A 56,903-nucleotide genomic window follows, 5' to 3' on the forward strand; every position below is an offset into this window, starting at 1 on the left:
AGGTGAACGTAGCAATATACCGGAGGCAACAGATTCATTACCTCCGTATGTGCCACTCATCCTCGTTAACTGACAAGCATTACCTTCGCAGAGGCCGTCTTGGTTTGCGCTGACGATTACAGCGCTTTCAGGATCGCATCCACGCTGGCTTTGGCATCGCCAAACAGCATATGGGTGTTTTCTTTAAAGAACAGCGGGTTCTGCACGCCAGCATAGCCGGTGTTCATAGAACGTTTGAACACGATAACGTTCTGCGCTTTCCATACTTCCAGCACCGGCATACCGGCGATTGGGCTACGCGGATCGTCCTGCGCCGCCGGGTTTACCGTATCGTTGGCGCCAATCACCAGCACGGTATCGGTATCGGCGAAATCATCATTGATTTCATCCATTTCCAGCACGATGTCATAGGGTACTTTGGCTTCCGCCAGCAGTACGTTCATATGACCTGGCAAGCGCCCTGCTACCGGGTGAATACCAAAGCGTACCTTGATGCCGCGGGCGCGCAGTTTCTCGGTGATTTCAGCGACCGGATATTGCGCCTGTGCCACGGCCATGCCATAGCCCGGGGTGATTATCACGGAATGCGAGTTCTTCAGCATTTCTGCCGTGTCTTCCGCATTAATCTCACGATGCTCACCGACTTCTTCATCAGACCCCGTAGAAGAACCATCAGAACCAAAGCCACCGGCAATCACGCTGATAAACGAACGGTTCATCGCCTTACACATGATGTAAGACAGGATCGCACCGGAAGAACCGACCAGCGCACCGGTGACGATCAGCAGATCGTTGCTGAGCATAAAGCCCGCCGCCGCCGCCGCCCATCCTGAATAGGAGTTAAGCATTGAAACGACGACCGGCATATCCGCACCGCCGATGGACGCCACCAGATGCCAGCCAAAGGCTAACGCAATAATGGTCATCACGAGCAGCGCCAGAACCTGCAGGCCCACGCTTTCGGTACGAACAAACACCACCAGCAACAGGAAAGAAACAACCAGCGCCGCCAGGTTCATTTTGTGACGATTCGGCAACATCAGCGGTTTAGAGGAGATCTTACCGCGCAGTTTGCCAAACGCCACCACGGAACCGGTAAAGGTCACCGCACCGATGAAGATACCAAGGAACACTTCCGTCAGGTGAATGTTCACCAGAATCGGTTCCAGGCCCGTGTCGTGATACAGGTAGCTGTTGAAACCCACCAGTACCGCCGCCAGACCGACGAAGCTGTGCAGAATCGCCACCAGCTCCGGCATCTCGGTCATCTCGACTTTCTTCGCCAGACGAATACCAATCGCGCCGCCGATGATCATCGCCACCAGGATCCACGCAACGTTGCCGGTCTCCGGGCCAAAAATCGTGGCAATCAGCGCAATCGCCATCCCGGCGATACCGTAGTTGTTACCCTGTTGAGAGGTTTCGTGTTTCGAAAGCCCCGCCAGGCTGAAAATAAACAGGATCGCGGCAACAATGTATGCAGCTGTAACTAATCCTCCAGACATATGTTACCCCTTAGTTTTTCCGGAACATTTTCAGCATGCGCTGAGTCACGGTGAAGCCACCGAAAATATTAATGCTGGCAATAAGCACCGCGATAAAGCTCAGGAAACTCACCCAGCCACCCTGGCCAATTTGCAATAACGCCCCGACAACGATGATCCCGGAGATAGCGTTCGTCACGGACATCAGCGGAGTGTGTAGCGCGTGCGACACATTCCAGACCACGTAGTAACCCACTACACAGGAAAGCGCGAACACCGTAAAGTGACCCAGGAACTCTTTCGGCGCGACATCAGCAAGCCAGCCAAACAGTATGACGACCAGTGCCATCAACGCATATTTGCGCCACGGTGAGGCCGGTTTTTTCTCTTCTTTCGGCGCGGGCGCGGCTTTTGGCGCAGCCTGCGGCTGAGCTGAAACCTGGATAGGCGGCGCAGGCCAGGTGATTTCACCCTCGCGAACCACCGTAACGCCACGTACGACCACGTCGTCAAAATCGACGGTGATATTGCCGTCTTTCTCTTTGCACAACAGCTTGAGCAGGTTAACGAGGTTCGTGCCATAAAGCTGGGAAGACTGCGTCGGCAGTCGGCCTGGCAGGTCGGTATAACCGATAACCTTCACCCCGTTCTCGGTGGTGGTCACCTGGTTGGGCACGGTATATTCGCAGTTACCGCCGTTTTGCGCGGCGAGATCGACAATCACGCTGCCCGCCTTCATCGAATCGACCATTTCACGGGTGATCAGTTTCGGTGCAGGTTTGCCCGGAATCAACGCGGTGGTAACGATAATATCAACGTCTTTCGCCTGTGCGGCGAAGAGCGCCATTTCGGCTTTGATGAACGCTTCGGACATCACCTTGGCGTAACCGTCGCCGCTGCCGGCCTCTTCTTTAAAGTCCAGTTCGAGGAACTCAGCGCCCATACTCTGAACTTGTTCTTTCACTTCCGGACGAGTGTCAAAAGCACGAACGATAGCGCCCAGGCTGTTTGCCGCACCGATAGCTGCCAGACCTGCCACACCCGCCCCAATCACCATGACCTTGGCAGGTGGAACCTTGCCCGCGGCGGTGATCTGGCCGGTGAAGAAGCGGCCAAATTCATGAGCGGCTTCAACAATGGCACGATACCCGGCGATATTCGCCATCGAGCTTAAGGCATCCAGCGACTGCGCGCGCGAAATACGCGGCACGGAGTCCATCGCCATAACCGTCACGTTGCGCTCTGCCAGCTTTTGCAATAGCTCAGGGTTTTGCGCGGGCCAAAGAAAACTCACCAGCGTCGTGCCCGGGTTGAGCAACGGGATTTCCGCCTCTTCCGGCGCGTTGACCTTCAGGATGATCTCTGACTGCCAGACGGCATTTCCGTCAACAATTTCTGCGCCTGCTTGTACAAACGCCTTATCGTCAAAACTTGCCAGTTGACCTGCACCGCTTTCAACCGCGACGCTGAAACCCAACTTAAGCAGCTGCTCAACCGTCTTAGGCGTAGCTGCGACGCGGGTTTCATTGGTTAACCGTTCTCTTGGTATGCCAATTCGCATAATGTTCCCTTCCATCTGTATTTGTGATGATGGTTTATCAATGTTCGCACGAGGCATGCGCGCACTCTCGAAAGAGGTCAGTGTTACCCCAATAAAATAAAACAGTAACAAACTCTGTATAACCTACTGAAAATGACGCCTGTGATCTAGCGCCAAAAAACAGTATTTATTATGAAATTCGCGAAATAGAGATGAATCGGACCGCTGGCAGATAAAATACCCTAAAAATAGTCCACAAAGGCCGATAATTCGCTCAAGCGAAGCGGCAAAACATGATTACGTGCCTGCCAAAAACAATTGATTAACATTAAATTAACTTATGAAATTCAACTGCTTTATCAGTTTTGGTCGCCAAACGCCGAAATTTTCGACATATCACAAAATGTTATCTGTGTTGTTACGTCACGTGGCACGATGAGTGAAAAATGACGCAGACACTGACACAATTTAAATGCAATAATCAGCGACGTTTCTAGTCAATAACAATACCAGTACCTGGTTTGCGCAAGGCGAAGGATTATTTTTATGAAGCTTAAGAACACTCTCCTGGCGTCCGCACTTATTTCTGCGACTGCTTTTTCTGTAAATGCAGCGACAGAATTGACGCCGGAGCAAGCGGCTGCCCTGAAACCCTATGACCGCATTGTGGTTACCGGTCGTTTTAATGCTATCGGTGACGCGGTGACCGCCGTATCACGCCGTGCAGATAAAGACGGTGCAGCCTCCTTTTATGTTGTTGATACCTCAGATTTTGGCAGCGGCGGTAACTGGCGCGTTGTAGCCGACATCTATAAAGCTGATGCTGAAAAAGCGGAAGCGTCCAAAAACCGTGTCATTAACGGCGTGATGGAATTACCGAAAGATCAGGCCGTTCTGATAGAACCATTCGATACCGTTACGGTGCAGGGTTTCTACCGCAGCCAGCCTGAAGTGAACGATGCCATCACCAAAGCAGCGAAAGAGAAAGGCGCTTACTCCTTCTACATCGTGCGCCAGGTCGATGCCAACCAGGGTGGCAACCAACGTATTACCGCATTCATCTATAAAGCTGATGCGAAAAAACGCGTAGTACAAAGCCCTGATGCGATCCCAGCAGATTCAGATGCCGGACGTGCCGCATTAGCCGCCGGTGGCGAAGCCGCGAAGAAAGTTGAGATCCCAGGCGTTGCGACTACCGCGTCTCCGAGCGCTGAAGTCGGTCGTTTCTTCGAAACGCAATCCACCAAAGGTGGGCGTTACACTGTCACGCTACCGGATGGAACCAAAGTTGAAGAACTGAACAAAGCAACCGCCGCTATGATGGTGCCGTTCGACAGCATCAAGTTCACCGGTAACTATGGCAACATGACTGAAATCTCTTACCAGGTAGCCAAACGCGCAGCGAAGAAAGGCGCTAAGTATTATCACATCACCCGCCAGTGGTCTGAACGTGGTAATAACATGACCATCAGCGCTGACCTGTATAAGTAATACTCAATACCTTATCAGGTCTACAGCCTTGTAGACCTGATAATTTCCCGCCATCCTCCCCTCGGGCGAAACAAAAACAGCAGTATTAAGACTACTTTTCACACTATTAGTCACAAATCTCTCTATCCCCATTGCATGCGTTCTCTTCTCTCCGTAAAATCCCGCGCCTTAGTGGCTTTCACCATTTTTATGCGGTTTGCCAAAATAATTATTCTCTCACTCTCGTTTTTGTCACTGGATACAAATGGAAAAGAAATTGGGTCTGAGCGCACTCACCGCGCTGGTTTTAAGCTCAATGCTCGGCGCTGGTGTTTTCAGCCTGCCACAAAATATGGCGGCGGTAGCAAGCCCGGCTGCATTACTGATTGGTTGGGCGATTACCGGTGCGGGTATCCTTTTGCTCGCCTTTGCCATGCTGATTCTGACGCGTATCCGTCCTGAACTGGATGGCGGCATATTTACCTATGCACGTGAAGGTTTCGGTGAGCTGATTGGCTTCTGCTCCGCGTGGGGATATTGGCTGTGTGCTGTTATCGCTAACGTTTCGTATCTGGTGATTGTTTTCTCTGCGCTCAGCTTCTTTACCGACACGCCGGAGTTACGTCTGTTTGGCGATGGGAATACCTGGCAGTCGATTGTTGGCGCATCGGTGCTGTTGTGGGTGGTCCATTTTCTGGTGCTGCGTGGTGTGCAAACGGCAGCCAGTATTAACCTGGTGGCGACGCTGGCGAAATTACTGCCGCTTGGTCTATTTATCGTGCTGGCGTTTATGCTGTTTAAGCTCGACACCTTTACCCTCGATTTTACCGGCGTAGCGTTGGGCGTTCCCGTCTGGGAGCAGGTAAAAAACACCATGCTCATCACCCTGTGGGTTTTCATCGGTGTGGAAGGCGCGGTGGTGGTTTCAGCTCGTGCCAGAAACAAACGCGATGTCGGACGCGCTACGCTGCTGGCGGTACTCGCCGCGCTGGGCGTTTATCTGCTTGTCACCCTGCTGTCTCTGGGCGTTGTCGCACGTCCCGAACTGGCGGAGATCCGCAACCCCTCAATGGCCGGTCTGATGGTGAAAATGATGGGGCCATGGGGTGAAATTATTATTGCCGCAGGTCTGATTGTCTCCGTGTGCGGTGCTTATTTAAGCTGGACGATTATGGCGGCGGAAGTGCCGTTCCTCGCCTCCACGCACAAAGCGTTTCCACGCATTTTTGCGCGGCAGAACGCGCAAGGCGCGCCATCGGCGTCGCTGTGGCTAACCAATATCTGCGTACAGATTTGCCTGGTGCTGATCTGGCTCACAGGTTCCGACTACAATACGTTATTAACCATCGCCTCAGAAATGATTCTGGTGCCCTATTTACTGGTCGGCGCATTTCTGCTGAAAATTGCCACTCGTCCAATTCATAAGGCTGTCGGTATCGGAGCGAGTATTTATGGCATATGGTTATTGTATGCGTCAGGTCCGATGCACCTGCTGCTGTCTGTAGTGCTGTATGCGCCAGGGCTGCTGGTCTTCCTTTATGCCCGTAAAACACACGCGCATGAAAACGTATTAAAACGCCAGGAAATGGCGCTGATCGGCCTGCTGCTAGTTGCTGCTGTTCCGGCGACCTGGATGTTGATGGGGTAACATTGTCCCCATCGTTCGCGACACATGGAGATTACGATGGGTAAAAAACCCCCTTTGCCAATTCTTATCACCGGAGGAGGTCGACGTATCGGCCTCGCCGTCGCATGGCACTTTATTAATCAAAAACAGCCAGTTATCGTTAGCTACCGCACGCATTATCCGGCTATTGATGGCCTGCGAGATGCGGGCGTGCTGTGTATCCAGGCTGATTTTTCCACCGATGAGGGCGTACTGGCCTTTGCGGATGAGGTCAAAGCACAGACGGATGGCCTGCGCGGTATTGTGCATAATGCCAGTGCCTGGCTTGCAGAAAAGCCCGGTGCGCCGTTAACCGAAGTGCTGTCAGCCATGATGCAGATTCACGTCAATACCCCCTACCTGCTCAACCACGCGCTGGAAGGATTGCTGCGCGGGCATGGACACGCGGCCAGCGATATTATCCATTTTACGGATTATGTTGTGGAGCGTGGCAGCGATAAGCACATCGCTTATGCAGCCAGCAAAGCGGCGCTGGACAACATGACCCGCTCGTTCGCGCGCAAACTGGCACCAGAAGTGAAAGTGAACGCGATTGCCCCCTCGCTAATCCTGTTTAACGAGGGTGACGATGCAGAGTATCGTCAGCAGGCATTGAACAAATCACTGATGAAAACAGCGCCGGGTGAAAAAGAGGTCATTGATTTAATTGACTATCTGTTGACCAGCTGTTTTGTCACCGGGCGTAGTTTTGCCCTTGATGGCGGGCGTCATCTGCGTTAGTGCAATTTAATCCAACAAAAAATAAGCAACCATGCGCTCAGGCCCCAGCACACCACTGAACCGCCGAGCGCAACGGGTAAGCGCATAAATCCGGTGAAATACCACAGCGAAACGAGGTAGACAAAATAGGGAATAATCGACCACATGCTGAAGACAATGGTTGTACGCAACGCTTCGATCCCACGTTCACTGGCCACGATATAGTGGGCAATCAACGCAAAGGTCGGGAACAACGGAATTAATCCGGCAATATAGTAGTTCTTTGTTTTCGCCAGCACACCAATCAACACCACCACCAGCGCACCGAGCGCCGCTTTTATAACGAGTCCCATCACTCTGCCTTAACACATCAATAACATCAGCCCCTAGCATAACGGAAGCGTTCTTGTTTAGAAAAGATTAATGGAAGGAAAAACCAGGGCGGTGTATGTTGGCGTTTTATATTCAAAATGAATGATATGAACACCATCGTATTTGTTGAAGATGATCCCGAAGTTGGCTCGCTGATTGCGGCCTATCTGGCCCGGCATGATATTGAGGTTATCGTTGAGCCTCGAGGTGATTTGGCCGAGGAGAAAATCCTGCAAGTTCAACCCGATTTGGTGTTATTAGATATCATGCTGCCGGGCAAAGATGGGATGACTATCTGCCGCGATTTGCGTGGACGCTGGCAGGGTCCAATTGTCCTGCTCACCTCGCTGGACAGCGATATGAACCATATCCTGGCGCTGGAAATGGGTGCCTGTGACTATATTCTGAAGACAACGCCGCCAGCAGTGCTGCTTGCTCGCCTGCGTCTGCATCTGCGCCAGAATGAACATTCAGTCCAGTCTAAAGGCATTCAGGCGGCAACCATCACGCCGCACACGACGCTGCGCTTTGGCACACTCACTATCGACCCAACCAATCGTTCCGTGCTGCTCGGCGGCGAGCAAGTCTCTCTTTCCACCGCAGATTTTGAATTACTGTGGGAGCTGGCAACCCATGCCGGGCAAATTATGGACCGCGATGCGCTGCTGAAGAACCTGCGCGGCGTAAGTTATGACGGCATGGATCGCAGCGTTGATGTCGCAATTTCCCGGTTACGCAAAAAACTGCTCGATAACGCGACTGAACCCTATCGAATCAAAACGGTACGCAACAAAGGTTATCTGTTCGCACCGCACGCCTGGGACGATGAACCTCAAATGTAATCCCACTGGGCCGACCATTATACGTTACACCGTCACTTATAATATCACCCAGATTTGGGTGATGAAGATGGCGTGTATCGTCACCGCGAATTAGTCAGCCCTCAAGTAAGATCCAAGCCTTCCCTTTCACGGAAGGCTTTCTTTTGTGTCAACTAAACGTCAGCCCGTCGTATTTTTTCCAACGGTAATTTACTGCAGAAATAATCCAGCAGCCGATAAAGACGCCAATAATCGCAAACCCGACATTCCCCATATGGTCACTCAACTCGCTGATGGTGTCCCACAAACCTCCCTGGAGCGAAAATGCGTCAGAGAGAAGCCCCAGCGCCTCCAGCCCGCCAATAAAAAGCGCAACAATTACCGAGGTCCCGGTGATGGTCATATTGTAATAGAGCTTACGCTGCGGCTTATTGAATGCCCATCCGTAAGCCTCAACCATCAGGATACTGTCGAGGCAGTCAATCAGCGCCATGCCGCAGGTAAACAGCGCCGGGAACACGAGAATTGACCACACCGACATGCCACTGGACGCGCTTGAAGCAGAAATTCCGAGCAGAGAAATTTCAGTAGCGGTATCAAAACCCAGGCCAAACAAAAAGCCGACAAAATACATATGCCAGTCTTTGCCTACCAGCCGAAACGCCGAGCGGAAAAGCCAGTTCAGCGGGCCTGAAACTGTCATTTCCTCTGTGGTGCCATCGTAAGTACCGGTGCGTTTTAGATGACGAAAAGCCTTCCAGACATGACAGAATATAACGAGATTAATGGTAGCCAGAATCAGCAGAAATACGGCAGAAACCGTGGTACCTATCAGACCGCCGACATTCTGAAACCATGCCATGTGTTGCTTAAACACGCTGGTGGTCAACGCAATGCCAATGCTTGCCAGTACCACAATGGTGGAATGCCCAAGGGAAAACCAGGCTCCCGTCGTCAGGGCGCGTTTTTTCTGCTGCATGAGTTTACGCGTAGCGTTATCTATCGCGGCGATATGATCGGCATCAACAGCATGGCGCAAACCATAGCACCATGCGATCAGACTAAGCGCCAGTAACGACGTGTTGTTGCTAAACGCGCTGTAAGCCCACAGCCACGCCACGATGTTTGCCCCGATGAGTAAGACCATCAACAAAATAATGTTCGGGCGTTTTTTTAATAAAAAAAACAATGCGTTCATTGCTCACAGCCTGTCAAATTTGCGCTAAAAAACACACTACACCGCCGTTCACTGATTGATTAATAAAACATTTACCAGGCTAATGATAACTCTAAAGAATTACCAGCCCAGTGTCGTAGATCAAAATTGATTACCCCCAAAAGCGAGTTCCGCGCTCGCTAACTCTGCGATGCGCAGGGGTATCGTGGCGCAGTCTCCTTCTTGCAGAAACCAGGCAGACGACAACCCACACCAGGCAATAATCCACATCAGCAAACGCTGCCGTTCAATCCTCGCGATTTCAGACACAATATTTACCCGTTGTGCGAATATTTCTGGCTCAATGGCGACAGGTTTGGTGGGGTCGGCAAGATCGGGATTAGTAAAAATATTGGCGTAATCAAAGCCACGCTCGCCCACCAGCCCTTTAGGATCGATAGCCAGCCATCCTTTCGTTCCGAAATCAAGAATATTGCCGTGGTGTAAGTCACCGTGCAATACGACTTCATTCTGGGGAGAGGAGAGCAATACGTTTGCCACCTCTGCACAATGCGTCAGGATGCCGCCATGCTTTTTCGCGGCAGGAGCCAGATCGCGAAACCAATAAAGTAGCGGTGTTAACGCAGGCGTTGACGCATTCCGGGGGAGATGGAGTCGACTGGCTGCATGGCAAATAATGCGACAGGCCTGCGCATCATTGCCAGACCAGGACATGTCCGCTAAAGACCCCGCCCCTGTTGCACGTTCTAACAGAATCGCCCCTGCTGCATGAGCAAGCACTTTCGCAGCACCATTCCCGTTCCACCAGACCATTAGTTCGCAGCCGTTCCGTTCACTGTCATCGTCGGTGAGTTTGAGTATGGCTTTCTGACCATCTTTGGTCACCACGGGCAAAAGCTGTGATGTGTGCGTCTCAAGCGGTTGGCCATCAGGAGTAAGTCCCCAACGGCTGAGCCAGGAGTTGAACAGACTATTTTCCAAACATTATCCTCATTTTTTTCGCCAGAAATGACCCTCGACAGGGACGGTGTAGACATTATTCCTGCTTTCTGCTGGTTGGGCCACAACGACCCACGTCCACCATCACTGGCTTATCGTGTAGAGCACTAAAGGGCACACCCTTGCGTATCGGTGTGCCATGCTGACTGTGTTTTTTCAATAGAGGAAGACTCGATGATCACGTTATGCAAAGCCTGTGGTACATCCTATGAGGTGGCCGACGCCCTTCCTGAACATTGCGATATCTGCCAGGACGAACGTCAGTATGTCCCCGCGACCGGACAGGAATGGGTCGATTTTGCCGCACTTTGTGCTTCGCACACAAATAAGTGGCGGCAACATGACAGCACCCTCCTCAGCATCAGCACCGTTCCTGGTTTTGCAATTGATCAACGGGCGTTTATTCTGCGTACTCCGGAAGGCAATATTTTATGGGACTGCATTGCCACACTCGACGACGCCACAAAAATGCTAATAACGTCCCTGGGCGGGCTTAAGGCCATCGCGATTTCGCATCCTCATTACTACACCACCATGCAAGACTGGGCTGACGAATTTAACGCTCCCATTTATCTCCATGCCAACGACTGCAAGTGGGTAATGCGCGACAGCCCGTGGATTAAATTTTGGGATGGCGACACCCTGGAACTAACACGCGACGTCAGTGTGATACGCCTTGGCGGACACTTTGCTGGCGGCTGCGTTCTGCACTGGGCGCGAGATGAAGGCGTGGTGCTTTCCGGCGATATCGTTCAGGTCACCCCTGGGGCGCATGCCGTCTCCTTTATGTGGAGCTACCCCAATATGTTGCCATTGCCAGCCGCAACGGTCAGCGACATTACCCACCGCCTGAGTACGGTGAAATTTAAGCAACTTTATGGCGCGTTTGAAGGGAAAGACATAACGAAAAATGCCGATGACATCGTGCAGCGCTCAGGTGAAAAGTACGTTTCCTGTCTCAAGTAAGCAGGCTGCCTGTCACTGACGTTCACCAGGATGAAAAAGGATAGAAATGATAGGCCGCTCCGATGACAGACACATTCACTATCACACTGATAATAAAGTAGGTTTTGAATGGCTGTTTTTGTGTTTTATGGCGAAAGAGTTGTTGAGCGGCTATCGCGCCACCCCACCCGCCAACAACGCCAAACAGCAGCAAAGTGGACTCCGGCACTCGGCGCCAGGCCCTGCGCGCTGCCATTTTATCCGCACCGTACATTGCCAACGTCAGTATGTTGGCGAGCAAAAACCATATAACAAAGGGATGCGAGGTGAAAATGCAGCCTAACGCTGCGAAAATGAGTAGTAAATAACAACAGCGATTGAAATTCATATTTTTATATCACAGCAATTTTGAGAGTATCGGTGAGCATTATATTATGTATTCGGTGATTTTTTATGAAGAAGCTGTTTGTACAGTTTTATCTCCTGCTGTTTGTCTGCTTTCTGGTGATGACCCTGCTGGTCGGCCTGGTCTATAAATTCACCGCAGAGCGCGCAGGCAGACAATCCCTCGACGATTTAATGAAAAGCTCGTTATACCTGATGCGCAGCGAGCTTCGCGAGATCCCGCCACGTGACTGGGGTAAAACGCTGAAGGAGATGGATTTGAACCTCTCCTTTGACCTGCGCGTTGAACCGTTAAATAAGTACACGCTGGACGTTCAAACAATGCAACGTTTGCGCGAAGGCGATATCGTGGCGCTTGACGATCAGTACACATTTATTCAACGGATCCCACGCAGCCATTACGTGCTGGCCGTCGGCCCGCTTCCCTATCTCTATTTTCTCCATCAAATGCGCTTGCTGGACATCGCGTTGATGGCGTTTATTGCTATCTCGCTGGCCTTTCCGGTACTTATCTGGATGCGACCGCACTGGCAGGAAATGCTGCGACTGGAAGCTGCTGCACAGCGTTTTGGGGAAGGACATCTGGGCGAACGCCTCCATTTTGACAGCGGTTCCAGCTTTGAGCGATTGGGTATCGCGTTTAACCAGATGGCAGACAATATCAATGCGCTAATCGCCAGTAAGAAACAACTTATCGATGGCATTGCCCATGAGCTTCGTACCCCACTGGTACGCTTACGTTACCGGCTGGAAATGAGTGATAACCTCACCGCGCAGGAATCCCAGGCACTAAATCGCGATATTGGCCAACTGGAAGGGTTAATCGAAGAATTACTGACCTATGCACGGCTGGACCGCCCGCAAAATGAACTGAAGCTCAGCGTACCGGATCTGGCCGTTTGGCTGACAACCCATCTGGAGGATGTGCAAAGCGTAAACCCTGAGCGTGCGGTGCGCTTACGCCATCTTAATATTGGCGACTACGGCGCGCTGGATATGCGCCTGATGGAGCGCGTACTGGATAATCTACTGAATAACGCCCTGCGCTATTGCCAGTCTACGGTGCAAGCGAGCCTGTTATTGAATGGCAATCAGGCGACGCTGGTTGTGGAAGATGACGGTCCCGGTATTGCTCCAGACGCCCGCGAACAGGTTTTTGAACCGTTTGTACGCCTTGACCCCAGCCGTGACCGGGCGACCGGTGGTTGCGGGCTTGGGCTAGCCATTGTTCACTCGATCGCATTGGCTATGGGCGGTACGGTCGTCTGTGATAAAAGTGAACTCGGCGGCGCCCGCTTTTGTTTCAGTTGGCCCGTCTGGCATAACATTCCTGAAATTTCAGCTGCCTGACCCATTCGGCTCGGTGGTCAAATGGTGGAGGTTGTGCTATAAAAAAGTATGTTGTAACTAAAATGGTAAATCTATGGCCCGTTACGATCTCGTCGACCGCCTGAACGGCACCTTCCGCCAGATGGAGCAAGAGCTGGCGCTTCTGAACGACAATCTTTTGCAGCAGACGCTGCTGATTGCGCGCGTCTTCTCGTTACCGGAAGTGGCCAAAGAGGCAGAGCATGCCCCACTGCAGAACATTGATGTTAAGCAGCATTTAGGTAAAGAGGCTGAAACGCTGGCGCTACGCCACTATCGTCATCTGTTTATCCAGCAACAGTCCGAGAATCGTAGCAGCAAAGCGGCCGTCCGCCTGCCAGGCGTACTGTGTTATCAGGTAGATAACGCAGCTCAGCGCGCTCTGGAAGAGCAAATACAGCGTATTAACCAGCTAAAAACCACCTTCGAGCGCATTGTCACGGTGGAATCAGGGCTGGCACCGGCAGCGCGTTTTGAATGGGTGCATCGCCACCTGCCGGGACTGATTACACTGAATGCCTATCGTACGCTCACCCTTGTCAGAGAGCCTGCCACCCTGCGATTTGGCTGGGCCAACAAACACATTATTAAAAATCTGAAACGCGATGAAGTACTACAGCAACTGGAAAAAAGCCTGACGTCGCCGCGCAGCGTACATCCCTGGACGCGGGAGGAGTGGCAGGCGAAACTTGAACGGGAATATCAGGATGTCGCCGCCCTGGGCCAGCAGGCGCGCCTGAAGATTAAACGGCCGGTAAAAGTGCAGCCCATCGCCCGCGTCTGGTACAAAGGAGAACAAAAGCAGGTGCAATATGCCTGCCCGACGCCCTTGATCGCGTTGCTCAACAATGAAAACGGCATGACCGTACCAGATATCGGCGAGTTACTGAATTATGATGCCGACAATGTTCAGCATCGTTTTAAACCTCAGGCGCAGCCGTTGAGATTGATTATTCCCCGGCTGCACCTGTACGTTGCGGACTAACTGCCTGGCCGCATACTGCCAACCATCAGTTCCGGGCGTACCCAGCTGTCAAACTCCGCTTCGGTTAGATACCCCAGCGCCAGGGCGGAGGCTTTTAACGTCAGCCCCTCTTTGTGCGCCTTTTTGGCAATTTCAGCGGCTTTATCATAACCGATATGGGTATTGAGCGCGGTCACCAGCATTAGCGACTCGTTGAGCAGTTGATCGATTCGTTCACGATTGGGCTCGATCCCTGTCGCGCAGTGCTCGTTAAAGCTTTCCATACCGTCAGCCAGCAGACGCACCGACTGCAGGAAATTGTGGATGACCATCGGACGGTAAACGTTGAGCTCAAAATTACCTGACGCTCCGCCCATGTTGATGGCGACATCGTTGCCCATTACCTGACAGCAAAGCATGGTGAGCGCTTCACACTGGGTAGGATTGACCTTACCCGGCATAATGGAGCTGCCCGGTTCATTTTCAGGAATCGAAATTTCGCCAATCCCGCAACGCGGACCGGATGCCAGCCAGCGCACATCGTTGGCGATTTTCATCAGCGATGCCGCCAACCCTTTTAGCGCGCCGTGGGCGTGAACCAGCGCATCGCAGGTGGCTAGCGCTTCAAATTTATTCGGTGCGGTAACGAACGGCGCACAGGTAATGTCCCGCAATTCATCCGCGACCCGACGGGCATATTCCGGATGCGTGTTCAGTCCGGTCCCTACCGCGGTTCCTCCCAGCGCCAGTTCCGCCACGTGGGGTAAGCTGTTTTCAATGTGTCTGAGGTTATGTTCAAGCATTGCCACCCAGCCGGAAATCTCCTGGCCAAGCGTAAGCGGGGTTGCATCTTGCAGATGTGTACGACCGATTTTGACGATATCCGCGAAAGCGTGTGATTTATCACTGAGCGTTTTGGTTAACACATTTAACTGCGGGATCAGTGAGTTACGCAGCGCCAGCAGCGCGGCAACGTGCATTGCGGTCGGGAACACATCATTCGAGCTTTGGCTTTTATTGACATCATCGTTGGGGTGAACTTTCCGTTCCATCCCCCGCACGCCGCCCAGCAACTCGCTGGCCCGGTTTGCCAGCACCTCGTTCATGTTCATATTGCTTTGCGTACCTGACCCGGTTTGCCAGATGGCCAGCGGAAACTCATCGCGGTGTTTATCCGCCAACACCTCATCTGCGGCCTGCATAATAGCCCTGGCTTTATCCTCCGCCAGCAGCCCGAGATCCTGGTTAACCTTTGCTGCGGCGCGTTTCGTCAGCGCCAGCGCATGGATCAGCGAGACCGGCATTTTCTCCGTAGAGATACGAAAATGCTCCAGCGAACGTTGGGTTTGCGCGCCCCAAAGTTTATCGGCTGGAACATCAATCGCCCCCATTGAATCATTCTCGCGGCGTACCGTTACCATTACCTGCTCCTTACATTAACAATTGATTAGGTTATGTTTCGACATTGCCCATTTGCATTGGTCTTATGAGTATTAACGAGGATTAATCTGTCGTTTGGTGGTTCGTGCGGTAAAAAAAAACCGCCCCGAAGGGCGGCTGACGTTACTTAACGCAGCGTGCGCACTGCGACGTCTGAATCTGTTTGAAGAAATCGTTGCCTTTGTCATCCACCAGGATAAACGCCGGGAAATCTTCCACTTCAATTTTCCAGATGGCTTCCATCCCCAGTTCAGGGTATTCCACACACTCCAGACTCTTGATACTGCCCTGGGCCAGCACCGCTGCCGGGCCGCCGATACTGCCTAAGTAGAAGCCGCCATGCTTATGACAGGCATCGGTCACCTGCTGGCTGCGGTTGCCTTTCGCCAGCATGATCATGCTGCCACCTGCGGACTGAAGCTGGTCAACATACGAATCCATACGCCCTGCCGTGGTTGGTCCAAGCGAACCAGAGGCATAGCCTTCCGGCGTTTTTGCCGGGCCAGCGTAATAGATCGGATGATCTTTAACATACTGCGGCAAACTTTCACCGTTATCCAGACGTTCTTTCAGTTTCGCATGCGCAATATCACGGCCAACAATGATGGTGCCGTTAAGCGACAGACGTGTAGAAACCGGGTATTGCGACAGCTGAGCCAGGATCTCTTTCATCGGACGATTGAGGTCAACCCGTACCGCTTCGCCTTCTCCCGCCTGGCGCAACTCTTCTGGTATATATTTGCCAGGATTATGCTCCAGTTTTTCGATCCAGATACCTTCACGGTTGATCTTAGCTTTGATATTTCGATCGGCTGAGCAAGAAACGCCCATACCAACCGGACACGACGCACCGTGACGCGGCAGGCGGATCACGCGGATATCATGAGCGAAGTACTTCCCGCCGAACTGCGCGCCCAGCCCCAGATTCTGTGCCTCAATCAGCAGCTCTTTTTCCAGCTCCACATCGCGGAATGCCTGACCATGTTCGTTACCTTCGGTCGGCAGCTCATCGTAATATTTAGCCGACGCCAGTTTCACCGTTTTCAGCGTGGCTTCAGCTGACGTTCCACCGATCACGAACGCAATGTGATACGGCGGACAGGCCGCTGTTCCCAGCGTTCGCATCTTCTCAACCAGGTAATTTTTTAATTTGCCCGGCGTGAGCAGCGCTTTGGTCTCCTGGTACAGATAGGTTTTGTTCGCCGAACCACCGCCTTTGGCAATACACAGGAATTTGTATTCATCGCCATCGACGGTATACAAATCTATCTGTGCCGGCAGGTTGGTACCGGTGTTCACCTCTTTATACATATCCAGCGCGGCGTTTTGTGAATAGCGCAGGTTATCTTCGATGTAGGTGTTATACACACCGCGCGCCAGCGCAGCTTCATCACCGCCGCCGGTCCAGACGCGCTGACCTTTTTTACCCACGATAATCGCGGTGCCGGTGTCCTGACAGGTCGGCAAAATACCTTTTGCCGCAATATCAGAGTTACGCAGGAATTGCAGGGCCACATATTTGTCGTTTTCGCTGGCCTCCGGGTCACGCAGAATGTCGGCCACCTGCTGCTGATGCGCAGGACGCAGCATAAACGAGGCATCATGGAAGGCCTGACGAGCCAGCAGCGTTAAGGCTTGCGGCGCGACTTTAACAATCTCCTGCCCTTCAAATTCGGCAACGGAGACATGGTCACTGGTCAGCAGATAGTATTCGGTATCATCCTTTTTGAGGGGGAAAGGATGCTGATAATGAAAGGGTTTGTTTGACATTGTGCTCTCACTTACTGCTCGGTCTGGTTATTCTCTGGGCAGATGTTCCATTGCCCTGCTTCCCTGCCGCAGGTCGGGTTGTAGAAGGAAAGGCTTTCTGCAACCGGAATTACTCAGGGTATTAAAAGCGAGTCACCATATCCTACACAATTTTTTAACAAAAACTGAGACAAGTACGACTTTTTACATGTGCAGGTTACTTCGCTCAGGGTTTCTTGGTTTAATAGCCGTAGAAAATTCCACATTGAAACAGGGCTTGAGAATGCAAAAACTCATCAACTCAGTGCAGAACTACGCCTGGGGAAGTAAAACTGCGTTAACGGAACTTTATGGGATTGCCAACCCCACTCAGCAACCGATGGCTGAGCTGTGGATGGGCGCGCATCCGAAAAGCAGTTCGCAGGTTCTGGACGCTAACGGCCAGACGGTCGCTCTGCGTGATGTCATCGAACACGATAAATCCGCACTGTTAGGCGATGCCGTTGCGAAACGCTTTGGTGAACTGCCTTTCCTGTTTAAAGTGCTGTGCGCCGCGCAACCTCTTTCGATTCAGGTTCATCCTAACAAGCACAACTCTGAAATCGGATTTGCCAAAGAAAACGCGGCGGGGATCCCGATGGATGCCGCCGAGCGCAATTACAAAGATCCTAACCACAAACCGGAACTGGTTTTTGCTTTGACACCGTTCCTGGCGATGAACGCATTCCGCGAGTTCTCTGACATTGTCGCATTGTTACAACCAGTGTCCGCCGCGCATCCGGCTATTGCGCATTTCCTGCAGGAACCGAGTGCGGAACGTCTGAGCTATCTTTTCGCCAGCTTGCTGAATATGCAGGATGAGGAGAAATCCCATGCGCTGGCGATCCTGAAATCGGCGCTGAACAGCCAGCAGGGTGAACCGTGGCAAACCATTCGCCTGATCGCCGATTTCTATCCGAATGACAGCGGGCTCTTCTCCCCGCTGCTGCTCAATGTGGTGAAGCTCAATCCTGGCGAAGCGATGTTCTTATTTGCCGAAACCCCACACGCCTACCTGCAAGGTGTGGCGCTGGAGGTAATGGCTAACTCGGACAACGTGCTGCGCGCCGGACTGACGCCAAAATACATTGATATCCCGGAGCTGGTCGCCAACGTTAAGTTTGTCGCCAAGCCAGCCAATCAGTTGCTGACCACGCCAGTTAAGACTGACAGCGAACTGGACTTCCCCATTCCGGTCGACGATTTCGCGTTCTCCTTGCATGAACTGACCGCCAATGGCGCAGATATCAACCAGCAAAGTGCGGCCATTTTGTTCTGCATCGAAGGTGAAGCCGTGCTGAGCAAGGGCGAGCAGCGTCTGGTGCTGCAGCCGGGTGAGTCGGCCTTTATTAGCGCGAATGAATCGCCGGTAAACGTCAGCGGCACGGGCCGTTTAGCTCGGGTTTATAACAAGCTGTAGCAAGATACTGATATTTTTAACAACTCTTGCTAAGCTGTAGTGAGTTAAAGACATGTCACTCCTCCAGGCGTCTTCAAACGCCTGGTTTTATTTTATGGATATCAAAATGAAAAAATCGCTGGTAGCTGCGGGTGTGGTGGTTGCACTGGGTATCGTCTGGACGGGCGGCGCCTGGTACACAGGAAAGAAACTCGAAACGCATCTCGCCGAGATGGTGACGCAGGCAAACGATCAGTTAAAACGCTACTCCCCAGAGGCGGGCATTGAACTGAGTTATCAAAACTACCAGCGCGGCGTGTTCAATAGCCAACTGCAGTTGGTGGTGAAACCTGTTGCCGGGCAGGCAGATTCCTGGCTGAAACCGGGACAAAGCATCGTCCTGAATGAAACCGTGGATCACGGTCCTTTCCCGCTGGCTCAGCTGAAATCACTGAATCTTGTTCCGGCAATGGCCTCCGTGAAAACGACGCTGGTCAATAACGACGTGACGAAGCCGCTGTTTGATATTGCCAAAGGTGAGACGCCATTCATCATTAATTCCCGTATTGGCTACAGTGGGGATACCCGTTCCGATCTCTCCCTCAAACCGCTGAACTACGAGAAAGGCGACGAAAAAGTGGCCTTTAGCGGCGGGGAGTTCCAGTTTACGGCAGATAAGGATGGTAATGCGGTGTCGCTGACTGGCGAGGCGCAAAGTGGCTTGGTTAATGCCGTCAATGAGTATGATCAGAAAGTACAAGTTACTTTCAATAACCTGAAAACTGAAGGTTCCAGCAGTATCGCAAGCTTTGGTGAGCGCATCGGCGATCAGAAATTGTCCCTCGAAAAACTGTCGATTTCAGTCGAGGGCAAAGAGCTGGCGGTGCTGGAAGGCATGGGTATCGATGGCAAATCCGATCTGATTAACAATGGCAAAACCGTCAACAGCCAGTTGGATTACACCCTGAACAGCCTTAAATTGCAGGGCCAGGATATGGGGAGCGGTAAGCTGACGTTGAAAGTTGGCCAGATTGACGGTGAAGCACTGCACCAGTTCAGCCAGCAGTACAGCGCCCAAACCAAAGCGCTGATGGCGCAGATTGATGTGGTGCAAAATCCTGAGCTTTATCAGCAGAAAGTCACCGAAGCCTTCTTTAATGCGCTACCGATTCTGATGAAAGGCGAACCGGTTGTCACCATTGCTCCACTGAGCTGGAAGAATGCAAAAGGTGAAACCACATTTAATCTGTCACTGCTGCTAAAAGATCCGACCGCAAACACGGTGGAGCCGCAAACGCTGGCCCAGGAAGTGGATCGTTCCGTCAAATCGCTGGATGCGAAACTGACCATCCCTGTCGATATGGCGACTGAGTTCATGACGCAAATTGCCAAACTGGAAGGATATCAGCAGGAAGAAGCGGCTGGTCTGGCGAAGCAACAGGTTAATGGCCTGGCGGCGATGGGTCAGATGTTCCGCATTACGACTTTGCAGGACAACGTTATCGGCACCAGCCTGCAATACGCAAACGGCCAGGTGACGCTGAACGGACAAAAAATGCCGCTGGATGAGTTTGTTGGTATGTTCGGTATGCCTTCTCTTACACAGCCGGATGCCCCTGCCATCCCGCAACAATAATCACTCGTCAGTGACAGGCCCGATAACAGTGTTTATCGGGCTTTTTTATTTCGCCGCCACCAGACGAGCGGAAAGCGTCAGATTGCGTGAATGACCTTCATCGTGGGCAATGCGCTGTAGCATACGTTCAGCAAGGGTGTATCCCATTTCACGCGCAGGCGAACAGGCCCAGGTAATCGGGATATCGTCCAACGCGTTTTCCGCCACATCAGCGAATCCGGCCAACGATATTTGCTGTTCGAAATAGCGATCGACACCAATTTCACCACTCTGACGTCCTGCTCTCATCAGGCCAAACCAGGCGCCTATGGCGATTATTTCGTTGTAGCACACCACCGCGCTGATCGTGGGATTGCGGCGTAACAGCGCCGTTACCTCTTCTGCGGCCTGCTTCTGGCTGGATGAGCACTCCAACACCCAGTCGCTATGAAACGGTAAACCATATTTTAGTAACGTTGCACAATAACCGCCGACGCGCTCTGCGCGAGTCAATGAAGAACTCTGCCCGCCCAGCCAGGCAATACGCTGGTGTCCGTGGCGGATAAGATGTTCAACCAGTAACTGTGCAGCCTGCATGTTATCGGGCCTGACGGTGTCTGCGTCATCCATGTAGCTGGCGCGTGATGCAAATACCACCGGGATCCCTTTGTCAGCGGCCAACTGTTGCAGTGCATCACTGCTACCGGCGGCCCCGGCAATGACCACGCCATCCACCCCCTGGTTGAGTAACATCGCGAAACGCTGCGCCAGCTGCTCCCCATCTTTACCGCCGTGCAGTAAGAAGACCATGCGCCCCTGCGCTTCTAACGCTTCCGTCAGACCCGCCGTCAGCTCGGCGTAAAACGGCGTTGAAAGATCGCGTACAATCAAACCAACTACTCCGCTCTGCCCGCCGCGCAGCGCTGATGCCTGGCGGTTACGCACAAACCCCAGTTGCTCAATAGCAGCATTCACCCGCTCCCCGGTCGCTGATGAAATTCGCCCTTTTCCACTGAGCACCAATGAGACGGTGCTGACCGAAACCCCCGCAGCCAGCGCAACATCATGGATGGTTATTTTTTTGGCTATAGCCATAAAAACAGAAAACTCCCTGATAACGTGACAGATAAAACGTTTTATCAATCACTTATATTTATACCCCCTATTATCGTTCGATAATGTGATTTATACCGCACTAAAATTAGGTAAAACGTTTTATCTTCTCGCCATCATTAGTCAGCTAGCCTTTACAAGGAGTCGTTTGATGACGGCGAGAACCACACCAAAAATAACGTTATGGGAATTTTTCCAGCAGTTGGGCAAAACCTTTATGCTGCCTGTAGCGCTGCTCTCATTTTGCGGGATCATGTTGGGGATCGGCAGCTCGTTGAGCAGCCATGATGTCTTAACGCTGATCCCGGCGTTGGGGAATCCGGTGCTTCAGGCCATCTTTACCTGGATGAGTAAAGTTGGCTCATTTGCGTTTAGCTTCCTGCCAGTCATGTTCTGTATTGCCATTCCTCTGGGCCTGGCGCGCGAGAACAAAGGCGTTGCGGCGTTTGCCGGTTTTGTTGGTTATGCGGTCATGAACCTCGCCGTAAATTTCTGGTTAACCGCCAAAGGTATCTTACCCACCACAGATGCGGCGATCCTGAAAGCCAACAACGTGCAAAACATTCTGGGGATCCAGTCGATCGACACCGGGATCCTCGGTGCCGTTATTGCCGGGATCATTGTCTGGATGCTGCATGAACGCTTCCACAACATTCGTCTGCCGGATGCGCTGGCGTTTTTCGGTGGTACGCGCTTTGTGCCTATCATCTCCTCGGTGGTGATGGGATTGGTCGGGTTGGTCATTCCCCTGATTTGGCCGGTTTTCGCCATGGGCATTACCGGACTCGGTCACATCATCAATAGCGCGGGGGAATTTGGTCCTATGCTGTTTGGTACCGGTGAGCGTCTGTTGCTGCCTTTTGGCCTGCACCATATTCTGGTGGCACTCATTCGCTTCACCGAAGCTGGCGGCACACAGGAAGTCTGCGGCCATAGCGTGAGCGGCGCACTGACTATTTTCCAGGCTCAACTGAGCTGCCCGACAACGCAAGGTTTCTCTGAAAGCGCAACACGCTTCCTGTCCCAGGGTAAAATGCCGGCGTTCCTCGGCGGTTTACCGGGTGCGGCATTAGCCATGTACCACTGCGCACGCCCTGAAAATCGTCATAAAATTAAAGGGTTATTAATTTCTGGTCTGATTGCCTGTGTCATCGGCGGTACAACTGAACCACTTGAGTTCTTATTCCTGTTCGTCGCTCCGGTTCTGTATGTAATCCACGCCCTGCTAACCGGTCTTGGCTTCACCGTGATGGCGGTGCTTGGCGTCACTATCGGTAACACTGACGGTAACCTGATTGACTTCGTGGTGTTCGGCATCCTGCACGGATTGTCCACCAAGTGGTACCTGGTCCCTGTTGTCGCGGCTATCTGGTTTGCGGTGTACTACGTGATCTTCCGCTTCGCCATCACGCGTTTCAATTTGAAGACGCCGGGCCGTGAAGTCGAAATTGCCAGCAATATCGAAAAAGTAATGGCCGGAGCGCCTGGTAAATCAGGTTACAACGTCCCTGCTATTCTGGCGGCGCTGGGCGGCGCGGAAAACATTGTCAGCCTGGATAATTGCATCACCCGTCTGCGCTTGTCGGTGAAAGATATGTCGCTTGTTAACGTACAGGCTCTGAAGGACAATCGTGCCATTGGCGTAGTACAACTCAATCAGCATAACCTTCAGGTCGTTATCGGTCCGCAGGTCCAGTCAGTGAAAGACGAGATCGCGGTTCTGATGAACACCGTACAGGCTTAAGGATAACAATATGTTTGATTTTTCAAAGGTTGTGGACAGGCACGGTACCTGGTGTACTCAGTGGGATTACGTTGCCGACCGTTTTGGTTCAGCCGATCTGCTGCCATTCACCATCTCCGATATGGATTTTGCCACCGCACCTTGCATTCTGGAGGCGCTGACTCAGCGCCTGTCACATGGCGTGTTGGGTTACAGCCGCTGGAAAAACGATGAGTTTCTGGCGGCGATAAGCCATTGGTTTCTTTCGCGACATAACACCCAGATAGATCCTCAGTCGCTGGTATACGGCCCCTCGGTCATCTATATGGTGTCGGAGTTGATCCGCCAGTGGTCATCCGTGGGCGATGCGGTGGTTATCCATACTCCGGCGTACGATGCGTTTTACAAAGCGATTGAAGGTAATCAGCGCCAGGTGTGCGCAGTCGGACTAGAAAAACGCGCCGACGGCTGGTTTTGCGACATGGTTGCGCTGGAGAAAGCCCTGTCTCGACCTGAAAGCAAAATTCTTCTGCTTTGCAGCCCACAAAACCCAACGGGCAAAGTGTGGACGCGCGACGAGCTGGAAACCATGGCAGAACTGTGTCAGCGCCATGGTGTAAAAGTCATCTCCGATGAGATTCATATGGATATGGTATGGTCAGACCGGCCGCACATCCCGTGGAGTAACGTCGCGCGTGGCAGTTGGGCACTGCTCACTTCCGGCTCAAAGAGTTTTAATATTCCGGCATTAACCGGGGCTTACGGACTCATTGAAGATGCTCAAAGCCGCAACGATTACCTCAGCGCGTTAAAAGGCCGCGATGGTCTTTCCTCGCCTGCGGTGCTGGCGCTTAGCGCACATATTGCCGCTTATCAACAGGGTGCAAGTTGGCTTGATGCGCTGCGCGATTATCTTGCCAGCAATCTGCATTACGTTGCGCGTGAGCTTAATGCCGCATTCCCCGAACTCAACTGGCAGATTCCGCAATCCACCTATCTGGCATGGATTGACCTGCGTCCGCTCAATATTGATGACCATGCCTTGCAGGATGCTCTCATCCACCAGCAGAAAGTCGCTATCATGCCGGGATACACCTACGGAGAAGAAGGTCGCGGTTTTGTACGCCTCAATGCCGGATGCCCAAGATCCAAGCTTGAAAAAGGCGTTCAGGGGCTGATTAACGCCATCCGTTCTGTACGCTAATTAAGTTTGCGCAATGAAATTATTCATTGCGCAACATAGCTTTTTATCCCGATTTTTTCATATAATACGACGCACTTTACCTAAATACACGAGTGCGACCATGATTGATACTTCCCTCCCCCTGACCGACGTCCATCGCCACCTTGATGGTAACATCCGTGCCCAAACGATCCTGGAACTGGGTCGTCAGTTCAATTTAACGCTTCCGGCACAAACGCTGGAAACGCTGATCCCTCATGTGCAAGTCACATCAACTGAGCCGGATTTAGTGAGCTTTTTATCCAAGCTCGACTGGGGCGTGAAGGTACTGGCCTCGCTGGATGCGTGTCGCCGCGTGGCATTTGAGAATATTGAGGATGCAGCACGTAACGGCCTGCACTATGTAGAATTACGTTTTTCACCCGGCTATATGGCGATGGCGCATCAGCTCCCGGTTGCGGGCGTGGTTGAAGCCGTCATTGCCGGCGTACGCGAGGGCTGCAAGACCTTTGGCGTCGAAGCTCGCTTAATTGGCATTATGAGCCGTACCTTCGGCGAAGCCGCCTGCCTGCAGGAACTGGATGCGCTGTTAGCCCACCGTGACCATATTACGGCGCTGGATCTGGCGGGTGACGAACTGGGTTTCCCGGGCAGTCTGTTCCTGTCGCATTTCAATCAGGCGCGCGACGCCGGCTGGCGTATTACCGTACATGCGGGCGAAGCCGCGGGACCAGAAAGTATCTGGCAGGCCATTAAAGAGCTGGGCGCAGAACGTATTGGTCACGGCGTTAAAGCCGTTGAAGACCGTGCGTTGATGGATTACCTCGCCGAACACCGTATCGGCATCGAATCCTGCCTGACATCGAACATTCAGACCAGCACCGTCGCCTCTCTGGCAACCCACCCGCTGAAAACATTCCTTGAGCATGGCGTTTTAGCCAGCTTGAATACGGACGATCCGGCGGTACAGGGTGTGGATATTATTCACGAGTACACCATTGCCGCGCCAGCAGCAGGACTCACGCGCGAACAGATCCGTCAGGCGCAAATCAACGGCCTGGAAATGGCATTTCTGAGTAACGAAGAAAAACGTGCCCTGCGCGAGAAAGTCGCCGCAGCGTGACGGTTAAAGTGCCGGATGAGATGCTGAGCATCACCATCCGGCATTTGCCTAATCAGGCAAGGCACAGCGTCGAGCGATGTTTCGCCGATTCAAGACCCAGCTCAATCAGCTCCATGATTTGAATAGCTTGTCTCGCCGGTACCGGGTTTTCACCGTGACCATTTAGCGCATCACGAATGCCAGCATAGTACGCCGGGTAATTACCCGGTACAGTCAGCCAGGTCTCTTCAACCTGCTCTTCGCCTTCTATTCGCGTCAACACGCCATCGCGCATGTCGTAACCCCAGTCTTCCTGAGGCAGTCGCTCGCCATTTTTCAGGCGCTCTTCCTGCGGGTCAAGACCATACTTCACATAGCTGCCACGCGATCCGTGCACGATATAACGGGCCGACTCAGCGGCAGCGAGCATGGTGCCGTGCAGAATCACACGACGCTGCGGGTAAGTCAGGATGGCATGGAAGTAATCCGTCGCTTGCGCACCTGGGCGAAGCTGAGCCAGGTCTACCGTCATGCTGACGGGCAAACCAAACAGGTTAATTGCCTGATCCAGAAGATGCGGTGCTAAATCATACCAGATGCCGCTTCCCGGCCCCCCCTGTTCACGCCAGCGGTCACGAACCTGCGGGCGGAATCGATCGAAATGGGATTCGAAATACGCCACCTCCCCCAAAACGCCATCCGCCAGCAGGGCTTTCAACGTCAGAAAATCACTGTCCCAACGGCGGTTATGGAAAACGGACAGCACACGGCCAAGGCTGCGCGCCAACGCATCCAGTTCGCGTGCTTGTGACAGTGTCACGGTAAAAGGCTTATCAACAACCACATGTTTGCCCGCTTCCAGTGCAGCCTTCGCTAACGGGAAGTGAGTGTCATTAGGCGTGGGGATCACAATCAGGTCGATATTCGGATCGTTAAAAAGGTGTTTAGGCTCAGCAACAACCGCCACCGTTGGCCAGTCTGCCTTCACTTTTGCTTCATCACTACTGGAAACCGCAGCCAGTTCGAGGCCCGGTGTGCCCACAATCAGGGGGGCATGGAAGGTTTTACTGGCGTAACCATAGCCAATTAGCCCAACGCGGATGTTGTCACTCATGTTATAGCCTCTCAATTCAGGACTGACCTATTTCACACCATACCCTGCAACGTCTCAATAGTTTAATAACCATTGCGCTACAAAGGTTGTTTATTAACTTAAGTCAAACATATGCCACTTATGCTTAACTTGCAGCGAAAAACAGGGAGAAATCGTTCCCAATTATCTTGCTGTATTATTGAGAGATTAGTAACATTTGCAGCCTGTGTTTATGGATAAATCAAAGCAAATGTCATCAGTAATGAATCGTCTTATTGAATTAGCAGGTTGGATTGTTCTCACCGTCTCTGTGATCCTGCTGGGTGTTGCCAATCATATTGACAATTACCAGCCACCGGAGCCCGTTGCTGCTGTGCAGAAGAAATAAGCATCTGCAGTCTCTTATAACCCGGTAATTAACATCGAGTAACGGCAGGGTTTGGCTGCAAAAGATCGAATTTTGTCAAAAAAAGGGAATAATGCCGCATCCCACTCCGGTGCATATTGCCTGCTGTAGCGAAGCGCGTTACCCTTACCGCAGGTGCGCATAGCGCCTGCTTTTCCACAGGTATGAACACTCTTCTCACATTTGCGCGTCAATCCGCTTTTACCTGTGCATGTTGTTTATTATTTATATTTACTACTCCGTTGGTATTATTTTATTAATATGGATTTCCATTTATGACTGTTCAGGATTACTTATTAAAATTCCGCAAAATCAGTTCACTCGAAAGTCTGGAAAAACTGTTCGACCATCTTAACTACACGCTCACCGACGATAGCGACATTATCAATATGTATCGGGCTGCAGACCATCGCCGTGCGGAGCTTATCTCAGGAGGTCGTCTGTTTGATGTTGGTCAGGTACCCAAATCAGTCTGGCATTACGTGCAATAAAGAAGAAAGTAGCGCTCAACGTTAAAAGCTTTATAATAATTGCCCCAAAATGAATGGCATGTTTGATTGCGCGCGTAAACCTGGAGAAGAGATGACTACCACACCGGCACAACGTATCGGGGGCTGGCTACTTGGGCCACTGGCCTGGCTGTTAGTCGCATTGTTGAGCGCTTCGCTGGCGTTATTACTTTATGTCACTGCGCTGGCTACACCGCAAACCTTCCAAACGCTGGGTGCGCAAAGTACGGCAAATTTGCTGTTATGGGGCGTCTCTTTTATTACCGCGATTGCCATGTGGTATTACACGCTGTGGCTGACGATTGCGTTTTTCAAACGCAGAGCCTGTGTGCCTAAGCATTATATTCTATGGCTGCTGATCTCCGTGTTACTGGCGATTAAAGCGTTTGCGTTTTCACCGGTTCCTGACGCCTTTGCCGTGCGCCAACTGCTGTTCCCATTGCTGGCTGCAGCACTGTTGGTGCCCTATTTCAAACGCTCGCAACGCGTTAAATCGACGTTTGTGAATCCGTAATAACCCTACAGTTAACCTGTTGTCGCCTGTTGTAGATTGTCAGATAATAGGCGGCTTTTTTATTTCAGGCCGAAAAATGACTGATTACCTGCTGCTGTTTGTCGGAACTGTACTGGTCAATAACTTTGTACTGGTCAAGTTTCTGGGGCTCTGCCCGTTTATGGGCGTTTCCAAAAAACTGGAAACCGCAATGGGTATGGGCCTTGCCACGACGTTTGTCATGACACTGGCATCCATCTGCGCATGGCTGATTGACACCTGGATCCTCATTCCACTCAATCTCATCTATCTGCGCACGTTGGCTTTTATTCTGGTCATCGCCGTCGTCGTGCAATTTACCGAGATGGTTGTACGCAAAACCAGCCCTGCACTTTACCGCCTGCTGGGGATCTTCCTACCACTGATCACCACTAACTGCGCGGTATTAGGCGTGGCGTTACTGAACATCAACCTCGGTCATAACTTTTTACAGTCGGCGCTATACGGTTTTTCCGCCGCCGTCGGCTTCTCACTGGTGATGGTACTGTTCGCCGCGATCCGTGAACGCCTCGCCGTGGCGGACGTGCCTGCACCGTTTCGCGGTAATGCGATTGCGCTGATTACCGCTGGTTTAATGTCATTGGCCTTTATGGGCTTTAGTGGTTTGGTGAAGTTGTAATGAATGCTATCTGGATTGCCGTTGCCGCAGTGAGTCTACTGGGTCTGGCGTTCGGCGCTATTTTGGGTTACGCCTCACGACGTTTTGCCGTGGAAGATGATCCTGTCGTGGAGAAAATTGATGAAATTCTCCCGCAAAGCCAGTGTGGACAATGCGGCTATCCGGGCTGTCATCCTTACGCTGAAGCGATCGGCTCTCAGGGCGAAAAAATCAACCGTTGCGCACCCGGTGGCGAAGCGGTGATGTTAAAAATTGCCGCCCTGCTGAACGTCGACCCGCAACCGATTGATGGTGATGAACACGATATTACCCCCGTGCGTATGCTGGCGGTCATTGATGAAAATAACTGTATCGGTTGTACAAAGTGCATTCAGGCCTGCCCGGTTGATGCGATCGTGGGCGCGACCCGCGCCATGCACACGGTGATGAGCGATCTCTGCACCGGGTGCAACCTGTGCGTTGATCCGTGCCCGACGCAATGTATCGAATTACGCCCGGTGGCCGAGACACCTGATAGCTGGAAATGGGATTTAAACACCATCCCTGTGCGCATCATTCCCGTGGAACAACATGTTTAAGTTATTCTCTGCATTCAGAAAAAACAAAATCTGGGACTTTGATGGCGGCATTCATCCACCAGAAATGAAGACCCAGTCGAACGGTACGCCGCTGCGACAGGTTCCGCTGGCGCCACGCTTTGTTATTCCGCTGAAACAACATATTGGCGCGGAGGGTGAGCTGTGCGTAAACGTAGGCGACAGCGTGCTGCGTGGTCAGGCGTTAACCCTTGGGCGTGGTAAAATGCTTCCGGTACATGCGCCAACGTCAGGCACCGTTGTTGCTATTGCGCCGCATTCTACTGCACATCCATCGGCATTAGCTGAGCTGAGCGTTATTATTGATGCCGATGGCGAAGATCGCTGGATTGAGCGAGACGGCTGGGCCGATTACCGTTCCCGCAGCCGGGAAGAGCTGATCGCACGTATTCACCAGTTCGGCGTCGCCGGACTGGGTGGCGCGGGTTTTCCCACCGGCGTTAAGCTGCAGGGCGGCGGAGATAAAATTGAAACGCTGATCATTAACGCTGCTGAATGCGAGCCGTACATTACGGCTGATGACCGCCTGATGCAGGACTGCGCGGCGCAGGTCGTCGAAGGTATCCGTATCCTGGCGCATATTCTTCAGCCACGCGAAATTCTACTGGGCATTGAAGATAACAAGCCACAGGCAATTTCCATGCTGCGCGCGGTGCTGGCTGATTCACACGATATCAGCTTACGCGTAATCCCCACCAAGTACCCGTCAGGCGGGGCCAAGCAGTTAACGCAAATCCTGACCGGCAAGCAGGTTCCCCACGGGGGACGCTCCTCAGATATCGGCGTGCTGATGCAAAACGTTGGAACCGCCTACGCGATTAAACGTGCGGTGATTGACGGAGAACCGATTACCGAGCGTGTCGTGACGCTGACCGGCGAAGCCGTCAGCCGTCCGGGCAACGTCTGGGCGCGTTTAGGCACGCCGGTTCGTCATCTGCTCAACGACGCGGGCTTCTGCCCTTCCGCCGACCAGATGGTGATTATGGGCGGGCCGCTGATGGGCTTTACGCTGCCGTGGCTGGATGTACCGGTGGTGAAGATAACCAACTGTCTTCTGGCGCCCTCTGCCAGTGAAATGGGAGAAACGCCGGAAGAGAAAGGCTGTATTCGCTGTAGCGCATGCGCCGATGCCTGTCCGGCCGATCTCCTGCCGCAACAGCTTTATTGGTTCAGTAAAGGGCAGCAGCACGACAAAGCAACGGCGCACAATATCGCGGACTGCATTGAATGCGGTGCCTGCGCCTGGGTATGCCCAAGCAATATTCCACTGGTGCAGTATTTCCGTCAGGAAAAAGCCGAGATTTATGCCATTAGTCAGGAAGAAAAACGTGCCGCTGAAGCGAAAGCGCGATTTGAAGCCCGACAGGCGAGACTAGAACGTGAAAAAGCAGCTCGTCTTGAACGTCACAAAAGTGCTGCCGTTCAGCCTGCGGCTAAAGATCATGATGCCATTGCCGCCGCGCTGGCTCGCGTAAAAGAAAAGCAGGCTCAGGCAATGCAGCCGGTAGTCATTCAGGCTGGCGAAAAACCTGACAATAGTGCCGTGATTGCCGCACGCGAGGCGCGTAAGGCGCAAGCTCGCGCAACCCGGATGGAAAACCCTCCCCAAACAGGAGGCAGCAGTACAGAGGTCGATCCGCGTAAAGCCGCCGTGGAAGCGGCAATCGCTCGTGCCAAAGCCCGCAAGCTTGAGCAGGAAGCCGTAACGGAAACGGCCGAACCGGTCGATCCGCGTAAAGCCGCCGTGGAAGCGGCTATCGCCCGCGCCAAAGCTCGCAAGCTCGAGCAGCAGACGGTTACGGAAACGGTCGAACCGGTGGATCCGCGTAAAGCCGCCGTGGAAGCGGCTATCGCCCGCGCCAAAGCCCGCAAGCTCGAACAGCAGGCGGTTACGGAAACGGTCGAACCGGTGGATCCGCGTAAAGCCGCCGTGGAAGCGGCTATTGCCCGCGCCAAAGCCCGCAAGCTCGAGCAGCAGACGGTTACGGAAACAGTCGAACCGGTGGATCCGCGTAAAGCCGCCGTCGCGGCCGCTATTGCACGCGCTCAGGCAAAGAAAGCCGCCCAGCAGCAGGTTGTAAACGAGGAATAAATGGTATTCAGAATAGCAAGCTCCCCTTATACCCATAACCAGCGCCAGACATCGCGTATCATGATGCTGGTGTTACTGGCTGCATTGCCGGGGATCGCCGCTCAGCTGTGGTTCTTTGGCTGGGGTACGTTGTTCCAGATAGTTCTGGCCGCCATCAGCGCTATCGCCGCCGAAGCGGGCGTGCTTAAACTGCGCAAACACCCCATTGTCGCGATTTTACAAGACAACTCCGCATTGCTCACCGGGTTACTGCTGGCCGTGAGTATTCCCCCGCTCGCCCCCTGGTGGATGGTAGTTTTAGGCACGGTATTCGCCGTTATCATTGCTAAACAGCTGTATGGCGGCCTCGGTCAGAACCCGTTTAACCCCGCCATGATTGGTTACGTGGTGCTGCTGATTTCATTCCCGGTACAGATGACAAGCTGGCTGCCGCCGCATGAAATTGCGGCGACTGTGCCTGGTTTTTTTGACGCCCTGAACGTTATCTTTAGCGGACATACCGCCAGTGGCGGGGATATGAACACGCTGCGTATGGGTATTGATGGTATCAGTCAGGCAACACCTCTCGATACCTTTAAGACTTCGCTGCATGCGGGACGTACTGTTGAGCAGGTGATGCAATACCCAATCTACAGCGGCATGCTTGCAGGCGCTGGCTGGCAGTGGGTTAACCTTGCCTGGCTGGTGGGCGGCGTCGTGTTGCTATGGCAGAAAGCGATTCGCTGGCATATCCCGGTTAGCTTCCTGCTGTCGCTCGCCGTTTGTGCCACTTTAGGCTGGATTTTCTCGCCAGATTCGCTGGCATCGCCCCAGTTGCACCTACTTTCCGGCGCGACCATGCTGGGAGCATTCTTTATTCTTACCGATCCCGTTACAGCATCAACTACCAACCGTGGTCGCCTGATTTTTGGCGCACTTGCGGGCCTGTTAGTGTGGTTGATTCGCAGTTTTGGCGGTTATCCTGATGGCGTGGCTTTTGCCGTATTGCTGGCAAATATCACGGTTCCCCTGATTGATTATTACACCCGCCCTCGCGTGTACGGACATCGCTAAGGACTCCCTATGCTGAAAACGATTCGTAAACACGGTATTACTCTGGCACTGTTTGCAGCGGGCTCGACGGGGTTAACCGCGGCAATAAATCAATTAACCAAGTCCACCATTGATGAACAAGCCGCGCTGCAGCAAAAAACGCTGTTCGATCAGGTTCTGCCAGGCGATCGCTACAATAATAACTTGTCCGAAAGTTGTTATCTGGTCGATGCGCAGGCGTTGGGCAAAGGCACTCACCGAGTGTATATTGCCCGCCAGGACGATCGTCCCGTTGCAGCAATTCTTGAAGCTACGGCGCCAGATGGTTATTCCGGGGCTATTCAACTGCTGGTTGGTGTCGATTTTTCGGGTACCGTGTTGGGTACGCGGGTGACCGAACATCATGAAACGCCAGGGCTGGGCGATAAAATCGAACTGCGACTGTCCGACTGGATCACCCACTTTAGCGGCAAAACGATCGCTGCGGGTAACGACGCTCACTGGGCGGTGAAAAAAGACGGCGGCGACTTTGACCAGTTTACTGGCGCAACCATTACGCCGCGTGCGGTAGTTAATGCAGTAAAACGCGCCGGTTTGTATGCGCAGACGCTGCCCGCGCAACTTCCTCAACTTAGCGCCTGTGGAGAATAAACCATGAGCGAAATTAAAGACGTTATTGTCCAAGGATTATGGAAAAATAACTCCGCGCTTGTGCAGTTACTCGGGATGTGTCCGCTGTTGGCCGTCACCTCGACCGCCACTAACGCGCTGGGCCTGGGACTCGCGACTACGCTCGTCCTGACGCTGACGAACCTGACGATTTCTGCCCTTCGTCGCTGGACACCGCCTGAAATACGTATTCCGATTTATGTCATGATCATCGCCTCCGTGGTGAGCGCGGTGCAAATGTTGATCAATGCCTACGCTTTTGGCCTGTATCAGTCTCTGGGCATTTTTATCCCGCTGATTGTGACCAACTGTATTGTTGTTGGCCGCGCTGAAGCCTTCGCAGCCAAAAAGGGCCCTGCGCTATCCGCACTCGATGGTTTTTCCATCGGCATGGGCGCAACTGGCGCCATGTTTGTTCTGGGCTCGCTACGTGAAATAATTGGTAACGGTACACTCTTTGATGGCGCAGACGGTTTGTTGGGTAGCTGGGCCAAAGTATTGCGCGTTGAGATCTTTCATACCGATACGCCGTTTCTGCTGGCCATGCTGCCACCAGGCGCGTTTATTGGCCTGGGTCTGATGCTGGCAGTTAAGTATCTGATTGATGAGAAAATGAAGAAACGTCGTGCCGAGGCGGCTGTCACGGACAGTCCGGCTGGTGAAACAGGGAATGTGTAATGAACAAAGCAAAACGGCTGGAAATACTGACGCGCCTGCGTGAGAACAATCCGCATCCGACAACCGAGCTAAATTTTACATCGCCGTTCGAACTGCTGATTTCAGTCTTGCTCTCCGCGCAGGCCACCGATGTCAGCGTCAATAAAGCGACGGCTAAGCTCTACCCCATCGCCAATACGCCAGCCGCGATGCTGGAGCTTGGCGTTGAAGGGGTTAAGTCCTACATCAAGACAATCGGTTTGTTTAACAGCAAAGCGGAGAACGTGATTAAAACCTGCCGCATTCTGCTGGAGCAACATAATGGTGAAGTGCCTGAAGACCGGGCCGCATTAGAAGCCCTGCCCGGGGTTGGGCGAAAGACGGCTAATGTGGTGTTAAATACCGCCTTTGGCTGGCCCACTATTGCCGTAGATACCCATATTTTTCGCGTTTGTAATCGTACCCAGTTCGCCCCGGGTAAAAACGTTGAGCAGGTTGAAGAGAAGCTGCTGAAAGTCGTACCCAGTGAATTTAAAGTCGATTGCCATCACTGGTTAATTCTTCATGGCCGCTACACCTGCATAGCCAGAAAGCCGCGCTGCGGCTCCTGCATTATCGAAGATCTTTGCGAATTCAAAGAGAAAGTCGATATCTGATGCTGCCGGGGCATACTGCTTGCCCCTCGCTAACATAACGATTAGTTATGCACTCCCCTGAGTTTATTTTCCCGACAATGATGCCGTTCAACCGCGCATATCTAATGCAATATTCTTGTTAATTAACACCTGAGCAGGTTAATCGTTTTTTTAGTAAAAGAAATTTCTATCTATACGTGATCCAGATCATCCAGATAACACAATGTTAAAAAATATTTATTTTTTAGTTAAAGTGACAATCAGATGACCTAACTGAACAGTTTCTAAACAAAACATTACACTGGCTATTTTTCAGATAATGGCCTATATCACTGGATTCAAGCGCAAATAGCAGAACATATCGCCACATTGCGGTTTTTACCCTGATTAAACAGTGTAAAAATCTGCCATTTTTCAAATGAAGAAATTTAACGCTAGATAACATTTCACAGTCCCGACGATTTCACCAGTCATGATATATGTAACAGATTATTACAAACCACTTGTCTGAATGGTCAAGATAGTGAACATTACTTGCCGTTTCCCCTCCCACTATAACAATCGGACGGATGAACTTGACTCATCACGTGCCTGAACACCCCCGTTGATATGGGATGTAAAAAAAGAGGTAAAAGTGTCTACTGCAAACAATAAACCAACAGAAAGCGTGAGTTTAAACGCCTTCAAACAACCAAAAGCGTTCTATCTCATTTTCTCTATTGAGCTGTGGGAGCGTTTTGGTTATTACGGCCTGCAGGGAATCATGGCCGTCTACCTGGTTAAACAACTGGGTATGTCAGAAGCGGATTCCATCACCCTTTTCTCGTCCTTTAGCGCCCTGGTGTACGGTCTGGTTGCCATTGGCGGCTGGTTAGGTGATAAAGTTCTGGGTACAAAACGTGTCATTATGCTGGGTGCCGTTGTCCTGGCCATCGGTTATGCGTTGGTAGCATGGTCTGGTCACGATGCGGGTATCGTTTATATGGGCATGGCGGCCATCGCGGTCGGTAATGGCCTGTTTAAAGCAAACCCATCATCCCTGCTCTCTACCTGCTATGCCAAAGATGACCCGCGTCTTGATGGTGCATTTACCATGTACTACATGTCCGTCAACATCGGTTCATTCTTCTCTATGCTGGCAACACCGTGGTTGGCTGCGCATTACGGCTGGAGCACCGCGTTCGCTCTGAGCGTCGTGGGTATGCTGATTACCGTTGTTAACTTCGCATTCTGTCAGCGCTGGGTTAAACAGTACGGTTCTAAACCTGACTTTGAGCCGATCAACTTCCGTAACCTGTTGCTGACTATTGTTGGTGTCGTGGTACTGATCGCGATTGCAACCTGGTTGCTGCACAACCAGCAGATCGCTCGTATGGTTCTGGGCGTCATTGCTCTGGGTATCGTGTTTATCTTCGGTAAAGAAGCATTCACCATGCACGGTGCTGCGCGTCGTAAAATGATCGTCGCCTTCATTCTGATGCTGGAAGCGATTATCTTCTTCGTGCTGTACAGCCAGATGCCGACCTCACTGAACTTCTTCGCGATTCGTAACGTTGAGCACTCTATTCTTGGCATTGCTTTCGAACCTGAGCAGTACCAGGCACTGAACCCGTTCTGGATCATCATTGGTAGCCCAATCCTCGCCGCTATCTATAACAAGATGGGCGATACCCTGCCGATGCCAACCAAGTTTGCGATTGGTATGGTGCTGTGTTCCGGTGCGTTCCTGATCCTGCCGCTGGGTGCTAAATTCGCTACCGATGCGGGCATCGTTTCCGTTAACTGGCTGATCATCTGCTACGGTCTGCAAAGTATCGGTGAACTGATGATCTCCGGTCTGGGTCTGGCAATGGTGGCTCAGTTGGTTCCGCAACGCCTGATGGGCTTCATCATGGGTAGCTGGTTCCTGACTACAGCCGGTGCAAACATCATCGGTGGTTACGTAGCCAACATGATGGCTGTACCAGAGAACGTCACTGACCCGCTGATGTCCCTTGAAGTCTACGGTCGTGTGTTCCTGCAGATTGGTGTTGCTACGGCTGTTATCGCTGTTCTGATGCTGTTGACGGCACCGAAACTGAATCGTATGACTCAGGACGATGACGTCAATGAGAAAGCCTCTAAGGCCGCGACAGCGTAATTCTCAGGGAAACTCTTTTTCAGGCCGCTAACTGGTGTTAGCGGCTTTTTTTTTGCCTGAGCTAGCACTACCATACGATATACCTCAGCCAAAAGGAGTTACCGATGAAACTGTTCTACAAACCGGGCGCTTGTTCTCTTGCTTCCCACATCACACTTCGTGAGAGCGGTAAAGATTTCACGCTGGATGGTGTTGATCTGATGAAGAAGCGTCTGGAAAACGGCGATGATTTTTTCGCGGTAAACCCAAAAGGGCAAGTTCCCGCGCTGCTGCTGGATGACGGTACGCTACTGACCGAAGGCGTCGCCATCATGCAATACCTGGCGGACACCGTTCCAGACCGTCAACTCCTTGCCCCGACCAGCAGCCTCTCCCGTTACAAAACCATTGAATGGCTTAACTACATTGCGACAGAACTGCATAAAGGCTTTACCCCACTGTTCCGTCCCGATACGCCGGAAGACTTCAAGCCAACCGTTCGCGCGCTGCTGGAGAAAAAAATGCAGTATGTGAACGACGCGCTGCAAGATAACCAATGGATCTGCGGTTCGCGCTTCAGCATTGCGGACGCCTATTTGTTCACCGTGCTGCGTTGGGCCTATGCGGTTAAGCTGAATATGGCAGGGTTAAGCAATATCGATGCGTATATGGCGCGTATGGCTGAACGTCCGGCGGTTGCCGCGGCGTTGAAAGCAGAAGGGTTAAATTAATTGTTGTTGCCGGGTAGCGCTTGCGCTTACCCGGCCTACAGCCAAACGCAGGCCCGATAAGCGTGAGCGCCATAGGGCATTGGTTATAGCTGCGTCGCGCTGAAGTAGTGTTCAGGCTTCGCGATACAATCCTGCGCAGCCACGACCTGCAGCTCATACTCGTGCATTTTTTTGGTAGCAATCATCACTTCGTACACCGCCGCCGTCACGTGCTCCAACGCCTGCTGTAAAGACGCGCCCTGCAGCAGTTTAACCAACAATAAGCCGCTGGTGACATCACCCACGCCAACCGGTTGACGAGCGCCAAAATCGACTAACGGTCGGCTGATATGCCATGCCTGTTCAGCAGTAACTAACAGCATCTCGAAACGATCTGCGCTGATACCCGCGCGAGCCAGGTGCTTCACCAGCACAATCTCTGGTCCCTGAGCGATGAGCTCACGCGCTGCCGCCACGGCCTCATTGACATTATTCACCGCATGCTCGCACAGAATTTCGAGCTCAACCAAATTCGGGGCGATAATATCGCTGGCTGGAAGCGCATGGCGTACATGAAACTCCGCTACGCCCGGCGCGACGATACACCCTTTTTCCGGATGGCCCATCACCGGGTCACAAAAATATTTCGCATGCGGATTGGCCGCTTTTACTTTGCGTACAATACCCAGAATATGCTCGCCCTGTTCAGCCGAGCCAAGATAGCCGCTCAGTACTGCGTCACAAGTCTGGAGTTTATCGATATCGGCAATGCCCTGGACAATGTCAGTCAGATGACTCGGCGGCATAACGCAACCGGTCCATTTGCCGTACTGTGTGTGGTTAGAAAACTGAACGGTATTCAGCGGCCAGACATTTGCGCCAAGACGACGCATTGGAAATTCTGCTGCACTGTTGCCCGCATGACCAAAAACAACGTGGGACTGGATGGCGAGGATATTCTTCATTTTACTTACCACAACCCTGAAAAAATAAAGGGGCGTAGTTTCCCACGCCCCTGCTAACTAAATCTTACTTCCAGCAAATCAGACAATAGTTCTTCTTGCCACGGCGCAGTAAGGTGTAGCGCCCGAACAGGATATCACTCTCCTGGAAGAAATATTCCGGATCGGATTGCTTCTCACCGTTGATGGTCACCGCATTAGACGCGATAGTCTTACGTGCCTGGCCGCGAGAAGGTTGCAGCTCGGAGTCCACCAGCGCCTGCATCAGATCGGCACCTTTGTCCATCTCGATCATCGGCACGCCATCCTGCGCCAGCTGTTCGAAATCCGCTTCGCTCAAGTCGCTCAGATTACCGTTGAACAAGCTTTCGGTAATACGTTTTGCCGCTACCAGACCTTCTTCGCCGTGAACCAGACGCGTTACTTGCTCAGCCAGAACATACTGGGCGCGCGGCGCTTTACCGCTATTTTTATCTTCTTCTTCCAGCGCATTGATCTCTTCAATGTCCATGAAGGTGAAGAATTTCAGGAAGCGATAAACATCCGCATCGGCGGTATTGATCCAGAACTGGTAGAATTTGTACGGACTGGTTTTCTTCGGATCCAGCCACACAGCGCCGCCTTCCGTCTTACCGAATTTCGTGCCGTCAGCTTTAGTGATCAACGGAACGGTCAGACCAAACACCTGGTTCTGGTGCAGGCGACGGGTCAAATCGATACCCGAAGTAATGTTGCCCCACTGGTCAGAACCGCCAATCTGCAGCGCAACACCGTGCAGTTTGTTCAGGCAGGCAAAGTCATAACCCTGCAGCAGGTTGTAAGAAAACTCGGTAAAAGAGATCCCCTGATCGTCACGGTTCAGACGCTGCTTCACCGCTTCTTTGTTGATCATCTGGTTAACGGAGAAGTGTTTGCCGATATCACGCAGGAAAGTCAGTACATTCATACTGCCAAACCAGTCATAGTTGTTCGCAGCAATCGCCGAGTTGTCGCCACAGTCGAAATCGAGGAACGGCGCAACCTGTTTGCGGATTTTATCCACCCACTCCTGCACGGTGTCTTCGGTATTCAGTTTACGCTCGGCGGCTTTAAAGCTCGGGTCACCAATCAGACCGGTTGCGCCGCCCACCAGTGCGACAGGTTTATGGCCTGCCTGCTGGAAGCGTTTCAGGCATAACAATGGAACCAGATGCCCCAAATGCAAGCTGTCAGCGGTAGGATCGAAGCCGCAATAGAGCGCGATCGGGCCTTGCGCCAGTCGCTCTGCTAACGCTTCCTCGTCCGTCACCTGGGCCACCAGCCCCCGCTCTTGCAATTGTTTAATCAAGTTACTGCTTGCCATCAAAATCTCCATGTATAAAACGACTGCACCTTAGCCGGTACACGACTTTTCGCCTGATGCGAAAGAAACATAGAATAAAGCGCCGGATTGTTCAGCACCAGCGCTTAAAACAAGAATTTTGCATCTTTAGGGGGCCAGGCGATCAATTTTCCACGCGTTATCTTCGCGTTGGTATAAAAAACGATCGTGCAGACGGTTTTCGCCACCCTGCCAGAACTCCATCTGCTCAATACTCACGCGAAAGCCTCCCCAGAAACTGGGCAGTGGAACGTCCCCTTGCTGAAACTTCTGCTTCAGTTCGAGGAATTTGCTTTCCAGAATACCGCGCGCGGAGATCCGACTGGATTGCTTAGAGACCCAGGCGCCAATCTGGCTATCACGTGGGCGACTGTGGAAGTATTTCACCACTTCCAGCGTGGACAGGCGCTCAGCCTTGCCGATCACCATCACCTGCCGTTCCAGCGTATGCCAGGGAAACAGGAGGCTGATGCGTGGGTTTTTCTCAATCTGATGTGCCTTACGGCTACCGAGGTTGGTATAGAACACCAGCCCTTTGTCATCATAATGTTTGAGCAACACGATACGCTGATAAGGCTGACCGTTTTCATCGACGGTAGCAACGACCATCGCAGTGGGATCGGCCAGTTTGGCGTCACAGGCTTGCCCCAGCCAGCGCTCGAACAGCGCAAGGGGCTCGGCGGGAAGATCGCGGCGGCGGAGACCGCCTTTCGTGTATTCACGGCGCAAATGCGCGATTTGCTGCAATTCGTCGTTATCAGACATGATGTTGGCTACGGATTGTCAGTGGGTGACGCTATTGTGCGCCGCCCAGGTGAAAATCTCAACGCTTCGGGTTCTGTAACTGACAGTTATTTAGCACAATTCTGTCTCGTTTATAGACCGTTGCCTCATCGCCTTTAGACCAGAAGACGTAAATACCATCGGTATAGCGAGCACCTGATGCCGACACGCCCTGTTTGAGGTTCAATAGCTGATTATCATAAACAAAACTCGCCATCTGACGGGTATTGTTCAGCTTCACGGTAAGCGGTTTTTCTTCACAGCGGTATTCGAGGGTATCCGTTTGCATACGCTCGACAAATTGGTTGTACACGCTGCACCCGCTAAGCAGTACCGGCAGACACACTAACAACAGTTTTTTCATAGCCATATCCTGAAGACTTTCCTGGTCCTGGAGGGTAATGGCACCCTCCCTAATATCCCTAGTTTATCGACATATGGCGCTGAATAATTTCAGTTAACTCTGAGTTCGTGGGTTAGCGGGATAAATCGCCCCTAAAACGCTCGGTTCTGATGCGCCGGTCACGGAAGGCAGATTTCCCGGTAATCCCGCCAGCGTTCGCCACGCCAGCCAGGCAAAAGCCAGGGCCTCCATATCATCGCCGCTGATCCCAGCCTCATCGGTTGAAGTGACCTCTGTCCCTGGCAATAATGCCGCCAGACGCATCATCAGCAGCGGATTACGGCTGCCGCCGCCGCATACCATTAGCCGTTCACAGCCTCCGCTTAGCAAGACCTGCTCGGAAATGGTCACGGCCGTCAGTTCGGCAAGCGTCGCCTGCACATCCCGCGGGCTTATTCCCGGGAACTGCGCCATATGACGTTCTATCCAGCCATAATTGAAATACTCGCGGCCAGTGCTTTTCGGCGCAGGCGCAGAAAAATAAGGATCGTTAAGCATATTTTGCAGTAAAGGCAGGATCACCGTTCCCGATGTGGCCCACTGCGCATCTTTGTCGTAGGGTTGGCCGCATTGCCGCCAGATCCAGGCATCCATCAGCATATTGCCCGGCCCGGTGTCGTAACCGCGAACGGGTTGCTGTGGGATAAGCAGAGACAGATTGGCAATTCCGCCGATGTTTAGCACCATCCGCCGCTCCGTTGGATGAGCCAACAGCGCCTGATGAAAAGCGGGAACCAACGGCGCGCCCTGCCCGCCGAGAGCAATATCGCGGCGACGAAAATCGCCGATCACCGTTATCCCGGTACGCGCGACGATTTGATTGTTGTCGCCAATTTGCAGCGTGTGCGGCGCAATTCCCGTCGGTTCATGCCACACGGTTTGCCCATGACAGCCAATCGCAACGATCTCCTGCGGTTTCAATTTTTCCTGTGCCAACAGCGCATTCACCGCCTCGGCAAACAGATAACCGAGCTGTGCGTCAAGTTGGCCAAACTGCGATAGCGTAAGCTGCTGCCCCTGACAGATATCCAGGATCGCCTGCTTTATATGGAGAGGGATAGGCCAGGTCAGACTCGCCTGTTGCGCAACCATCGTTTCATCTATTGTCGCCAGCACAACATCGACGCCATCAAGGCTGGTTCCAGACATTACACCGATAAAACGGCCCGATTTCATATGTCATCCTTTTAAGCAAATTAGCCTTGACACTCAACCATAAAGTGCCGACTAATGCCATGCTTCCTTAATGATTTTTGAGGGCTAATCATTACAATGGACGCTTTATTACATCAATTATATGAATGATTCGTTTATACTCGGTATATCCGATTTCGGTTAAGATTTTCATATTGTTCCAGTAGAACATGTGACCTTAGGCTCACAAGTGCCATATAATTTAGCCATGAAGGGTGCTTTATTAGCGTTTCGTGGTGTTAAAGGAGATTTGTAAATGATTAAACGTGTGCTGATTGTTGCATTAATGGGTGTGTCTTTGGCGGGCTGCGTTAACAATGATAGCCTTTCAGGCGACGTATACACCGCATCCGAAGCGAAACAAGTTCAGAACGTTACCTACGGTACAATTGTTCATGTTCGTCCGGTGCAAATCCAGGGTGGCGATGACGCAAACGTGATTGGCGCCATTGGTGGTGCGGTACTCGGCGGGTTCCTGGGTAACACCGTCGGCGGCGGTACGGGTCGTTCATTAGCCACGGCGGCTGGCGCAGTTGCCGGTGGCGTAGCGGGTCAAGGCGTACAAGGTGCGATGAATAAAACCCAGGGTGTAGAACTGGAAATCCGTAAGGACGACGGTAATACTATCATGGTGGTTCAGAAACAGGGTGCGACCAAGTTCTCAGCTGGCCAGCGCGTTGTTATGGCTAACAACGGCAGCCAGGTTACCGTGTCTCCACGTTAATCGAATTCACGTGTGGTCAGGCTCTGGCCACACGTCATCTTATCGTTTCAGCCCTGTGACTGCAGTTCAATAATATTGTGTTCCAGTCTGGCGACCAGTTTAATCAGCAGATCAATTTCCTCAGCTGAAATCCCTTCCAAAATTTCTCCACGCGTCTTGTTGATAACCGCTTCCATATCTGCAATCAGCGGCTCTGCTTTTTCTGTCAGTTTAATTCTCTTTGCCCGACGATCGCTGGCGCAAGTCTGTCGTGAAATGAGTCCCTTTTCTTCCAGCTGGTCAAGCGTGCGTACCAACGAAGGCTGCTCGATGCCAATCGCTTTAGCCAACTGAATCTGCGATTGATCAGGCGGCAATTGATGAATGTTGTGCAGCGTAACCCAATGCGTCTGCGTCAACTCCAGAGGTTTCAGGCGATGGTCAATCAGAGCACGCCAAATGCGCACCAACCGTGCCAGATCAGAACCTAATGGCGATTCCAATTTCATCTCCTTATAATTAGCTTGCTAAGTTATTATGCTGATTTTAGAATAGTGTGCAGCATTTGTATTCCCAAAACAAATGTATTGCCAAATTTGCTTACCGGCTGACATTTTTTCAGACATTATGCGTTACAGAGACTCATTGTCTCTTTTTTGCTAAACCTATAGCAATGCTCTCTTCCGCCAAGGATTTTGCCCGTGAAGTTTATGTTTAATGCAACAGGATTGCCCCTACAAGATTTAATGATCGGAGCATCTGTCTACTTCCCTCCTGTTTTCAAGGCGTTTGTAGCAGGATTTATTCTCTGGCTGGTTGTTCATCGCCTGCTGCGCGACTGGATTTACTCCGGCGAAATCTGGCATCCCCTGTTAATGGATCTGTCACTCTTTACGCTTTGCGTATGTCTGGCCTTTGTAATGCTGATTGTGTGGTGATTATGTCGCTTAAAACCATTAAATACTTCTCCACCATTATAGTCGCTGCCATCGCAGTTTTCGCCGGATGGTGGATGTGGAATTACTATATGCAATCGCCCTGGACACGTGATGGCAAAGTGCGAGCTGAGCAGGTCAGCATCACGCCGCAGGTCTCAGGCAGCATTAGCGAACTCAATATAAAAGATAACCAGTTTGTGAACAAAGGCGATATCCTTTTTATCATCGATAAGACGCCGTTTCACATTGCTGAACTAAATGCGCAAGCGCAGCTGGCGAAGGCGCAGTCCGATCTGGCGAAAGCCAATAACGAAGCCAACCGCCGCCGTCATTTATCGCAAAATTATATCTCAGCCGAAGATCTGGATACTGCTAACCTCAACGTGAAAGCCATGCAGGCCAGCGTTGAAGCAGCCGAGGCCAGTCTGCGCCAGGCACAGTGGCAACTGACGCAGACGGTGGTCAAAGCGCCCGTAGCGGGCTGGGTAACCAACCTTTCAACTCGTATTGGAGACTACGCCTCAACCGGTAAGCCCCTGTTTGCCCTTGTCGACAGCCACTCTTTCTATGTGATGGGGTATTTTGAAGAAACCAAGTTGCGCCACATTCGTGAAGGTGCGCCTGCGGTTATCACGCTCTACAGCGGCAACATAAAGTTACAGGGTCACGTATCCAGTATTGGTCGCGCCATCTACGACCAAAGTGTGGAAAGCGATTCCGGTCTGATTCCCGACATCAAACCCAATGTGCCGTGGGTGCGTCTGGCCCAACGCGTTCCGGTCCGCATCGAATTCGACGCTCTGCCGCAGGATGTCACCCTGGTTTCTGGTACGACCTGCAGCGTGTCTATCGGCCAGCGTAAATGAAACTGTCCCACCTGATGCCAGGCCATTGGCCGTGGTTTAAAGCCACGGTAGCGCAGTGGCGTTATGCGTTGCGAAATACCATTGCGATGTGTCTGGCGTTAACGTTCGCCTATTACCTGAATCTGGATGAGCCCTACTGGGCGATGACCTCGGCGGCAGTGGTCAGCTTTCCCACCGTCGGCGGGGTTATCAGCAAAAGTCTGGGTCGTGTTGCGGGTAGCTTGCTGGGTGCCACCGCCGCGTTGATTATTGCCGGTCATACCCTCAATGAGCCGTGGTTGTTTTTGCTGAGCATGTCAGTGTGGATCGGTTTTTGTACCTGGGCATGCGCGCATTTCACCAATAACGTCGCCTATGCCTTTCAACTGGCCGGTTATACGGCGGCGATCATTGCTTTTCCCATGGTCAATACCATAGAGATTACGCAGTTGTGGGATATCGCTCAGGCCCGCGTATGCGAGGTCATCGTCGGTATCCTGTGCGGCGGCATGATGATGATGATCCTCCCCAGCACCTCCGATGGCACTACGCTGCTTACCGCGCTGAAAAACATGCATTCGCGTTTACTGGAGCATGCCAGCTTACTCTGGCAACCGGAGACAACAGATGCGATTCGCACAGCTCATGAAGGTGTTATCGGTCAGATTCTTACCATGAACCTGCTGCGTATTCAGGCGTTCTGGAGTCACTATCGTTTTCGCCGTCAAAATGCGTTGCTCAATTCGCTGTTGCATCAGCAGTTACGTATGACCAGCGTGATCTCCAGTCTGCGCAGGATGCTCCTGAACTGGCCCACTCCCCCGGCTAATACCCGGGAAATCATCGAACAACTGCTCAGCGAGCTGGTCAAATCCAATACCGACACCTACACCGTCGCGCGTATTATCGCCCCCCTGCGTCCTCTCGATGCGCGCGACTATCGGCACGTCGCCTTCTGGCAACGACTGCGTTATTTTTGTCGGCTGTACTTACGCAGCAGTCATTATCTGCATTTACTGGAAAATGGCGTTACCGCCGAGCGTATTACTATCGCCCGCACGCCAGGACTTGCCCGTCATACCGATAATGCGGAAGCTCTCTGGAGCGGATTGCGTACGTTCTGTACACTGATGCTTATCGGCGCATGGAGCATTGGCGCGCAATGGGAATCAGGCTCTGGCGCACTAACGCTCGCGGCCATCAGCAGCGTGCTGTATTCTGCCGTAGCCACGCCGTTCAAGTCGCTTTCTTTGCTGATGCGCACGCTGGTTCTGCTGTCGCTGTTTAGCTTTGTGGTTAAGTTTGGCCTGATGGTGCAAATCTCTGACCTCTGGCAATTCATTCTGTTTCTCTTCCCGTTGCTCGCTACCATGCAACTCCTGAAGCTGCAAATGCCCGCGCTGGCGGGTCTTTGGGGACAGCTAATCGTGTTTATGGGATCGTTTATCGCGGTGACTAATCCACCGGTTTATGATTTTGCTGATTTCCTGAATGACAATATGGCGAAAATCACCGGCGTGGCGCTATCGTGGCTGGCATTCGCCATTCTGCGGCCTGGATCGGATGCGCGGAAAGGCCGCCGCCATATTCGCGCCCTGCGCCGGGATTTTGTCGATCAGCTCAGCCGACATCCCTCGCTCAGCGAAAACGAATTTGAGTCGCTGACCTATCACCACGTCAGCCAGCTCAGCAACAGTCAGGATGCCCTGGCGCGACGCTGGCTATTGCGTTGGGGGGTTGTCTTGCTGAACTGCTCGCACGTGGTGTGGCAACTGCGCACCTGGGAGGTGCGTTCAGATCCTCTGGCTCGCGTCAGAGACGTGTGTATTTCGCTGCTTCGCGACGTAATGAGTGAGCGCGGCGTTCAGCAACGACCGCTGAATGCCACGCTGAGTGAGCTACAGCGTATTTGCGACACGCTCGCCCACCATCATCAACCTGCGGCGCAAGAACTGTCGGCGCTTATCTGGCGACTACACTGCTCGCTTTCTCAGCTCGAACAGGCGCCTCCGCCGGGTACGCTAGGCAATTGATTATTTGATAACGCCACAGGCGTAGCGCGCTCCGCCACCGCCAAGCGGTTTTGGTTGATCGGACATATTATCGCCACCGACATGGATCATCAGCGCTTTGCCTTTAACCTCATCGAGCGTTTTCAGCCGCGGCGCAATGACCGGTGTTGTGGCGTTACCGTCGTTATTCACCACCAGCAGCGGCAGGTCGCCCATGTGGCCTGCGCCTTCGGGGCCTTCGTGCTTGCCGGTTTGGTGCGGATCATAATGGCCTCCAGCCGATTCCGCGGCTGAGGCTTTTCCTTCTTTAATCGCCGGTTGGCAACTGCCATTCGCATGCACATGGAAGCCATGTTCACCCGGCGGCAGCGCTTTCAGATCGGGCGTAAACTCCAGCCCTTTCCCGGTTTCAGCAATAGTGACCGTACCAATCGCCTGGCCGACGCCTTGCGACGTTACCAGATTCATCGTCACTTTTTCTTCACTGGCAGCCTGCGCACCTGCACAGGCGAGTAGAGTAATAATGGCCAAACTCAAACGCTTCATAAGACCTCCGTCCAAAAGGTGTCTGATTGATAAGTGTAAACCAGTGACACAAATTTGAACGGAGAAGCGTCAAAAACGCGATTACGGTACGTCGTAACCCAGCGCAGCTTTGCGAATACGGAACCACTGCTGGCGAGACATGTTCAATGACTCAGACTCAACGGCAGCACGTACACGCTCTATCTTCCCTGAGCCAATGATCGGCAGCGGCTGAGACGGCAGACGCAAAATCCAGGCGTACACCACCTGCTCAATGGACTGCGCGTTTAACTCTTCTGCGATTGCGGCAAGTTCATTACGTAATGGCTGGAACGCATCGTCATTAAACAGACGACCACCGCCGAGGCAGGACCAGGCCATCGGACGAATGCGCAGTTGTTGCAGTTGATCTAAAGTACCATCCAGCAGAAGCGGCTGATGTACCGGTGAGATCTCAACCTGGTTAGTCGCCAGCGTGAACGGCAGACGCGATTGCAGCAGTGAGAACTGTGCCGGGGTGAAGTTAGATACGCCAAAGTGACGCACTTTTCCGCTATGGTGCAATTTTTTGAACGCGTCGGCTACGTCGTCCGCATCCATGAGCGGATCGGGACGGTGGATGAGCAGCAAATCAATATGATCGGTCGCCAGTAACTTCAACGATGCTTCCGCACTGGCAATGATATGCGCGCTGTCGGTGATGTAATGACCCAGCGCATTTTCCGTGCGCGCCGTCGTGGCGATCCCGCACTTGGTAACAATCTGCATTTTTTCACGCAGATGCGGAGCCAGCTTCAGTGCCTCACCAAACGCCGCTTCACACTGGTATCCGCCGTAAATATCGGCGTGATCGACGGTGGTAACGCCCAGATCCAGATGTTCTTCAATAAAGCTGACTAGCTGGCGCGCGGACATATTCCAGTCCATCAGGCGCCAATACCCCATTACAAAGCGAGAAAATTCCGGACCTTGCGGCGCAATAGTAATACGCTGAACCATAGCAGCTTCCTTATAAGTGAATGTGCATCGAGTATACGCAATTACGCTTTTAAAAGAGTGAAGGTTGTTGCGGTTCTTCCGAAGGGTTGGCTTTGTTTGCTCGTAATTTACGCATCAGGCGCTGACGACAAAGCCGTAGCACTTCCTGCTTTTCGGCATCGCTCATCTTTTGCCAGTTAAAACGCTCATCCCGACTGCGAAAACAACCGCGGCAAAAACCGCGCTCGTCAGACTGACATATTCCACGGCATGGGCTCTGGACGGGGAAAAACTCCAGCTGTTCGGCCACATCCCCTCCTTTCGTAAGATTGATATACCTATTGAAGACGTTAACTGAATTTCTCGCAAGCGCTATTGCATTAGACCGACTGGTCTATTACACTCCTTCCCATGAACAAAATCACTGAACACGATACACGCGAACATCTGCTGGCGACGGGCGAACTGCTGTGTATGCAGCGCGGCTTCACCGGTATGGGCTTAAGCGAACTACTGAAAACCGCTGAAGTCCCCAAAGGTTCGTTTTATCACTATTTTCGCTCTAAAGAAGCGTTCGGTGTTGCGATGCTGGAACGCCACTATGCGGCCTATCATCAGCGACTGGCTACGCACTTTGATACGGGGGCAGGAAACTATCGCGACCGTATTCTGGCCTACTATCAGGAAACCCTGAACCAGTTTAGCCAGCACGGCATTATCAGCGGTTGTTTAACCGTAAAACTGTCTGCCGAAGTGTGCGATCTGTCAGAAGATATGCGCACGGCGATGGATAAAGGCGCGCGGCACATTATTGCGCTGTTAGCGCAGGCGCTGGAGAAAGGTCAGGCAAACCATTGTCTGTCCTTTGTTGGCGAGCCGTTACAGCAGGCGCAGGTATTGTATGCGCTGTGGCTGGGCGCCAACCTGCAGGCCAAGATTTCTCGTAGCGCCACCCCGCTGGAAAATGCGCTGGCGCACGTTAAAACCATCATTACTACGCCTGCCGTTTAACAGGCGTTTTTATTTCTTTTATTACTAGACGACCGGTCTATTCAGGAGTGCCATATGTCATCTGAAAAACTTTTTTCCCCACTGAAAGTGGGTGCTATTACGGCAGCAAACCGCGTATTCATGGCGCCACTGACGCGTCTGCGCAGCATTGAGCCTGGCGACATCCCTACTCCGCTGATGGCCGAGTATTACCGTCAACGTGCCAGCGCGGGTCTTATCATCAGTGAAGCTACACAGATTTCCGCACAGGCGAAAGGCTATGCGGGGGCACCCGGCTTACACAGCGAAGCGCAAATTGCCGCATGGAAAAAAATCACCGCTGCCGTACATGCGGAGCAAGGTCATATTGCGGTCCAGTTGTGGCATACCGGGCGCATCTCTCACGCCAGTCTGCAGCCCAACGGTCAGGCACCGGTCGCACCTTCCGCGATTAGCGCCGGAACCCGGACCTCGCTGCGTGATGAAAATGGTCTGGCAACGCGTGCGGATACCTCAATGCCGCGTGCGCTGGAAACTGAAGAAATTCCCGGCATCGTTAATGACTTCCGTCAGGCGATTGCCAACGCGCGCGAAGCGGGTTTCGACATGGTTGAACTGCACTCCGCTCACGGCTATCTGCTGCACCAGTTCCTGTCGCCAACGTCTAATCAGCGTACCGATCAATACGGCGGTAGCGTCGAAAATCGTGCGCGTCTGGTGCTGGAAGTTGTCGATGCCGGTATTAAAGAATGGGGTGCCGATCGCATTGGTATTCGCGTATCTCCGATTGGCTCATTCCAGAACGTTGACAACGGCCCGAACGAAGAAGCCGATGCGCTGTATCTGATTGAACAACTGGGCAAGCGCGGAATCGCTTACCTGCATATGTCTGAGCCAGACTGGGCTGGCGGCGAGCCGTATTCCGATGCGTTTCGCGAAAAAGTTCGTGCACGTTTCCACGGTCCGATCATTGGTGCGGGTGCCTACACACCTGAAAAAGCAGAAGCACTGATCGAGAAGGGCCTGATCGACGCCGTTGCTTTTGGTCGCGCCTATATCGCAAACCCGGATCTGGTTGCGCGCCTGCAGCGTAAAGCGGAGCTGAATCCGCAACGTGCCGAAAGCTTCTACGGCGGCGGCGCGGAAGGTTACACCGATTATCCTACCCTCTAATGTCACAAACTCCGTTCTGCCATTGATAGCGGCGTAACAACGCCGCTATACTAAAACAACATTTTGAATGTATTAGCCATTTTCGAAGGGGAAAAAGATGCGTTTACTTCATACCATGCTGCGCGTGGGTGACCTGCAGCGTTCCATCGAGTTTTATACCAACGTGCTGGGCATGAAGCTGCTGCGTACCAGCGAAAACCCTGAATACAAATACTCCCTGGCCTTTGTCGGCTACGGCCCTGAAACCAGCGAAGCCGTGATCGAACTGACCTATAACTGGGGTGTCGACAAGTATGAGCTGGGCACTGCCTACGGCCATATCGCCCTGAGCGTAGACAACGCAGCCGAAGCCTGTGAACGTATTCGTCAGAATGGCGGTAACGTCACGCGTGAGGCGGGTCCGGTAAAAGGCGGCACCACCGTAATCGCGTTCGTTGAAGATCCAGACGGTTACAAAATTGAACTGATCGAAGAGAAAGACGCCGGGCGCGGCCTGGGCGACTAACCTCCCCACGGGCGCAGATCGTCTGTGCCCGTAGTTTTATACTCATCATTTTGCCATAATACGCGCTGCAATTTTCCCGTATTAAGAGACCCAGATGTCCGATAACGCTCAACTTTCCGGTCTGTGTGACCGTTTTCGTGGTTTTTATCCTGTCGTCATTGATGTCGAAACCGCAGGGTTCAATGCCAAAACCGATGCGCTGCTTGAGATCGCAGCCATCACACTGAAAATGGATGAACAAGGCTGGCTGATGCCGGACACGACGTTACATTTCCACGTAGAGCCATTTGAAGGCGCGAATTTGCAGCCGGAAGCCCTCGCCTTTAACGGAATTGACCCTAACAATCCGCTACGCGGCGCGGTCAGCGAATATGACGCTCTGCATGCCATCTTTAAAATGGTGCGTAAAGGCATTAAAGACAGCGGCTGCAATCGGGCGATCATGGTGGCGCATAACGCTACGTTCGACCACAGTTTTATGATGGCCGCAGCAGAACGCGCCTCGCTCAAACGTAATCCATTTCATCCGTTCGTCACCTTTGATACTGCGGCCTTAAGCGGCCTTTCTCTGGGGCAAACTGTGTTATCGAAAGCGTGCCTGGCGGCAGGAATGGAATTTGACGGGACTCAGGCGCACTCGGCGCTGTATGACACCGAACGGACGGCCGTGCTGTTTTGCGAAATTGTTAACCGCTGGAAACGTCTCGGCGGCTGGCCTCTTCCCGTACCTGAAGAGGCATAACGGACCGATAAAAAAAGCGACCATCATAAGGTCGCTTTTTTATTTACGCTGATATTATTCAGCGTCCGGCTCTTCGGTTTTGTATTTCGCCGCTGTTTCTTTAATCAGCTGCTGCAACTCACCGCGCTGGTACATTTCGATCAAAATGTCACAGCCGCCAACCAGCTCACCATCAACCCACAGCTGCGGGAAAGTTGGCCAGTTTGCGTATTTCGGCAGCTCGGCGCGAATATCCGGGTTCTGCAGAATATCAACATAAGCAAAGCGTTCACCACAGGCGGACAGCGCCTGCACAGCCTGAGCGGAGAAACCGCAGCTTGGCAGTTTAGGGGAACCTTTCATGTACAGGAGAATCGGGTTTTCAGCGATCTGGCGCTGGATTTTTTCGATAGTGGTGCTCATTATCTTGCTTCCTTAAACTTCTTTTACGGCAGTAGTCTGACATTGTAGCGGGTCAGACAGGCAACGGAAAATAACATTTTCATTACGCGTTATTATTTTATCCCCTGACGCCAAAAGTTGCATTCACAATCTCATTTATCCCCTTAAAGCCTGTGGATTTGATTATTCATTCACCAACGCCAACTTTAATTGCTGATTTTTTTTGCGGTCGGTTACGAAACGTAGTTTTAAACAAAAAAGCTATTAACTTTCCCTCTTTCTATAGATTAGAATCATCAAGTTTTGAAAATCACACGCAGGCATGATAGACCTGCCTTACCAGAGGATTGCTCAGTGGCGCGGATAAACCGAATCTCGATCACGCTCTGTGCTTTACTTTTTACTACACTGCCCTTTACGCCCATGGCTCATGCTTCCAAGCAGGCCAGGACGACACCTACCCATTCCCACACCATCAAAACGGTAGATAAAAAGAAAAGCGCAACAACCAGCCAAAAAACAACAAAGACCAGCAAAAAAACGGCGACAAAAACCACCAGCAAAACCAGCACCAAAACCGCTTCTTCTTCTAAACATCGCACTGCCGCTCCGGCAAAGTCGACCAAAACAGCAATCCGTCGTGGTAAAAACACCGCAGCACAAACCGCTGCCGTTACCTGGACTGAAAAATGCACGCCGCGCAAAGGTCATAAGCCGCGCTGTGTAAAAGTGAAAACCACCGCACCAACGACGCTGGCTGAGGCGCATAAAGTGAAAGTGCAGAAAGCCACTAAAACCGCCATGTCCACGCTGATGAACCAAATCGGCAAGCCTTATCGCTGGGGCGGCACCTCACCAAGAACCGGGTTTGACTGCAGCGGTCTGGTCTATTACGCCTATAAAGATCTGGTGAAATTCCGCATTCCACGTACAGCGAACGAAATGTATCATCTGCGCGATGCTGCGCCGATTGAACGTGGCGAACTGAAAAATGGCGATCTGGTATTTTTCCGTACCCAGGGGCGTGGAACTGCCGATCACGTTGGCGTTTATGTTGGCAACGGTAAGTTTATTCAGTCACCGCGCAGCGGCCAGGAAATTCAAATCACCTCTCTGAGTGAAGATTACTGGCAGCGCCACTATGTGGGCGCTCGTCGGGTAATGACGCCAAAAACAATTCGTTAAAAACTTACCCTACAGTACATGCTGTAGGGTAAGTTCTTCTTTTGCATAACCTTTCAATTTGCTACCCTATCCTTACTCACAATGAGGCTATTGTGTGTACTCAATATAAATAATAAGGAGAGAAGCAATGTCGTTTGAATTACCTGCATTACCGTATGCCAAAGATGCTCTGGCACCGCACATTTCTGCCGAAACGCTGGAATATCACTATGGCAAACACCATCAAACTTACGTGACTAATCTGAACAACCTGATTAAAGGCACGGCGTTTGAAGGCAAATCACTGGAAGAGATCGTACGTAGCTCTGAAGGCGGTGTATTCAATAACGCAGCACAGGTATGGAACCACACGTTCTACTGGAACTGCCTGGCACCGAACGCAGGTGGCGAACCTACCGGTAAACTGGCCGAAGCAATTGCCGCCTCCTTTGGCAGCTTTGCGGATTTCAAAGCGCAGTTCACCGATGCCGCTATTAAAAACTTCGGTTCTGGCTGGACCTGGCTGGTAAAAGGAACGGATGGCAAACTGGCTATCGTTTCCACCTCCAATGCAGGTACACCGCTGACCACCGACGCGACGCCGCTGATGACCGTTGACGTGTGGGAACACGCCTACTACATCGATTATCGCAATGCCCGTCCTGGCTACCTGGAAAACTTCTGGGCGCTGGTGAACTGGGAATTTGTTGCGAAGAACTTCGCAGCATAAAAAAGATGACGCAGAAGGAGAACCCTTCTGCGTTTTAGCATTAATTCGCGGTAGTGAAAGCCTCTTCAGGCTGTTTGCGCGCCGAGATAAAGACCAGCAGCAGCGCAAGCCCCGCCACAATTGCCCCCATCACCGGAACAAAGCTGTAGCCCAACCCACCGGAAATCACCGCCCCACCGGCTGCGGCACCCAGAGCATTCCCCAGATTAAACGCGCCAATGTTGACTGACGATGATAATCCAGGCGCTTCGCTGGCAACGCGCATCACGCGCATCTGCAACGGCGGAACGACCGCAAACGTCGCTGCCCCCCAGACCACCATACTAACTGCCGCACCCAGCTCATTACGCGCCAGGAAAGGAATGGTCAGCATAATAATCATCAGCAGCAGTAAAAAGCCTTTCAGCGTACCGTTAACGGAACGGTCAGCCAGTTTGCCACCAAGATAGTTACCGATTGAGAAGCCAACGCCAATCAGCACCAGCATACCGGTCACAAACGCCGGTGTGGCATGGGTGATCGTATGTAACACTGGTGAGATATAGGTATAAAGTGTGAACATCGCCCCGGCTCCCAGAACGGTCGTCAGCAGCGCCGACAGCACCTGCGGACGCATAAGTACCGCCAGTTCGCTACGGACATCCGGGCGCTCTCCCGCCCCACCTTTGGGTAATGAGAAGAACAGGCTGACCATGGCGATGACGCCCAGACCCGCCGTTGCCATAAACGACATACGCCAGCCGATGGTTTCACCAAGCCAGGTCGCCGCAGGAACGCCACCAATATTGGCAATGGTCAACCCCATAAACATGGTTGCCACGGCGCTGGCCTGCTTATGTTTGGGTACTACGCTTGCAGCGACAACGGAGCCAAGACCAAAAAATGCCCCATGGTTCAGACTGGTCAAAATACGCGATAACATCAGGGTGGTGTAATCCGGCGAGATAGCCGAAAGCACGTTGCCCAGCGTGAAAATCGCCATCAGGAATATCAACGCATTACGTCGCGCACGATGGGACAGCAGTAATGTCATCAGCGGAGCCCCCACCATCACCCCAACCGCATACGCGCTGATTAACATTCCGGCCGCGGGAATCGAGACATCCACACCTTTGGCAATGACGGGCAATAATCCCATTGGCGAAAATTCAGTGGTGCCAATGCCAAACGCGCCGATCGCCAGCGCCAGTAAAGGATAATTGAGTTTCATATTTCGACTCCGTAACGTCGAGCCGGGGCGCGACATAAAATAAGAGTCAAAAGCATGACATTGATCGCAAAATTAATAAAGTTAACAAAATTGCAAAAGACTTTTGCTTATTCGCAAACAATCGACGGGAAAGGCAAGCGGAAAGGATGAGGGAGAGCGAACTCCCTCGGGGGAAATCAATGCAGCGCTGCGGTCAGGCCACCCGCGACGATCAAACCCAGAACAATAATGGTAGTCACTAACGAAAATTTCAGATCGGTGCTCATCAAGTTTTCTCCTTTTTATTCCCACACAAAAAGTGATATTGCGCATTTTTACACACTTGAAAGCAAAAATCTCTCACGATTTATATTGATAACTGCTTTTAACTCTTCCCCTTTTCGTTAAGATCAGACAAAATTCCACGCTTACTTGATTAGCGTACCGGCCATTGACCCCTTCCTGACGTTCCGTGTCGTTTTCCCGGCGTGCCGCAACCCTTACGTTGCGCTAAGGGTGTGTTAAGGCAAACGTTTACCTGGAGTATTCTCAGGAGCTTAGGATATGGTCTGGAGTGAGATGTAATGGCAACAATTAAAGATGTAGCGAAGCGAGCAAACGTTTCCACTACAACCGTATCACACGTAATTAACAAGACGCGCTTTGTCGCGGAAGAAACGCGTAATGCTGTCTGGGCGGCGATCAAAGAGCTGCACTATTCTCCGAGCGCCGTGGCGCGCAGCCTGAAGGTGAATCACACCAAGTCTATTGGCTTGCTGGCCACCAGCAGCGAAGCGGCCTATTTCGCTGAAATTATCGAAGCCGTTGAGAAAAACTGTTTCCAGAAAGGCTATACCCTGATTCTGGGTAACGCATGGAACAGCCTCGAAAAACAGCAGGCTTATCTGTCGATGATGGCGCAAAAGCGCGTTGATGGTCTGCTGGTGATGTGTTCTGAGTATCCGGAGTCGCTGCTTTCGATGCTCGAAGAGTACCGCCATATTCCGATGGTCGTCATGGACTGGGGCGAAGCTAAAGCCGACTTTACCGATACGGTCATTGATAACGCCTTCGAAGGCGGTTACATGGCGGGTCGGTATCTGGTAGAACGCGGTCATCGTGAGATTGGCGTGATCCCAGGACCAATGGAGCGTAATACCGGAGCCGGGCGTCTGGCAGGCTTTATGAAAGCGATGGAAGAAGCGCTGATTAAAGTTCCTGAAAACTGGATTGTGCAGGGCGATTTTGAGCCTGAATCCGGCTATCGCGCCATGCAGCAAATTCTGTCACAGTCGCATCGTCCGACTGCCGTCTTCTGCGGTGGCGATATCATGGCGATGGGTGCGCTGTGCGCCGCTGACGAGATGGGACTGCGCGTACCGCAGGATGTTTCGCTCATCGGTTACGACAACGTGCGCAACGCCCGCTTCTTCACGCCGGCTCTGACGACCATTCACCAGCCTAAAGATTCACTGGGGGAAACGGCCTTCAACATGCTGTTAGACCGTATCGTGAATAAACGTGAAGAGTCGCAGTCTATCGAGGTTCATCCGCGCCTGGTAGAACGCCGCTCCGTTGCCGACGGCCCGTTCCGCGATTACCGTCGTTAAGACTGTTGTGCGGGAGCCTCATCGGGCTCCCGCAGCCATTCCTTATTCAGCGTTTCACTATCCCCTAAATAGTCCAGCAGCCAGCTCAATGCCGGCGACGTATCGTTCTGTTGCCATGTCAGGCAGCATGCGGCATCAGGAAATGGATTCTCCAGCTGTAGCGCGACCCATTTGCCGCTATCGATCCACGGTTTGGCAAAATGCGTCGGTACCATGCCCACGCACAAACCTGCAGATAAACAAGTAGCAGAAGATTCCCAGTCAGGCACCACAACGCGCTTTTGGTTATCCAGCAGCCAGGTAATACGCTTAGGAAGCGTACGCGACGTGTCTTCACGCACCAGCGACGGCCAGTTGCGCAACGTGTCGTCGCTTAGCGGTCCGGGCATTGACGCCAATGGATGATGGCTTGCCACCACGCAGCTCCAGCTCAGCATTCCCATGTCGCGGAAGGTATAGCGTCCCCCCACCGGAATCGCCTGCGTGGCGCCGATTGCCAGCTCAACGCGCCCATCGGACAGCGCATCCCAGACACCGTTAAACACCTCCTGGAAAACCAGCAGTTCGACATCATCAAAATGACGATAGAAATCCACGATCATCTGTCGGGTACGATCCGGGCGGACAATGTTATCTACCGCGATCGCCAACTGCCCGCGCCAGCCGTTGGCAATTTGCTGACATTGCTGGCGGGTGATCTGCATTTTTTTGATAACAGAGCGGCCTTCCTTG

57 protein-coding genes and 1 pseudogene (1 of these 58 running past the window's edge) are annotated in these 56,903 nt (G+C 52.4%); 35 read left to right on the forward strand and 23 right to left on the reverse strand.

From position 1 onward, the window contains the following. Positions 1-116: 116 nt before the first annotated feature. Both pntB and pntA read right to left on the reverse strand, forming a co-directional pair. A complete protein-coding gene (gene pntB / locus OGV52_RS12950) occupies positions 117-1,505 on the reverse strand; it encodes a Re/Si-specific NAD(P)(+) transhydrogenase subunit beta (RefSeq protein ID WP_016153031.1) in 1,389 nt (462 codons plus the stop codon). Positions 1,506-1,515: 10 nt separating this feature from the next. After that, positions 1,516-3,045: a Re/Si-specific NAD(P)(+) transhydrogenase subunit alpha gene (gene pntA / locus OGV52_RS12955; protein ID WP_029139532.1), complete on the reverse strand. Its 1,530-nt coding sequence runs from the start codon at positions 3,043-3,045 to the stop codon at positions 1,516-1,518. A gap of 525 nt (positions 3,046-3,570) precedes the next feature. Between pntA and ydgH the strand changes: the two genes are divergently transcribed. The 3 genes from ydgH (at position 3,571) to folM (ending at position 6,901) form a co-directional block, all read left to right on the forward strand. Continuing rightward, positions 3,571-4,515 carry a DUF1471 family protein YdgH gene (gene ydgH, locus OGV52_RS12960; protein ID WP_016156455.1) on the forward strand — a complete coding sequence of 315 codons (945 nt, stop codon included), beginning with the start codon at positions 3,571-3,573 and terminating at the stop codon, positions 4,513-4,515. A gap of 244 nt (positions 4,516-4,759) precedes the next feature. Continuing rightward, entirely contained in the window at positions 4,760-6,142 is a 1,383-nt protein-coding gene (locus tag OGV52_RS12965) for an amino acid permease (protein WP_016153028.1), read from the forward strand. Positions 6,143-6,178: 36 nt separating this feature from the next. After that, a complete protein-coding gene (gene folM / locus OGV52_RS12970; RefSeq protein WP_049041460.1) occupies positions 6,179-6,901 on the forward strand; it encodes a dihydromonapterin reductase in 723 nt (240 codons plus the stop codon). Here folM and OGV52_RS12975 read toward each other — a convergent pair. Beyond that, positions 6,898-7,233 carry a GlpM family protein gene (locus OGV52_RS12975; protein WP_016153026.1) on the reverse strand — a complete coding sequence of 112 codons (336 nt, stop codon included), beginning with the start codon at positions 7,231-7,233 and terminating at the stop codon, positions 6,898-6,900. The genes folM and OGV52_RS12975 overlap by 4 nt on opposite strands. 117 nt (positions 7,234-7,350) lie before the next feature. Here OGV52_RS12975 and rstA point away from each other — a divergent pair, with 117 nt between their 5' ends. After that, positions 7,351-8,094: a two-component system response regulator RstA gene (rstA, locus tag OGV52_RS12980; RefSeq protein ID WP_016153025.1), complete on the forward strand. Its 744-nt coding sequence runs from the start codon at positions 7,351-7,353 to the stop codon at positions 8,092-8,094. A 148-nt stretch (positions 8,095-8,242) separates the two neighbouring features. Here rstA and OGV52_RS12985 read toward each other — a convergent pair whose 3' ends face one another. Continuing rightward, complete coding sequence (locus tag OGV52_RS12985) at positions 8,243-9,271, reverse strand: HoxN/HupN/NixA family nickel/cobalt transporter (protein WP_200079930.1); 1,029 nt, start codon at positions 9,269-9,271, stop codon at positions 8,243-8,245. A gap of 120 nt (positions 9,272-9,391) precedes the next feature. Beyond that, positions 9,392-10,231 (reverse strand): aminoglycoside phosphotransferase family protein, encoded by an 840-nt coding sequence (locus OGV52_RS12990; protein ID WP_200052456.1) that lies wholly within the window; start codon positions 10,229-10,231, stop codon positions 9,392-9,394. A 192-nt stretch (positions 10,232-10,423) separates the two neighbouring features. On the opposite strand from OGV52_RS12990, the gene OGV52_RS12995 reads away from it, so the two are divergent. Continuing rightward, complete coding sequence (locus tag OGV52_RS12995; RefSeq protein ID WP_287108612.1) at positions 10,424-11,215, forward strand: MBL fold metallo-hydrolase; 792 nt, start codon at positions 10,424-10,426, stop codon at positions 11,213-11,215. Between the two features lie 22 nt (positions 11,216-11,237). On the opposite strand, the gene OGV52_RS13000 is transcribed toward OGV52_RS12995, so the two are convergent. After that, positions 11,238-11,582, reverse strand: a complete 345-nt coding sequence (locus OGV52_RS13000) for a DUF1294 domain-containing protein (RefSeq protein WP_072034061.1) — start codon at positions 11,580-11,582, stop codon at positions 11,238-11,240. Positions 11,583-11,647: 65 nt separating this feature from the next. Here OGV52_RS13000 and rstB point away from each other — a divergent pair, with 65 nt between their 5' ends. Together rstB and tus are read left to right on the forward strand one after the other, a co-directional pair. Then, entirely contained in the window at positions 11,648-12,949 is a 1,302-nt protein-coding gene (gene rstB, locus OGV52_RS13005) for a two-component system sensor histidine kinase RstB (RefSeq protein ID WP_046276335.1), read from the forward strand. A 73-nt stretch (positions 12,950-13,022) separates the two neighbouring features. Then, entirely contained in the window at positions 13,023-13,952 is a 930-nt protein-coding gene (gene tus / locus OGV52_RS13010) for a DNA replication terminus site-binding protein (protein WP_019076745.1), read from the forward strand. Here the strand turns inward: tus and fumC are convergent. Further along, the gene (fumC, locus tag OGV52_RS13015; protein ID WP_016153018.1) at positions 13,949-15,352 is read right to left on the reverse strand and encodes a class II fumarate hydratase; all 1,404 of its coding nucleotides are present in this window, start codon (positions 15,350-15,352) and stop codon (positions 13,949-13,951) included. The two genes, tus and fumC, sit on opposite strands and share 4 nt — an antisense overlap. Before the next feature lie 142 nt (positions 15,353-15,494). Further along, a complete protein-coding gene (gene fumB, locus OGV52_RS13020) occupies positions 15,495-17,141 on the reverse strand; it encodes a class I fumarate hydratase (protein WP_016153017.1) in 1,647 nt (548 codons plus the stop codon). A 262-nt stretch (positions 17,142-17,403) separates the two neighbouring features. Here fumB and manA point away from each other — a divergent pair, with 262 nt between their 5' ends. Continuing rightward, positions 17,404-18,579: a mannose-6-phosphate isomerase gene (manA, locus tag OGV52_RS13025; protein WP_049268629.1), complete on the forward strand. Its 1,176-nt coding sequence runs from the start codon at positions 17,404-17,406 to the stop codon at positions 18,577-18,579. Positions 18,580-18,685: 106 nt separating this feature from the next. Continuing rightward, positions 18,686-20,194, forward strand: coding sequence for a YdgA family protein (locus OGV52_RS13030; RefSeq protein WP_131345660.1), 1,509 nt, complete (start codon positions 18,686-18,688; stop codon positions 20,192-20,194). A gap of 45 nt (positions 20,195-20,239) precedes the next feature. Here the strand turns inward: OGV52_RS13030 and OGV52_RS13035 are convergent, their stop codons facing one another. Next, entirely contained in the window at positions 20,240-21,268 is a 1,029-nt protein-coding gene (locus tag OGV52_RS13035) for a Mal regulon transcriptional regulator MalI (protein ID WP_016153014.1), read from the reverse strand. A 169-nt stretch (positions 21,269-21,437) separates the two neighbouring features. On the opposite strand from OGV52_RS13035, the gene malX reads away from it, so the two are divergent. The 3 genes from malX to add all read left to right on the forward strand — a co-directional run bounded on the left by malX (position 21,438) and on the right by add (position 25,315). Beyond that, complete coding sequence (malX, locus tag OGV52_RS13040; RefSeq protein ID WP_016153013.1) at positions 21,438-23,030, forward strand: maltose/glucose-specific PTS transporter subunit IIBC; 1,593 nt, start codon at positions 21,438-21,440, stop codon at positions 23,028-23,030. A 10-nt stretch (positions 23,031-23,040) separates the two neighbouring features. Continuing rightward, positions 23,041-24,213 (forward strand): MalY/PatB family protein, encoded by a 1,173-nt coding sequence (locus tag OGV52_RS13045; protein ID WP_103847920.1) that lies wholly within the window; start codon positions 23,041-23,043, stop codon positions 24,211-24,213. A gap of 100 nt (positions 24,214-24,313) precedes the next feature. Beyond that, positions 24,314-25,315: an adenosine deaminase gene (gene add / locus OGV52_RS13050; protein WP_094169216.1), complete on the forward strand. Its 1,002-nt coding sequence runs from the start codon at positions 24,314-24,316 to the stop codon at positions 25,313-25,315. A gap of 52 nt (positions 25,316-25,367) precedes the next feature. On the opposite strand, the gene OGV52_RS13055 is transcribed toward add, so the two are convergent. Continuing rightward, entirely contained in the window at positions 25,368-26,408 is a 1,041-nt protein-coding gene (locus OGV52_RS13055) for an oxidoreductase (protein ID WP_016153010.1), read from the reverse strand. A 241-nt stretch (positions 26,409-26,649) separates the two neighbouring features. On the opposite strand from OGV52_RS13055, the gene blr reads away from it, so the two are divergent. The 12 genes from blr (at position 26,650) to gstA (ending at position 37,005) form a co-directional block, all read left to right on the forward strand. Continuing rightward, the gene (gene blr, locus OGV52_RS13060) at positions 26,650-26,775 is read left to right on the forward strand and encodes a division septum protein Blr (protein ID WP_019076739.1); all 126 of its coding nucleotides are present in this window, start codon (positions 26,650-26,652) and stop codon (positions 26,773-26,775) included. Positions 26,776-27,068: 293 nt separating this feature from the next. Further along, on the forward strand, positions 27,069-27,284 hold the full coding sequence (gene ydgT, locus OGV52_RS13065; RefSeq protein WP_003832804.1) for a transcription modulator YdgT: 216 nt from the start codon (positions 27,069-27,071) through the stop codon (positions 27,282-27,284). A gap of 91 nt (positions 27,285-27,375) precedes the next feature. Then, positions 27,376-27,816 (forward strand): DUF2569 domain-containing protein, encoded by a 441-nt coding sequence (locus OGV52_RS13070; RefSeq protein WP_016153009.1) that lies wholly within the window; start codon positions 27,376-27,378, stop codon positions 27,814-27,816. Positions 27,817-27,892: 76 nt separating this feature from the next. After that, complete coding sequence (rsxA, locus tag OGV52_RS13075) at positions 27,893-28,474, forward strand: electron transport complex subunit RsxA (RefSeq protein WP_003029144.1); 582 nt, start codon at positions 27,893-27,895, stop codon at positions 28,472-28,474. After that, positions 28,474-29,052: an electron transport complex subunit RsxB gene (gene rsxB, locus OGV52_RS13080; RefSeq protein WP_049281812.1), complete on the forward strand. Its 579-nt coding sequence runs from the start codon at positions 28,474-28,476 to the stop codon at positions 29,050-29,052. The genes rsxA and rsxB overlap by 1 nt, the downstream gene beginning before the upstream one ends. Beyond that, positions 29,045-31,162, forward strand: coding sequence for an electron transport complex subunit RsxC (gene rsxC, locus OGV52_RS13085; RefSeq protein WP_287108615.1), 2,118 nt, complete (start codon positions 29,045-29,047; stop codon positions 31,160-31,162). The genes rsxB and rsxC overlap by 8 nt, the downstream gene beginning before the upstream one ends. Beyond that, complete coding sequence (gene rsxD / locus OGV52_RS13090) at positions 31,163-32,215, forward strand: electron transport complex subunit RsxD (RefSeq protein WP_287108616.1); 1,053 nt, start codon at positions 31,163-31,165, stop codon at positions 32,213-32,215. Between the two features lie 9 nt (positions 32,216-32,224). Next, positions 32,225-32,845: an electron transport complex subunit RsxG gene (gene rsxG / locus OGV52_RS13095; RefSeq protein ID WP_016153006.1), complete on the forward strand. Its 621-nt coding sequence runs from the start codon at positions 32,225-32,227 to the stop codon at positions 32,843-32,845. Between the two features lie 3 nt (positions 32,846-32,848). Continuing rightward, complete coding sequence (locus tag OGV52_RS13100) at positions 32,849-33,541, forward strand: electron transport complex subunit E (protein WP_016153005.1); 693 nt, start codon at positions 32,849-32,851, stop codon at positions 33,539-33,541. Next, positions 33,541-34,176: an endonuclease III gene (gene nth, locus OGV52_RS13105; protein ID WP_016153004.1), complete on the forward strand. Its 636-nt coding sequence runs from the start codon at positions 33,541-33,543 to the stop codon at positions 34,174-34,176. The genes OGV52_RS13100 and nth overlap by 1 nt, the downstream gene beginning before the upstream one ends. A 613-nt stretch (positions 34,177-34,789) precedes the next feature. Beyond that, complete coding sequence (gene dtpA / locus OGV52_RS13110) at positions 34,790-36,295, forward strand: dipeptide/tripeptide permease DtpA (RefSeq protein ID WP_016153003.1); 1,506 nt, start codon at positions 34,790-34,792, stop codon at positions 36,293-36,295. 104 nt (positions 36,296-36,399) lie between these two features. Beyond that, positions 36,400-37,005, forward strand: a complete 606-nt coding sequence (gene gstA / locus OGV52_RS13115; protein ID WP_016153002.1) for a glutathione transferase GstA — start codon at positions 36,400-36,402, stop codon at positions 37,003-37,005. An 83-nt stretch (positions 37,006-37,088) separates the two neighbouring features. Here gstA and pdxY read toward each other — a convergent pair whose 3' ends face one another. From pdxY to anmK, 5 genes are all read right to left on the reverse strand, one after another. Beyond that, the gene (pdxY, locus tag OGV52_RS13120; RefSeq protein WP_287108617.1) at positions 37,089-37,949 is read right to left on the reverse strand and encodes a pyridoxal kinase PdxY; all 861 of its coding nucleotides are present in this window, start codon (positions 37,947-37,949) and stop codon (positions 37,089-37,091) included. 64 nt (positions 37,950-38,013) lie between these two features. Then, positions 38,014-39,288 (reverse strand): tyrosine--tRNA ligase, encoded by a 1,275-nt coding sequence (tyrS, locus tag OGV52_RS13125; RefSeq protein ID WP_003836431.1) that lies wholly within the window; start codon positions 39,286-39,288, stop codon positions 38,014-38,016. A 126-nt stretch (positions 39,289-39,414) separates the two neighbouring features. Continuing rightward, the gene (gene pdxH, locus OGV52_RS13130) at positions 39,415-40,071 is read right to left on the reverse strand and encodes a pyridoxamine 5'-phosphate oxidase (RefSeq protein WP_047500532.1); all 657 of its coding nucleotides are present in this window, start codon (positions 40,069-40,071) and stop codon (positions 39,415-39,417) included. A gap of 58 nt (positions 40,072-40,129) precedes the next feature. Beyond that, entirely contained in the window at positions 40,130-40,459 is a 330-nt protein-coding gene (gene mliC, locus OGV52_RS13135) for a C-type lysozyme inhibitor (RefSeq protein WP_141875155.1), read from the reverse strand. Between the two features lie 87 nt (positions 40,460-40,546). Next, positions 40,547-41,668 (reverse strand): anhydro-N-acetylmuramic acid kinase, encoded by a 1,122-nt coding sequence (anmK, locus tag OGV52_RS13140; RefSeq protein ID WP_016152999.1) that lies wholly within the window; start codon positions 41,666-41,668, stop codon positions 40,547-40,549. 274 nt (positions 41,669-41,942) lie between these two features. Here anmK and slyB point away from each other — a divergent pair, with 274 nt between their 5' ends. Then, entirely contained in the window at positions 41,943-42,410 is a 468-nt protein-coding gene (gene slyB / locus OGV52_RS13145; RefSeq protein ID WP_046276343.1) for an outer membrane lipoprotein SlyB, read from the forward strand. A 47-nt stretch (positions 42,411-42,457) separates the two neighbouring features. On the opposite strand, the gene slyA is transcribed toward slyB, so the two are convergent. Continuing rightward, positions 42,458-42,898, reverse strand: coding sequence for a transcriptional regulator SlyA (gene slyA / locus OGV52_RS13150; RefSeq protein ID WP_019076732.1), 441 nt, complete (start codon positions 42,896-42,898; stop codon positions 42,458-42,460). A 192-nt stretch (positions 42,899-43,090) separates the two neighbouring features. On the opposite strand from slyA, the gene OGV52_RS13155 reads away from it, so the two are divergent. The 3 genes and pseudogenes from OGV52_RS13155 to OGV52_RS13165 all read left to right on the forward strand — a co-directional run bounded on the left by OGV52_RS13155 (position 43,091) and on the right by OGV52_RS13165 (position 46,230). Then, complete coding sequence (locus tag OGV52_RS13155; RefSeq protein WP_016156432.1) at positions 43,091-43,327, forward strand: DUF1656 domain-containing protein; 237 nt, start codon at positions 43,091-43,093, stop codon at positions 43,325-43,327. A 2-nt stretch (positions 43,328-43,329) separates the two neighbouring features. After that, on the forward strand, positions 43,330-44,193 hold the full coding sequence (locus OGV52_RS13160) for an efflux RND transporter periplasmic adaptor subunit (protein ID WP_287108618.1): 864 nt from the start codon (positions 43,330-43,332) through the stop codon (positions 44,191-44,193). Continuing rightward, a pseudogene (locus OGV52_RS13165) lies at positions 44,190-46,230 on the forward strand (FUSC family protein). Before OGV52_RS13160 ends, OGV52_RS13165 begins: the two are co-directional and overlap by 4 nt. Here the strand turns inward: OGV52_RS13165 and sodC are convergent. The 3 genes from sodC to OGV52_RS13180 all read right to left on the reverse strand — a co-directional run bounded on the left by sodC (position 46,206) and on the right by OGV52_RS13180 (position 47,997). Next, positions 46,206-46,730: a superoxide dismutase [Cu-Zn] SodC gene (sodC, locus tag OGV52_RS13170; protein ID WP_016156429.1), complete on the reverse strand. Its 525-nt coding sequence runs from the start codon at positions 46,728-46,730 to the stop codon at positions 46,206-46,208. The pseudogene OGV52_RS13165 and the gene sodC sit on opposite strands and share 25 nt — an antisense overlap. An 81-nt stretch (positions 46,731-46,811) precedes the next feature. Continuing rightward, the gene (locus tag OGV52_RS13175; RefSeq protein ID WP_047500538.1) at positions 46,812-47,708 is read right to left on the reverse strand and encodes an aldo/keto reductase; all 897 of its coding nucleotides are present in this window, start codon (positions 47,706-47,708) and stop codon (positions 46,812-46,814) included. A 49-nt stretch (positions 47,709-47,757) separates the two neighbouring features. Further along, the gene (locus tag OGV52_RS13180) at positions 47,758-47,997 is read right to left on the reverse strand and encodes a DUF1289 domain-containing protein (protein ID WP_016156428.1); all 240 of its coding nucleotides are present in this window, start codon (positions 47,995-47,997) and stop codon (positions 47,758-47,760) included. 101 nt (positions 47,998-48,098) lie between these two features. On the opposite strand from OGV52_RS13180, the gene OGV52_RS13185 reads away from it, so the two are divergent. The 4 genes from OGV52_RS13185 (at position 48,099) to rnt (ending at position 51,097) form a co-directional block, all read left to right on the forward strand. Further along, the gene (locus OGV52_RS13185) at positions 48,099-48,698 is read left to right on the forward strand and encodes a TetR/AcrR family transcriptional regulator (protein WP_016152991.1); all 600 of its coding nucleotides are present in this window, start codon (positions 48,099-48,101) and stop codon (positions 48,696-48,698) included. Positions 48,699-48,752: 54 nt separating this feature from the next. Next, on the forward strand, positions 48,753-49,850 hold the full coding sequence (locus OGV52_RS13190; RefSeq protein ID WP_003029197.1) for an alkene reductase: 1,098 nt from the start codon (positions 48,753-48,755) through the stop codon (positions 49,848-49,850). A gap of 97 nt (positions 49,851-49,947) precedes the next feature. Continuing rightward, positions 49,948-50,355 (forward strand): lactoylglutathione lyase, encoded by a 408-nt coding sequence (gene gloA / locus OGV52_RS13195; RefSeq protein ID WP_003029198.1) that lies wholly within the window; start codon positions 49,948-49,950, stop codon positions 50,353-50,355. A 94-nt stretch (positions 50,356-50,449) separates the two neighbouring features. Further along, positions 50,450-51,097 (forward strand): ribonuclease T, encoded by a 648-nt coding sequence (gene rnt / locus OGV52_RS13200; RefSeq protein WP_016152990.1) that lies wholly within the window; start codon positions 50,450-50,452, stop codon positions 51,095-51,097. A 54-nt stretch (positions 51,098-51,151) separates the two neighbouring features. On the opposite strand, the gene grxD is transcribed toward rnt, so the two are convergent. After that, positions 51,152-51,499 carry a monothiol glutaredoxin 4 gene (grxD, locus tag OGV52_RS13205; RefSeq protein WP_003832760.1) on the reverse strand — a complete coding sequence of 116 codons (348 nt, stop codon included), beginning with the start codon at positions 51,497-51,499 and terminating at the stop codon, positions 51,152-51,154. Positions 51,500-51,832: 333 nt separating this feature from the next. On the opposite strand from grxD, the gene OGV52_RS13210 reads away from it, so the two are divergent. Both OGV52_RS13210 and sodB read left to right on the forward strand, forming a co-directional pair. Further along, positions 51,833-52,663 (forward strand): C40 family peptidase, encoded by an 831-nt coding sequence (locus tag OGV52_RS13210; protein WP_287108619.1) that lies wholly within the window; start codon positions 51,833-51,835, stop codon positions 52,661-52,663. Between the two features lie 127 nt (positions 52,664-52,790). Beyond that, entirely contained in the window at positions 52,791-53,372 is a 582-nt protein-coding gene (gene sodB, locus OGV52_RS13215) for a superoxide dismutase [Fe] (protein ID WP_016152988.1), read from the forward strand. A gap of 40 nt (positions 53,373-53,412) precedes the next feature. On the opposite strand, the gene OGV52_RS13220 is transcribed toward sodB, so the two are convergent. Together OGV52_RS13220 and cydH are read right to left on the reverse strand one after the other, a co-directional pair. Beyond that, on the reverse strand, positions 53,413-54,582 hold the full coding sequence (locus OGV52_RS13220; protein WP_047500542.1) for an MFS transporter: 1,170 nt from the start codon (positions 54,580-54,582) through the stop codon (positions 53,413-53,415). A 176-nt stretch (positions 54,583-54,758) separates the two neighbouring features. Continuing rightward, the gene (gene cydH / locus OGV52_RS13225; protein ID WP_003029209.1) at positions 54,759-54,848 is read right to left on the reverse strand and encodes a cytochrome bd-I accessory subunit CydH; all 90 of its coding nucleotides are present in this window, start codon (positions 54,846-54,848) and stop codon (positions 54,759-54,761) included. Positions 54,849-55,145: 297 nt separating this feature from the next. Here cydH and purR point away from each other — a divergent pair, with 297 nt between their 5' ends. Beyond that, positions 55,146-56,171, forward strand: coding sequence for an HTH-type transcriptional repressor PurR (gene purR, locus OGV52_RS13230; RefSeq protein ID WP_003832757.1), 1,026 nt, complete (start codon positions 55,146-55,148; stop codon positions 56,169-56,171). Here the strand turns inward: purR and punR are convergent. Next, a protein-coding gene (punR, locus tag OGV52_RS13235; RefSeq protein ID WP_019076726.1) for a DNA-binding transcriptional activator PunR crosses the window boundary here: on the reverse strand, positions 56,168-56,903 show its 3' portion. It continues 197 nt past the right edge of the window; only the last 736 of its 933 coding nucleotides appear in the window; the start codon falls outside the window, past its right edge; its stop codon occupies positions 56,168-56,170. The genes purR and punR overlap by 4 nt on opposite strands.

Source organism: Citrobacter sp. Cb041 (genome assembly GCF_030336655.1).
GTDB lineage: Bacteria > Pseudomonadota > Gammaproteobacteria > Enterobacterales > Enterobacteriaceae > Citrobacter > Citrobacter braakii.

Excerpts from the sequence above, each read along its gene's own strand:
- ydgT (WP_003832804.1), top strand. The coding sequence starts at position 27,069 with ATGACTGTTCAGGATTACTTATTAAAATTCCGCAAAATCAGTTCACTC.
- anmK (WP_016152999.1), bottom strand. The coding sequence starts at position 41,668 with ATGAAATCGGGCCGTTTTATCGGTGTAATGTCTGGAACCAGCCTTGAT.
- rsxG (WP_016153006.1), top strand. The coding sequence starts at position 32,225 with ATGCTGAAAACGATTCGTAAACACGGTATTACTCTGGCACTGTTTGCA.
- rstB (WP_046276335.1), top strand. The coding sequence starts at position 11,648 with ATGAAGAAGCTGTTTGTACAGTTTTATCTCCTGCTGTTTGTCTGCTTT.
- OGV52_RS13030 (WP_131345660.1), top strand. The coding sequence starts at position 18,686 with ATGAAAAAATCGCTGGTAGCTGCGGGTGTGGTGGTTGCACTGGGTATC.
- rnt (WP_016152990.1), top strand. The coding sequence starts at position 50,450 with ATGTCCGATAACGCTCAACTTTCCGGTCTGTGTGACCGTTTTCGTGGT.
- OGV52_RS13035 (WP_016153014.1), bottom strand. The coding sequence starts at position 21,268 with ATGGCTATAGCCAAAAAAATAACCATCCATGATGTTGCGCTGGCTGCG.
- malX (WP_016153013.1), top strand. The coding sequence starts at position 21,438 with ATGACGGCGAGAACCACACCAAAAATAACGTTATGGGAATTTTTCCAG.
- OGV52_RS13045 (WP_103847920.1), top strand. The coding sequence starts at position 23,041 with ATGTTTGATTTTTCAAAGGTTGTGGACAGGCACGGTACCTGGTGTACT.
- OGV52_RS12965 (WP_016153028.1), top strand. The coding sequence starts at position 4,760 with ATGGAAAAGAAATTGGGTCTGAGCGCACTCACCGCGCTGGTTTTAAGC.
- OGV52_RS13070 (WP_016153009.1), top strand. The coding sequence starts at position 27,376 with ATGACTACCACACCGGCACAACGTATCGGGGGCTGGCTACTTGGGCCA.
- OGV52_RS12985 (WP_200079930.1), bottom strand. The coding sequence starts at position 9,271 with ATGAACGCATTGTTTTTTTTATTAAAAAAACGCCCGAACATTATTTTG.
- OGV52_RS13055 (WP_016153010.1), bottom strand. The coding sequence starts at position 26,408 with ATGAGTGACAACATCCGCGTTGGGCTAATTGGCTATGGTTACGCCAGT.
- OGV52_RS13160 (WP_287108618.1), top strand. The coding sequence starts at position 43,330 with ATGTCGCTTAAAACCATTAAATACTTCTCCACCATTATAGTCGCTGCC.
- OGV52_RS13220 (WP_047500542.1), bottom strand. The coding sequence starts at position 54,582 with ATGAAACTCAATTATCCTTTACTGGCGCTGGCGATCGGCGCGTTTGGC.
- OGV52_RS12995 (WP_287108612.1), top strand. The coding sequence starts at position 10,424 with ATGATCACGTTATGCAAAGCCTGTGGTACATCCTATGAGGTGGCCGAC.
- pdxY (WP_287108617.1), bottom strand. The coding sequence starts at position 37,949 with ATGAAGAATATCCTCGCCATCCAGTCCCACGTTGTTTTTGGTCATGCG.
- rsxD (WP_287108616.1), top strand. The coding sequence starts at position 31,163 with ATGGTATTCAGAATAGCAAGCTCCCCTTATACCCATAACCAGCGCCAG.
- OGV52_RS13185 (WP_016152991.1), top strand. The coding sequence starts at position 48,099 with ATGAACAAAATCACTGAACACGATACACGCGAACATCTGCTGGCGACG.
- fumC (WP_016153018.1), bottom strand. The coding sequence starts at position 15,352 with ATGGTAACGGTACGCCGCGAGAATGATTCAATGGGGGCGATTGATGTT.
- folM (WP_049041460.1), top strand. The coding sequence starts at position 6,179 with ATGGGTAAAAAACCCCCTTTGCCAATTCTTATCACCGGAGGAGGTCGA.
- manA (WP_049268629.1), top strand. The coding sequence starts at position 17,404 with ATGCAAAAACTCATCAACTCAGTGCAGAACTACGCCTGGGGAAGTAAA.
- slyA (WP_019076732.1), bottom strand. The coding sequence starts at position 42,898 with ATGAAATTGGAATCGCCATTAGGTTCTGATCTGGCACGGTTGGTGCGC.
- ydgH (WP_016156455.1), top strand. The coding sequence starts at position 3,571 with ATGAAGCTTAAGAACACTCTCCTGGCGTCCGCACTTATTTCTGCGACT.
- sodC (WP_016156429.1), bottom strand. The coding sequence starts at position 46,730 with ATGAAGCGTTTGAGTTTGGCCATTATTACTCTACTCGCCTGTGCAGGT.
- gstA (WP_016153002.1), top strand. The coding sequence starts at position 36,400 with ATGAAACTGTTCTACAAACCGGGCGCTTGTTCTCTTGCTTCCCACATC.
- cydH (WP_003029209.1), bottom strand. The coding sequence starts at position 54,848 with ATGAGCACCGATCTGAAATTTTCGTTAGTGACTACCATTATTGTTCTG.
- sodB (WP_016152988.1), top strand. The coding sequence starts at position 52,791 with ATGTCGTTTGAATTACCTGCATTACCGTATGCCAAAGATGCTCTGGCA.
- pdxH (WP_047500532.1), bottom strand. The coding sequence starts at position 40,071 with ATGTCTGATAACGACGAATTGCAGCAAATCGCGCATTTGCGCCGTGAA.
- nth (WP_016153004.1), top strand. The coding sequence starts at position 33,541 with ATGAACAAAGCAAAACGGCTGGAAATACTGACGCGCCTGCGTGAGAAC.
- pntB (WP_016153031.1), bottom strand. The coding sequence starts at position 1,505 with ATGTCTGGAGGATTAGTTACAGCTGCATACATTGTTGCCGCGATCCTG.
- OGV52_RS13190 (WP_003029197.1), top strand. The coding sequence starts at position 48,753 with ATGTCATCTGAAAAACTTTTTTCCCCACTGAAAGTGGGTGCTATTACG.
- tus (WP_019076745.1), top strand. The coding sequence starts at position 13,023 with ATGGCCCGTTACGATCTCGTCGACCGCCTGAACGGCACCTTCCGCCAG.
- rsxA (WP_003029144.1), top strand. The coding sequence starts at position 27,893 with ATGACTGATTACCTGCTGCTGTTTGTCGGAACTGTACTGGTCAATAAC.
- pntA (WP_029139532.1), bottom strand. The coding sequence starts at position 3,045 with ATGCGAATTGGCATACCAAGAGAACGGTTAACCAATGAAACCCGCGTC.
- OGV52_RS12975 (WP_016153026.1), bottom strand. The coding sequence starts at position 7,233 with ATGGGACTCGTTATAAAAGCGGCGCTCGGTGCGCTGGTGGTGGTGTTG.
- purR (WP_003832757.1), top strand. The coding sequence starts at position 55,146 with ATGGCAACAATTAAAGATGTAGCGAAGCGAGCAAACGTTTCCACTACA.
- mliC (WP_141875155.1), bottom strand. The coding sequence starts at position 40,459 with ATGGCTATGAAAAAACTGTTGTTAGTGTGTCTGCCGGTACTGCTTAGC.
- OGV52_RS13000 (WP_072034061.1), bottom strand. The coding sequence starts at position 11,582 with ATGAATTTCAATCGCTGTTGTTATTTACTACTCATTTTCGCAGCGTTA.
- fumB (WP_016153017.1), bottom strand. The coding sequence starts at position 17,141 with ATGTCAAACAAACCCTTTCATTATCAGCATCCTTTCCCCCTCAAAAAG.
- add (WP_094169216.1), top strand. The coding sequence starts at position 24,314 with ATGATTGATACTTCCCTCCCCCTGACCGACGTCCATCGCCACCTTGAT.
- slyB (WP_046276343.1), top strand. The coding sequence starts at position 41,943 with ATGATTAAACGTGTGCTGATTGTTGCATTAATGGGTGTGTCTTTGGCG.
- blr (WP_019076739.1), top strand. The coding sequence starts at position 26,650 with ATGAATCGTCTTATTGAATTAGCAGGTTGGATTGTTCTCACCGTCTCT.
- gloA (WP_003029198.1), top strand. The coding sequence starts at position 49,948 with ATGCGTTTACTTCATACCATGCTGCGCGTGGGTGACCTGCAGCGTTCC.
- grxD (WP_003832760.1), bottom strand. The coding sequence starts at position 51,499 with ATGAGCACCACTATCGAAAAAATCCAGCGCCAGATCGCTGAAAACCCG.
- OGV52_RS13175 (WP_047500538.1), bottom strand. The coding sequence starts at position 47,708 with ATGGTTCAGCGTATTACTATTGCGCCGCAAGGTCCGGAATTTTCTCGC.
- OGV52_RS13100 (WP_016153005.1), top strand. The coding sequence starts at position 32,849 with ATGAGCGAAATTAAAGACGTTATTGTCCAAGGATTATGGAAAAATAAC.
- tyrS (WP_003836431.1), bottom strand. The coding sequence starts at position 39,288 with ATGGCAAGCAGTAACTTGATTAAACAATTGCAAGAGCGGGGGCTGGTG.
- rstA (WP_016153025.1), top strand. The coding sequence starts at position 7,351 with ATGAATGATATGAACACCATCGTATTTGTTGAAGATGATCCCGAAGTT.
- rsxC (WP_287108615.1), top strand. The coding sequence starts at position 29,045 with ATGTTTAAGTTATTCTCTGCATTCAGAAAAAACAAAATCTGGGACTTT.
- rsxB (WP_049281812.1), top strand. The coding sequence starts at position 28,474 with ATGAATGCTATCTGGATTGCCGTTGCCGCAGTGAGTCTACTGGGTCTG.